This is a genomic window from Microbacterium sp. MYb72 (assembly GCF_002979415.1).
Classification (GTDB): Bacteria; Actinomycetota; Actinomycetes; order Actinomycetales; family Microbacteriaceae; genus Microbacterium; species Microbacterium natoriense.
Genome location: NZ_PCOT01000002.1, coordinates 56,549 through 114,219, shown reverse-complemented (window position 1 = coordinate 114,219; position 57,671 = coordinate 56,549). Strand labels below are relative to the sequence as shown.

Genomic DNA, 57,671 nt, shown 5'->3' with positions numbered 1-57,671 from the left:
TGGGTGGTCTCGGCGCTCGGCGGCGACACGGTGATGCCCCCCACGGCCGGAATCGGCACGATCGTGCACGAGGCGATGGAGAAGGTGCCGGACGGAGACCTCGAGCGGATGCGCGCGATCGTGGAGGAGCACTGGCCGGAGCTCGACTTCGAGACCGAGTGGATCGGACGCAAGGAGCGCAGACGCGCCGATCTTCTCGTGGATCGCCTGCACGCCTATCTCGGCGACGTGCGCGCCGACGGCGGTCGGGCGATCGCGAGCGAGGTGGAGTTCCGCTTCGCCGTCGACGTCGACGACGAGCACGCCGTGCACGAGGTCGGGGAGGACCGGAGCGGGCAGGCGATCATCCACGGCTTCATCGACAGGGTCGAGGCGTACCCCGTCGGCTCCGGAGACCACAGTCATGCCCGAGGGCGCGGTTCGGCGCCGATCACCGCGGCTGCGGAGAAGGAGAGGGTGGTCGTCGTCGACCTCAAGACCGGCAAGAACGACCCGGAGTCCGACTCCGGAGTGCTCGCCCACGCCCAGCTCGCGGCCTATCAGATCGCGGTGCAGCAGGGCCTCATCGACGGGGCCGAACCCACGGCGCTCGCCGGCGCGCGGCTCGTCATCGTGTCGAAGACGCTGGCCAAGAGCGACTACCGCATCGCGCATCAGCACACCCTCGACGACGAGGGACGAGAGGCGTTCCTCCTGCGGGTGTCCGAGGCCGCGCGTGGCATGTCGGCGTCGAGCTTCACGGCTCAGGTCGAAGCGCACTGCGCCGACACTCAGGGCAACAGGGTCAAGCCCTGCCGCATCCACACCGTTCCGGCGGTGAGCGCATGACCCCGACCTGGCCCGGAACCCTCGGCCTCTCCGCCACCGACATCGCCGCGGCGCTCGGGCAGCCACCGCCCACCGCTGCGCAGCAGCGCGTGATCGAGGCGCCGCCCGCTCCCGCGCTCGTCGTCGCCGGCGCGGGCAGCGGCAAGACCGAGACCATGTCGGGGCGCGTCGTCTGGCTCGTCGCGAACGGTCACGTGCGCCGGGATGAGATCCTCGGGCTGACGTTCACGCGCAAGGCGGCGGGAGAGCTCGCCGAGCGGATCGGCGTCAGGCTCGCGGTGATCGACGAGTACGGTCGTCGGGGTCTCCTGCCGCATCTCCCCGAGATCGTCTCATCGGGCGCGCTCCGCCGCGTCGACGAGGCGGTCGCTGGTCGCCAGCGCGAGCTCGTGCGCCGGCACGTGCTCGACGAGCTCGCGGAGTCGTACGGCACGGGGTGGGATCCCGCCGCCCCGCGCACGGCCGAGGAGCTGATGATCCGCCCTCGCGTGTCGACGTACAACGCCTTCGCCGACGGCATCGTGCGCGAGCACGCCGCGCGCATCGGTCGGGACTCCGACGTCGCGATGCTCAGCCAGGCGGCATCCTGGATGCTGGCGCGCGAGGTCGTGCTGCGCAGCGACCTGGCCGAGCTCGAGGAGATCGAGTTCGCCGTCGGCACCGTGATCGACGCCGTCCAGCGCCTCGCCGGCGACGTTCTCGATCATCGGGTCGATCTCGACGAGGCCGTGCGCATCGCGGTCGCACAGGCTCGTGCGTTCGAGCCCTACACGAGCAACGACGTCATCGGGAAGGCCACGGCCAATCTGCTCAGCCTGTCGACGCTCGCCAGTCTGGTGCGCGACTACATCGCCGAGAAGGAGCGCCGCGGTGTGCTGGACTTCGCCGATCAGGTCGGCGGCGCGTACGACATCGTCGAGTCGGCGCCCGACGTGCGGGAGGAGCTCCGCGAGCAGCACCGCGTCGTCCTGCTCGACGAGTATCAGGACACCTCGGTGATCCAGACCAGATTCCTCGCCGAACTGTTCCGGGACTCCGCCGTCATGGCGGTGGGCGATCCGCACCAGTCGATCTACGGATGGCGCGGCGCCAGCGCCGACAACCTGTACGCGTTCTCCGGGGCCTTCTCCGGCGGTCACGGCGCGCAGACCTACAGCCTGATGACGAGCTGGCGCAACGACAGACGGATCCTCGACATCGCGAACGAGGTGCTGGTGCCGCTGCAGCGCCCGGGGCTCGACGTCCCGCCGCTCGACCCGCGCCCCGGCGCCGGAGACGGCAGGGCCGAGGTGCGCTTCGCGTTCACGGTCGACGACGAGGCGGACGACGTCGCCGCGTGGTTCGCCGACCGCCGGGCCGCGCACGATCAGGATGCCGCCGGGCGCCCGCACACCGGGGCGATCCTGTTCCGCTCGAAGAAGCACATGCAGACCTTCGCCGCGGCTCTCGCGGCGCGCGGCATCCCGCATCGCATCCTCGGGCTCGGCGGTCTGCTCTCGACCCCCGAGGTCGTCGACGTCGTCTCGACCCTTCGCGTGGTGCACGACCCGACCGCGGGCTCGGCGCTGATCCGTCTGCTCACCGGGCCGCGGTTCGGCGTCGGCGTCGCCGACATGGCCGCCCTCTACGACCTCGGCCGCCGTCTCTCCGAGACCGACACCGCGATGGGGCCGCTCCCGGAGGAGGTCCGCATCCGTCTGCGCTCATCGCGCGGCGCCGACGAGGCGATCTCGATCATCGACGCGGTCGACGTCGTGCGGGCCGTGCGTGACGACTACCGGATGCTGGAGGGAATCAGCGCCGAGGGCCGTGCACGCATCCGGGCGGCGGGGGAGATGCTCGAGCGGCTGCGCCGGGCGTCATCGCAGCCGATCTCCGAGTTGATCAGACTCATCGAGCTCGAGCTGCGGCTCGACATCGAGCTCGCCGCGAACGAGACCAGAGGACCGGCTCGAGTCGCGGCGACGCAGCTGCGCGCCTTCGCCGACGAGGTGCGGGCGTTCCTCGCGGCCGACGAGCGGGGGACCATCGGGAGCCTGCTGGCCTGGCTGGACAAGGCCGAGAGCACGGACGAGCTGATGCCGCGGCCGGAGCCGCCGGAACCCGGTGTGGTGCAGCTGCTCACGATCCACGGCTCCAAGGGACTGGAGTGGGATGCCGTCGCGGTCGTGCGGCTGGTCGCCGACGAGCTGCCCAGCAGACCGACCGACACCTCGGGGTGGTTCGGCTTCGGGGTCGTTCCATTCGCGCTGCGCGGCGACCGTGACGCGCTGCCGCGCTTCACCTGGGATCCGGACGAGGCCGTCGCCGGCGAGGACGATCCGGCGAAGAGGCTCAAGGCAGGCGTCGCCTCGCTCACCAGCGCCAGCAAGAACGCTCCCGGAGCGCTCACGGTGTTCAAGGCGGCGTACCGCGACTACCAGCAGCAGGAGGAACGGCGTCTCGCCTACGTGGCGGTGACCCGCGCGCGCACCGATCTTCTGCTCACCGGTGCGCACTGGGCGGGGCAGAAGAAGCCGCGTGATCCGAGCCCGTACCTGCTCGAGGCCATGCAGGTGCTGGGAACGGATCCGATCGAGCCCGTAGACCCGGATGAGAACCCGTACGACGGCCCGGGCGCCACCCTCACGTGGCCGCTGGATCCTCTCGGGGCGAGGAGGCCGGTCGTCGAGGCCGCGTCGACCGCGGTGCACGCGGCCGCGGGGAGCGACCCGGAGCCCACGCCCGAACTGGCGCGGCTGCTCGCGGAGCGCGCCGCTCGACTGCGGGGAACGGATGCCGCGCCTCCGACGCGCGTGCCGGCGTCGAAGTTCAAGGACTACGTCACGGATTTCGGGGGCACGCTGTCGTCGATCGTGAGGCCGATGCCCGAAAGACCGTACCGGCAGACGCGTCTCGGCACCCTGTTCCATGCGTGGGTCGAGCATCGGAGCGAGCTGGTCGGGATCGGGACGCGGGTCGACGAGGCGCTCTGGGAGCTGGACGAGGACGATGCCGCGGCGGGGCCCGGAGACGTGTCGTCAGCGGATGTCGCCGATCTGACGGCGTTGCAGGAGACCTTCGAACGCAGCGAGTGGGGTGCGCTGCAGCCCATCGCCGTCGAGATCGAGATCGACTTCGCCCTGGGCTCGGGCGCCGGTTCGGCGTCGGCGCCCGCGACAGAACCACCAGGTGTGTCGGGTGTGCGGAGCAGTGATCGCTCGGGCGCCGGTTCGGCGTCGGCGACCATGGCAGAACCACCAGGTGTGTCGGGTGTGCGGAGCAGTGAGCGCTCGGGCGCCGGTTCGGGTTCGGCGACCATGGCAGAACCACGACATATTGTCATCTGCAAGCTCGACGCGGTGTACCGGCGCGAGGATCGCGGAGGCCGCATCGAGATCGTCGACTGGAAGACGGGCAAGGCGCCGCGCACGGCGGAGGAGCGCGAGGAGCGGATGCTGCAGCTCGCCCTGTACCGGCTGGCCTACCATCGCCGATTCGGTGTGCCTCTGGAGGAGATCGACGTCGCGCTCTACTACGTGGCGGACGACCTGGTGATCAGGGGCGACCGCGTCTACTCGGAGTCGGAGCTCTTCCAGCGCTGGAGTGCGGCGCGCGCAGCACGCTGAGCCTCGTCCTCCGGCTCGGCCTCGGTCGCGGCGCGCTCGCGCTGCTGTTCGGAGTCGTGCGGGGCGGCGGAGGTTCGTCCTTCTTCGTCCGCCTGCGCCGAGACCGAACGCACGGCGGAGAGGTCCTCGGTCTCCAGGCTGCCGACCTCGGCGCGGTGCGCGGCCTCCGATGTCTCGGAGTCGAGGTCCTCATCGCGCCAGAGCTCGTCGGGGTTGTAGGCATCGGTCTGCATCGAGGTGTCGACGGCGACGACCGTGCTCTCGGGCACGCGGTCGAGCGCGTCCATGGCGGAGTCGACGCCCTCGTTGCGGGCCGTGATCACCGTGAGGTCATCGGCGTGCAGGCCGTCGGCCAGAGCCTCGAGAAGAGCGGCCGCGTCGTCGACGATGTCGGGGCGGCGCAGGGAGTCGCCGTGCACGAGCCAGCGGGCGAACTCCAGTTCTGCGAGCAGTCGCCCTCTGACCTCGAGTGCGGCATCCGGCGTCCGGTCGGCCGCGCGGGCGTAGGCGGCCTGCACATCGGCCGCGGCATCCGGCGCCGTCGAGAGCCATGCCAGGTCGACGGCGGGGTCTCCGACGGACAGGGCATGCCACCCCACGATGCCGGAGACCTCGGGTCCCCGCTCCGCATCGTCGTCGAAGAGGAAGGAGGTGGACTGCACGCCGCCGAGAGTCACGGTGGACTCGAAGCGCCAGAGATCGTCGTCGGCGACAGCCTCACGCCAGCGGACCGTCAGCCGTGCAGGGACGCGGCCTGTCGCCGCCGCCGCATCGACGAGCCGCTCGATCTCGTCGCGGCTCTCCTGAGAGGTGCGGGTGAGGAGTCCTGCGCCGCGCACGACCGAGGTCGGCATGGCGTGCACTGCGGCGATCGCGGCGCCCATCGACTCCGCAGCGCCGCGCCCGGCGGGGACATGCGCTGCTTCGATCTGGAAACCCGGGAGGAGTTCGGTCACCAGCGCCCTGGCATCGTCGAGACGGGTCTCGCCGATGTACTCGGGGGCGCGGAACGGCAGCATCGCGCGGGCGCCGGTGGTCAGCGCGCGCAGCGCGAGGGCTTCGGCGGCCAGCTCTGTTGCGGCCTCGTCGTCGTCGGCGACCCGGATCGCGAGCTCGCGGCCGTCGCGCAGTGAGGCGACCGCGGAGTCGAACCGTCCGTCGCCATCGGCGGTCAGAGCGCGTGCGCCCGTCACCTCCGCTCCGGGCAGTGCGGCCGTCACTGCCGCGGCTAGAGTGAAAGGAGAGCGTCCCATACCCCCAGGGTAGGTCGGCTCAGGGGCTGTTCCGCCCCCGCCACGCCCGTGAGAGAGGGAGTCGATGACCATTCCGCACACGCCCATCGACCGCGCAGCCGATCTCCGCGCGGAGCCGGACGTCATCGAGCGACTGCGTGCGGAGGAGACGACCCGGGTGGTCGCCGTGCGTGAGGGGCGGGTGCGCGTCGACCGCGACGGTCTGCTCCTCGTCGCACCGTCGACGATCGCGGATGCGACCTGGGCTCTCCTGGGGCGCAGCTCTGAGGGCGCCGCCATCCTGCTCGCGGCTCTCGGGCCTGAGGCCGACACGATCGACGCGGCGCCGGACGAGACCTGGCTGGGACTCCGCGATCTCGGTGCGAGACTCGGCGCCGACGACACCGAACTCCTCATCGAGGCGCTCGCCCTCGGCGGGTGGCTGCGCGACGCGCCCTTCTGCCCCGCGTGCGGTGGAGGCACCGAGCTGCGTCAGGCGGGCTGGTCCCGCCGGTGCCTGCAGTGCGGACGCGAGCACTTCCCGCGCACCGATCCGGCTGTGATCGTCGCGGTCGAGAGCGCTGACGGCGAGCGGCTGCTGCTGGGCGCCAACGCCAACTGGGCCGGACGCATGTACTCCTGCTTCGCGGGGTTCACCGAGGCGGGGGAGTCGCTGGAGTCCACCGTTCATCGGGAGATCGAGGAGGAGTCCGGCGTGCGGCTGTCATCGCTGCGCTACGTCTCCTCGCAGCCGTGGCCGTTCCCTCGTTCTCTCATGCTGGGCTTCCGCGCCGTCGTGGTGGACGAGAACGAGGCGCGCCCAGACGGCGAGGAGATCATCGACGTGCGCTGGTTCTCCCGCGCAGAGATCGGCTCCGCGCTCGCCGGAGAGGGTCCGGTGGGCCTGCCGGGGCCGGCCTCCATCGCCCGCGCGCTGATCATCGCCTGGTACGAGGAGCGCGCGTGAGCGCGCTGGAGGCACTCGACGAAAGGCAGAGGCAGGCGGCATCCGTCCTGCGGGGCCCTGTCGCGGTGCTCGCCGGGGCCGGCACGGGAAAGACCCGCGTGATCACGCACCGCATCGCGCACGGCGTCGACACCGGGGCGTACTCGCCCTCGCGGGTGATGGCCGTGACCTTCACCGCGAAGGCCGCCGGCGAGCTGCGAGGCCGACTGCGGGCCCTCGGCGTCGAGGGCGTCGCGGCGCGCACCTTCCACGCCGCCGCGCTCGCGCAGCTCAACTTCTTCTGGCCCACGCTCGCCGGGGCGCCCGCGCCGGGCATCATCGACAACAAGGTCCGGATGCTCGGACAGGCGGCCGACGCCATGCGGCTGCGCCCCAGCACGGCGACGCTCAGGGACATCGCGTCGGAGATCGAGTGGCGCAAGGTCTCGATGCTCTCGATCGACCAGCATGCCGCGCTCGGCCGAACGGTGAGCGGCGTCGACGCCACGCAGCTGGTCGAGCTGCAACGGGCCTACGAGGCGCTGAAGGACGAACGTCACCAGCTCGACTTCGAGGACGTGCTCCTCGCCTGTGCGGGGATGCTCGAGGCCGAGCCGCGGGTCGCGGCGTCCGTGCACGAGCAGTACCGGCACTTCACCGTCGACGAGTACCAGGACGTGTCGCCCCTGCAGAACCGGCTGCTGGAGCTGTGGCTCGGAGACCGGCGCGACATCTGCGTCGTCGGCGACGCGAGCCAGACGATCTACTCGTTCGCGGGCGCCGAGCAGCGGTTCCTCCTGGAGTTCGAGCGCCGTCATCCCGATGCCACCGTCGTTCGCCTGGAGACGAACTACCGATCGCAGGCGCCCATCCTCGAAGCAGCCAACGCCCTCATGCACGGGCGTCCTGGCGCACTCGAGCTGGTCCCCGCGCGCGATTCGTTCAGCGCGGATCCGCCGACGGTCACGGCCTTCGACACGGAGGGGGAGGAGGCGGCGGGCATCGCCGCGGCGATCTCCGCGCGGATCGAGGCTGGGGCTTCCCCTGCCGACATCGCTGTGCTCTACCGCGCACACGCGCAGTCCGCCGTGCTCCAGCAGGCGCTCGCCGCGGAGGGCATCGCGACGAGCGTGCTCGGCGGCACCCGCTTCTTCAACATGCCCGAAGTGCGTCAGGCGATCCTCGCACTCCGGGCCGCCGCTGTGGCCCCGACCGAGCACTCCTTCCTCGCCGGGGTGCAGCGGGTGCTCCGCGAGCTCGGCCTCACGGAGGAGCCGCCCGCGGCGGGCGGTGCGCAGCGCGACGGCTGGGAGGCCAGGCGCGCGATCCTCCGTCTTGCGGAAGAGGCGGGCCCCGACGCGACGCTGCGCGGGTTCAGCGACGCGCTGATGGCCAGGGCCAAGGACCAGCACGAGCCGACCATGCGCACGGTGACGCTGTCGACCCTGCACGCCGCGAAGGGCCTCGAATGGCCCCACGTGCACCTCGCGGGCTGGGCCGAGGGATCGCTGCCGATCTCGTATGCGACGGGCTTCGAGGCGATCGACGAGGAGCGCCGACTCGCGTACGTCGGCGTCACGCGGGCCGCGCGAACGCTGTCGCTGTCCTGGTCTCGCTCGGCTGGTCGAGGCGAACGGGCGCCGTCGAGGTTCCTCGCGGAGATCGGGACGACGGCACGCGGCACCGGCAATCTTCGTGAAACGACACCGAGCGCCACGACCGGCCGCGCGTCGCGCTGACCTCCGCGTACGTCCCCACCTCCGCCGCGTCGGAGAGCAGGCGGGCGGCCAGCGTCGCGGCCTCCGCGACGCGCGCGGCGGAGATCGGGCCGGCGCCGCGACCGATCAGCTGGGTGTGCAGCCGCGGCCACGCGGGGTCGCGATCGCGCTCGTGGCCGTCTCGACAGGCCAGGCAGGCCGACCGCCCCGGGACCACGAGCGGCCCCACCGTCGTCCTGCCGCGCTCGAACGCGACCGGCAGGTGCGTCGTGTCCTCGCGCAGGTAGCGGGCGAACTGGAGCGCAGCGGCGGCACCCTGCACGAGGATCACGCCGACATCCTCACGGCTCTCGCGGCGCCCCAGGGAGACGCCCTCGTCGGCGAGAGCCTCCCGCATCCGGTACTCGTCGCGTCCGTCGACGTGATCGATGCTCTCCACCCAGGCCGCCCGGTACGAGACCTCCTCGTCGACGAGCAGCGGTTCCACCCGCGCCAGCAGTGCTCTGGCCTGCTTGTGGGGAGCACCCGCACCGTGTGCGATGACGTCGAACGACACGCGCCGGAAGCCGTTCGCCATGCGCGCGAGAAGCAGCTCGACCCAGGGTGCGTCGACACGCACCCTGACGTCGCCGTCGACGCCGAACTGCAGGGTCTCCCCGTCGCGCCACAGCAGCGGCAGCGCGGGGTCGAGGCGGGTGATCGTCTTCGAGGTCAGCGGAGGCATGCCCCGATTCTGAAGAGTCCGGCGCCGCCGTGGGGCGGGCCGGACTCATCGGTGGACAACTCGTCCGTGGAGGGTGGCGGAGGCATCCGCCGGCGGTCAGACGGGTCGTTCGTCTCCGGGGCCGGGCTCGTCGTCTTCCGCACCGGCGTCCGGCCCGCTGTCGGAGAAGTCATCGCCGTCGAGGAGGCGTGCGAGCGCCTCGTCGAACTCGTCGGCCTCTGGCTGCTCGCCGCGGGCGAGCGCCTGCAGTCGTGACACGAGGGCGCTCGGGTCGTCGATGTCCTCGGCGGTGGGCATGAGGTCCGGGTAGTCCCACAGCGCGTCGCGGGCGGCCGTTCCGACGGCATCCGTCACCGCCTGCCACATGGCGGAGGCCTCGCGAAGGCGGCGCGGACGGAGCTTGAGTCCGACCAGGGCGCCGAGAGCGTCTTCGGCGGGACCGCCCACCGCGCGGCGTCGCCGCGCAGCCTCGGCGATGCGCGCACCGTCGGGCAGCCGGGAGGTCGCCTGCGCCGTGACGACGTCGACCCATCCGTCGATCGTCGCCACGAGGTTCTCCAGGCGGGCCAGAGCCTCGCGCTGCGCCTCCGTCTGCGCGGGCAGCAGTGCGCCGCCCTCGATGGCGGCCCGCAGCTCCTCGGGGTTGGACGGGTCCAGGCGGCTGGCGACGTCTTCGAGGGCGTCCATGTCGACGGACACTCCGCGGGCGAAATCCGTGATCTGCGCCATGACGTGCAGGTGCAGCCACTTCGCGTGCCGGTACAGGCGGGCGTAGGCGAGCTCGCGTGTGGCGAGGTACAGGGCGATCTGATCCTCGGGGATCTCCAGGCCCTCGCCGAAGGCGGTGAGGTTCTGCGGGATGACCGCCGCCGTCCCCGCAGGGAGCACGGGGATGCCGACGTCCCCTCCGGAGACGACCTCGAGCGACAGGTTGCCCAGCACCTGACCGAACTGCGCGGCGAACACCGAGCCGCCGAGACCCCGCATGAGCTTTCCCGCGCCCTGCACGATGCCGCGCATCTCCTCGGGGACCTGGGTGTCGAGGGCGCCGGTCAGCGCATCGGCGATGCTCGTCGACACGGGGTCGGCGATCTCCTTCCACACGGGCAGGGTCGCCTCGACCCACTCGCCGCGGGTCATGGCCTTGGGGGCCTCCGACAGCTCGGAGATCGTCGTGACCTCGCCGAGCCACAGGTTCGCCAGGGCGAACGAATCGACGAGAGACGTGCGGGAGCCGTCGCTGATGCCGAGGCCGTCGCGGTTCGCGATGTGCAGGGCCTGACGCAGCGCGTTCTCCCAGGGGTCGCCGTTGAAGGCGCCCTGCAGCTGGGACATGATCGTCTGCATCATCGCCGGGTCGAGCTGAAGACCCTCCATGCCGCCGAGGGCGTTGCGCAGCTCCTCAGGGTCGATGTCTCCACCGCCCTGGCCGGACATCATTCTTCGGAGGAACTCCTGGAAGTCCTCGGGGGTCGGATCGTTGTCTGACATCTCGCTCGCCCTCTCAGCACGCCTATAGCCGTGGGATCTACGCTAGTCACCGAGACAGGTGCACGGTCCCGTTCGCTGTACGCCGCTCGCGAACGACGGAGGATTGCTGTGGATCGAACCCGGTCTGTGAAGCTCGGACTGGGCGTATGGGCGCTGATCGTCGCACTGCTCTCCCTCGCCGTGCTCACGTTCCTGCCCTCGCCGTACGTGATCCAGCGACCCGGCCCTGTGTACAACACGCTGGGGACCGCCGCAGGGGCCGACGGCGAGAAGGTGCCGCTCATCAGCGTCAAGGGCGCGGAGACCTTCGAGACCGCCGGCAGCCTGGACCTCACGACCGTCCAGGTCGTCGGCAACCGAGAGCGCACGCCTAGCTGGTTCGAACTCGCGCTCGCCTGGTCGGACTCCTCGCGTGCGGTCGTGCCCCTCGACTCCGTCTTCCCCGAGGGCGTCACGACCGAGCAGCGCGATGAGCGCAACTCCGCGATGATGGTCGATTCGCAGCACGAGGCGACGGCAGCGGCTCTCGGCGAGCTGGGCTATGACACGGGCGCGCAGGTGACCGTGGTCGAGCCCGCGGCGGACTCGCCCGCCGACGGGGTGCTCCAGGCCGACGACGTGATCAGCGCCATCGGCGGCGTCGAGGTGACGTCGATCACGCAGCTGCGCACGGCCGTGCAGGATGCCGCCGGCGCCACCGTCTCCTTGACCGTGCTCAGAGGCGGCGAGGAGAAGCAGGTGGAGGTCACTCCGCAGAAGCACACCGAGGGCGACGTCACGACCTGGCTGATCGGCGTCTCGCTGCGCACCGAGTACCACTTCCCGATCGACGTGACGATCCAGCTCGACAACGTCGGAGGGCCGAGCGCCGGAATGATGTTCGCGCTCGGGATCATCGACACGCTTACCCCCGGCGAGCTCAACGGCGGCAAGGACGTCGCCGGCACGGGCACGATCGACGCCGCCGGCACGGTCGGTCCGATCGGCGGCATCCGTCAGAAGCTCTACGGAGCGCGGGATGCCGGCGCCGACTACTTCCTGGCTCCCGAGTCGAACTGCGCCGACGTGGTGGGCCACGTGCCGTCGGGGTTGACGGTGATCAGCACCTCGACGCTGGAGGAGTCGCTGAGCGCTCTCGAGGTCATCGCCGACGGGGGAGACGTCGACGCCCTGCCCACCTGCACGAAGTGAGCGCCCAGCGCCCGTGACCTCTCCGTGATCGGACAGGGAGCCGCCGCATAGTAAGGCATGCCTAGGATGGGACGGTGACCTCGACCTCTTCTCCGAATCCGGCCACGCCTCGAACCTCACGACGAATCGTCGGGATCTCGCTGGTGATCATCGCCGCGCTGATCGCGGGCTTCTTCGTCTTCGCGTCGCTGTACACCGAGTTCCTCTGGTTCGACCAGCTGGGATTCACGACCGTGCTGACGACGCAGTGGTTCGCCACCGTGCTCATGTTCGTCATCGGCTTCCTGGGCATGGCGGTGCCCCTGTTCGTCGCGATCCAGCTCGCCTACCGGCTGCGACCGGTCTACGTGCGGCTGAGCTCGCAGCTCGACCGCTACCAGGAGGTCATCGAGCCGCTCCGCCGCCTCGCGATGTGGGGCATGCCGATCTTCTTCGGCCTGTTCGCCGGCTTCTCCGCCGCCAGCCAGTGGAAGACCGTGTGGCTGTGGGCGAACGGCGTGGCGACCGACTCGGTCGACCCGCAGTTCGGCCTCGACACCGGCTTCTACATGTTCGCGATGCCGTTCTACACGATCCTCCTCGCGTTCGTCTCGGCCGTCCTTCTGCTCTGCCTCCTGGTCACCGCGCTGGTGTCGTACCTCTACGGCTCCGTGCGCATCGGACAGGGCGAGCTGCGCATCTCCAAGCCCGCGCGCATCCAGCTCGCCGTCATCGCGGGCCTCTACCTGCTCGTGCAGGCGGCGAGCCTCTGGCTCGACCGGTACAAGACCCTCGTCGCTCCTGACGACCGCATCACCGGAGCGGCCTACACGGGCGTCAACGCGACGATCCCGGGACTCGCCATCCTCGCGGTGGTCGCGGCCGTGGTGTCCGTGCTGTTCTTCGTCACCGCCATCATCGGACGCTGGCGCTTCCCGCTCGCCGGTACCGCGCTGCTGCTCGTCGCGTCTCTCGTCGTGGGCGTCGGATACCCGTGGATCGTCACGACCTTCCAGGTCAAGCCGAACCAGAACGCGTACCAGTCGCAGTTCTACCAGCGCAACATCGACGGCACGAAGGAGGCCTACGGCGTCGCGGACGTCGAGGTGACCCCCTTCACCGCGAAGACGGATGCCGAGGCCGGCCAGCTCCGCGAGGACGCCGACACGACCGCCTCCATCCGCATCATCGACCCGAAGATCGTCAACGACGTCATCCGCCAGCAGGACCAGGCGCGCGACTACTACCAGTTCCCGCAGACGCTCGACGTCGACCGGTACCAGGTCAACGGCGTCGCCCAGGACACGGTGGTCGCCGTCCGCGATCTCGACATGGCGAACCTCGGCGACAGCGACACCTGGAACAACCGCGTCGCGGTGTACACCCACGGCTACGGGCTGCTCGCGATGGCGGGCAACCAGCGCACCGCGTCGGGCGAGCCGGTGTTCATCGAGCGCGGCATGCCCACCTCGGGAGACCTCACCGACTCGGAGAAGTACGAGCCGCGGATCTACTTCGGCGAGAACTCGCCGGAGTACTCGATCGTCGGCGCCCCCAAGGGCACCGACCCGGTCGAGATCGACTACCCGCGCGGTGCAGAGGGCGATGCCAACACGACGACGACCTTCGACGGGAACGGAGGGCCGGCGATCGGCTCCACGTTCACGAAGCTGCTGTACGCGCTGAAGTTCCAGTCCGAGCAGATCCTGTTCTCGAACCTCGTCAACGACAAGTCTCAGATCCTCTATGACCGCGACCCGAAGACCCGCGTGCAGAAGGTCGCCCCCTACCTCGAGCTCGACAGCGACCCGTACCCGAGCGTCGTGGACGGACGCGTGGTGTGGATCGTCGACGGCTACACGACCAGCGCCTCGTACCCGTACTCGACGAGCGTGAGCCTCTCCAAGGCGATCGCGGACTCGAGCACGCCGACGCCGTCGCTCGCGATCGACGAGATCAACTACATCCGCAACTCGGTCAAGGCCACGGTCGACGCGTACGACGGTCACGTGACCCTCTACGCGTGGGACAAGAGCGATCCGGTGCTGCAGACCTGGCAGAAGGTCTACCCGTCCACGCTGAAGCCGATCAGCGAGATGTCCGGCGACCTGATGAGCCACGTGCGCTACCCGACCGATCTGTTCAAGGTGCAGCGCGACATCCTCGGGATCTACCACATCGACGATGCAGGCTCCTTCGCGCAGCTCGACAACCGCTGGCAGACTCCGAAGGACCCGCGGAGCAAGGAGATGCTCCAGCCGCCGTACTACCTGAGCATGAAGATGCCTGGGCAGGATTCGCCGCGGTTCTCGATGTTCTCCACGTTCATCCCCGCCTCCTCGGGGTCGAGCAGCTCGCGAGACGTGCTGATGGGCTATCTGGCGGTCGACTCGGATGCCGGCGGCGACAAGGGCAAGAGGGCGGACGGCTACGGCACTCTGCGATTGCTCGAGATCACCGACGACACCACCGTGCCCGGTCCTGGCCAGGTGCAGAACACCTTCGACTCCGACCCGGTCGTCGCTGAGAAGCTGAACGTCCTGACGATCGGAAAGTCGGAGGTCGCGTACGGCAACCTGCTGACGCTGCCGGTCGGAGGCGGCCTGCTGTACGTGCAGCCGGTCTACGTGCAGTCCGCCGACAACACCCAGGTTCCGAAGCTCCGGAAGGTGCTGGTCGCCTTCGGCGGCAACGTCGCCTTCGAGGACACGCTGACAGCGGCGCTGGATGCCCTGTTCGGCGGCGAGGCGGGGGCGGCGGGTGGTGACGGGCAGGTCACGCCGACCACTCCGGAGGAAGGGGGCACGACTCCTCCCGCCGAGGGCGGAACGACGCCACCTCCGTCGGACGCGGAAGCCCAGGCTCTCTCGGCAGCGGCTCAGGCCCTCGCCGACCGTGAGGCCGCGCTGAAGGCCGGTGACCTCACCGCGTTCGCCGAGGCCGACAAGAGGCTGACGGACGCCGTCAACACCCTGCTCGCCCTGGACGGCGACACGGGCAAGTGACAACGATCCGATGAACGAATGGGCGCTCCGTGAGGGGCGCCCATTCGCGTCTCGGGGGAGTGTTCGCGGCCTCGATTCGCGCACCCTCAGAATCCGTGTTAGGCTATCCCTTGTGCCGCGGGGTGGAGCAGTTCGGTAGCTCGCCGGGCTCATAACCCGGAGGTCGCAGGTTCAAATCCTGTCCCCGCAACAAGAGAAGGCCCCCTGATCAGGGAAATCTGATCAGGGGGCCTTCGCCTTTTCCGGCTGTTCGGCCCGGGATGCGGGAGGATGGGTGCATGTCCGAGACCGCAGCCGTGCCCGTCGCCGTGTGCCAGTTCGCGCCCACGGCCGTCCGTGAAGAGAATCTCGAGCGGATCGCGCGGATGACGGCGGACGCCGCGCGCCGCGGAGCGGCGCTGGTCGTGTTCCCCGAGTACTCCGGCTACTTCGTCGAGCCGATGGACGCCTCGCTGGCGGAGAACGCGGAGCAGCTCGACGGAGAGTTCGTCTCGACGCTCACCGCTCTCGCCGCAGACCACGGCGTGGTGATCGTGGCGGGCTTCGCGGAGCGGGCATCGGACGACGAGCGTGTGCGCAACACGGTCGTCGCGGTCCGTGGAGACGGCGTCCTCGCGACGTACCGCAAGCAGCATCTCTACGACGCCTTCGGCCAGACCGAGTCGGACTGGGTGGAGGCCGGCGACGTGGGGGAGGCGGCGACGTTCGAGGTCGCCGGCATCCGCTTCGGGCTGATGACCTGCTACGATCTGCGCTTCCCCGAGGTGGCGCGGACGCTCATGGACGCAGGCGTCGACGCGATCGTGGTCCCGGCCGAGTGGGTGCGAGGCCCGCTCAAGGAGCACCACTGGACGACGCTGCTCGCGGCGAGGGCGATCGAGAACACCGCCTACGTGATCGCGGCCGACCACCCCGCGCCGATCGGCGTCGGGCACTCGCAGATCATCGATCCGCAGGGCGTGGTGCTCGCAGGCGTCGGCGTCGTGGAGGGGATCGCGGTCGCCCCGGTGGAGCGCTCCGCCATCGACCGCGTGCGGGCGGCGAACCCGTCACTGCGGGTACGGCGCTACCGGGTGGTGCCGCGCTGACTCAGGCGTCGAGCGCAGACAGCCGCCTCGCGGCCTCTTCCAGCACCTCGACCCGCTTGCACGCGGCGAAACGGACCAGGCCCGTGTAGTCCCCACGGCGCCCCTCGGAGACGAACGCGGAGAGGGGGATGGCGGCGACTCCCGCCCTCTCCGGCAGTGCACGGCAGAACGCCGCGGCATCCGTTCCTCCCAGCGCCGTCGCGTCGGCCACCGTGAAGTAGCCTCCCTGCGGCGCGTGCACCGTGAATCCGGCGGCACGAAGACCGTCGCCGAGGATCGCGTGCTTGCGCTCGAGGGTAGCCGCGGCCTCGGCGAAGGAGGAGTCGGGCAGACGGAGCCCGACGGCCACAGCGGGCTGGAACGGCGATCCGTTCACGTAGGTGAGGTACTGCTTGACGGTGAGGACGGCCGTGATGAGCGCGGCGGGGCCGTGCACCCAGCCGATCTTCCATCCCGTCGTCGAGAAGGTCTTGCCCGCCGAGGAGATCGTGAGGGTGCGCTCTGCCGCTCCCGGCAGCGTCGCGATCGGGGTGTGCGGGGAGTGGAACGAGAGATGCTCGTACACCTCGTCGGTCACGATGACCGCGTCGTGCCGGTGCGCCAGGCGCACGATGTCGGCGAGCACGTCGGGGCCGAAGACCGCACCGGTGGGGTTGTGCGGGTCGTTCACCAGGATGATCCTCGTGCGATCCGAGACGGCTGCGGCCAGCTGATCCCGATCGGGCTGGAAGTCCGGCGCCCGCAGCGGCACCGTCACGAGCTTCGCCCCGGCGAGGGCCGCGGCGGCCGCATAGGAGTCGTAGTACGGCTCGAAGACGACGACCTCGTCATCGGGACCGTCGATGAGGGCGAGGAGGGTCGCGGTGAGCGCCTCGGTCGCGCCCGCCGTCACGATCACCTCGGTGGCGGGGTCCACGTGAAGCCCGTAGAAGCGCTCCTGGTGCTCGCTGATCGCCGCGAGCAGATCGGGCACACCGCGACCGGGCGGATACTGGTTGGCGCCGTTCGCGATCGCGGCTCTCGCCGCCTCCAGTACCTCGGCGGGGCCGTCCTCATCGGGGAAGCCCTGGCCCAGGTTGATGGCCCCTGTTCTCGCCGCGAGTCCAGACATCTCTGCGAAGATGGTGGGCGCGACGCCTCCGTCGGATGCGAGCAGTCCTGCGCCCGCTGCCGTGCGCCTCCATGCGCCGGGAATGACACTCATGAAGAACAGGCTAAGGCCATAGGCGAAACTCACCTTCGACATAAGAAACGCACAGACACGGGCGGCACTCTGAAGGGGCGTTGCTGAAGGAGCAGACACCATGAACGAAGACAACACCCAGGACAACCCGGCACTCCCGTCGAACGACGCCGTGCCGACCACCGATGCCGCCCCGTTCGTCGACCGTTCGACGTCGGATGCCGCAGCTGACACGCCCGCTGTCGCCTCCACGCCCGTCGTGGAAGCCCCGGCGGCCCCCGTCGCGCAGGGACACGAGGTCCCGTCGACGTTCGCCTCGGCGCAGACGGCTCCCGTCGCTCCGTCGGCCCCGGTCGCCCCCGCGGCGTCGGTCCCGACCCCGTTCGGCCAGCCGGCCCAGGCAGGACCCTACGCCCCCGCAGCGTCCACGGCACCCCAGTTCTACGGAGGCCAGCAGGCGCAGCCGCAGATCGCGGCGACCTCGCCCGGAGCCGCGTTCGGCATCCACGACGGCACCCAGCCGACCGTCCCGCTCGGCGCCCCTCAGGCGTTCGCGACGGGCGACCCCACCGGTGCCGCCAAGACCAAGGACCAGAAGCCGCGCAGCGGCGTGAAGTTCGCGGCGATCGTCGTGGCCGCCGCCCTCGTGGGAGGCGTCGCCGGCTTCGGAGGCGGCGCGATCTTCACCGGGCTCGGCAGCACCCCCTCGACCGGATCGGCCGAGGGACCGCAGACCGTCACGGTGAACAACCCCGGATCCGTCAACGAGACCACGGCCGTCGCCACCGAGGCGCTGCCCTCCGTGGTCACGATCGAGGTCGCCGGCTCCAAGGAGGCCGGCAGCGGCTCCGGCGTCATCATCAGCGACGACGGCTACGTCCTGACGAACACGCACGTGGTCACCCTGGGCGGGGCCGTCGCCGACCCGACGATCAGGGTCACGACGTCGGACGGCCGCATCTACGACGCCACCGTCGTCGGCACCGACCCCATCTACGACCTCGCGGTCGTGAAGCTGAAGGACGCCAAGGGTCTCACGCCCATCACGTTCGCCGACTCGTCGAAGCTCAACGTCGGAGACACTGCGGTCGCGCTCGGCGCCCCGCTCGGGCTGTCGAACTCGGTCACGACCGGCATCGTCAGCGCGCTGAACCGCAGCATCCAGATCGCGTCCTCGGCTCTGCCGGACTCGTCGTCGCAGGATGCGCCGCAGGATCAGCAGACGCCCCAGGACGGCCAGTCGAGCCCGTTCCAGTTCGACCTGCCGGGCAACACCAACCAGCAGACGTCCGAGTCGATCTCGATCGCCGTGATCCAGACGGATGCCGCGATCAACCACGGCAACTCGGGCGGTGCGCTGGTGAACAGCAAGGGTCAGCTGATCGGCATCAACGTGGCGATCGCGAGCTCCGGCAGCTCCGAGGAGTCCGGTTCCATCGGCATCGGCTTCGCCATCCCGTCGAACATCGCCGAGCGCGTCTCGAAGGAGATCATCGCGGACGGCAGTGCGACCCACGGACTCCTCGGCGCGTCGGTCCGCGACGCGGCATCGGTCGAGAGCTCCACTCAGGCGGGCGCCTACATCGCCGAGGTCACCGACGGCGGCGCCGCGGGTGCCGCGGGGCTGAAGGCCGATGACATCGTCACCGCGTTCAACGGCGTGCCGATCACGAACGCGAGCGACCTCACCGCTCAGGTGCGGGCCGCGGCGGCTGGCAGTGACGCGAAGGTCACCTACGTCCGCGGAGGCAAGGAGTACGAGGCCGACGTCACGCTCGGCACGCTCGCCAAGTAGCACCCCGCCTCACAGAGAAGGACGTCACCCGCGCGATAGGCTCGCGGGGTGGCGTCCTTCTCTTTCGGCTCCGGCAATGCGGCCAAGCTGCTCCGGATCCCGCTGTACGCCGCCGGCCGCATCGGCACGCTGATCGTGCCGCGCGGTCGGCGCTGGGTCTTCGGCTGCGGAGCCGGGATCGGCGATGGCGCGCTGGCTCTGCAGCGGCTGGCGCAGGCGAACGGGCACGACACGCTGTGGCTGACCTCGTCCGAGCGCGAAGAGCGCGAGGCGGCAGCGCTCGGCATCCGCACGGTCCCCAAGGGCGGACTCCGCGGATGGTGGGCCACGGCGCGGGCGGGGGTGCTCGTGGTCACCCACGGCCTCGGCGACGTGAACCGCTATGCGAACGCCGGTGCGTTCGTCGTGCAGCTGTGGCACGGCATCCCGCTCAAGCGCATCGGGCTCGACTCGCCGGCCACGACCCAGGTGCCGAACGTCCCCGGAGCGTCGTTGCTGCGCCGGGTGGTCGGTCTCCTCTACCGCGGCGCCGCTCAGCGCATCCGCGTGCTGCCCGCCGCCTCGCACCGCTCGCGCGGTCGGCTGGAGTCCGCGTTCGGGATCGGCGACGCCCGGGTCGTCGTCACCGGCGAGCCCCGGGTGGACGTGCTCTCCGCGGGGACCGCCGACGAGCGTCGAGCCGCGGCATCCGCGCTGCTCGTGAGCGCCGTCGGCGAGCTGACCGACGGAGCCAGGACCATCCTGTACGCCCCGACCTGGCGCGACGGCGCGGCAGATCCGGCGGTGCCGAGCGCCGCGCAGTGGATCGACATCATCAGAACTCTCGAGAGAACCGACTCCGTGCTGCTGGTGCGCTCGCATCCGCTCGGGGAGGGCGGGTACGCGCCGCCTCTGCCCAGCAGGAGAGTGCGGATGCTGGGGGCCGGCGTCCTCGCCGACGTCACCCCCGCACTCCCCGCGGTCGACGTGCTCGTGACCGACTACTCGTCCCTCGCCTACGACGTGGGGCTGCTCGCGACCCCGGTGCTCTTCCTGGCGCCGGATGCCGAGGAGTACGCACGGACCCGAGGGTTCTACGGAGGCTTCGCGGAGGTCGCGGGGGAGGACTTCGCACGCAGCTGGGATGAGCTGATCGCGCAGCTGGAGCCGCTGCTGTCCGACGAGGGCGCGTTCGCCGCGAGGTCCGTGCGTTCCGCTACGCTCAGCGCTCAGATGCATGCGTTCCGCGACGGACGCAACACACAGCGGGTCTACGACGTGATCCGCGCGCGGGGAGTCCCCGCGCCGAAGGGAGCAGTATGACCACGGCCCGGATCGATGAGTCGGCCGAAGAGCTGATCATCTCGGGTGCAGGCGCTCGCCCGGCGAGCGCGACGCTCCTCGGCGCCCGTGCGCGCCTCGACGTGCGCCTCACCGGCGGCGGCAAGACCTGGAAGGCGGTCTTCCCGCTGCGCGCATCGAGATGGGGCGGCGCGGCTCTGCCGCTCCCAGCCGGTGAGTACGAGCTGCGGATCGACGGCGCTGACCTCGGTGCCGTGGAGATACCGTCGACCCTGCTCGCAGGGCTCCGCATCGCGGTGCAGGCGGCCGCAGTGACGATCGGCGCGCCGATCGATCCCGTCTACGAGACCGCGGAGGGGCAGTCGACCCTCGAGGAGCGCTACGTGGCGCAGACAGGCGGCACCGAGAACGCGGTGTTCTTCGAGAGCTTCTACGGCAAGACGGTCGGCTGCAACCCGCAGGCGATCGACAGGGCCCTCGCCGCGCTGGCGCCGGGGGTCACCCGGTACTGGAGCGTCGTCGATCTCTCCGTCGCCGTTCCCGACGGCGCCATCGCCGTCGTCGAAGGCAGCCCGGAGTGGTGGAGAGCCAGGGCGGCCGCACGTCTGCTGGTGGTGAACGACTGGCTGCGTCGGCGCTTCGCCCGTAAGGCGGGCCAGCGAGTCCTCCAGACATGGCACGGCACCCCGCTGAAGAGGCTGGCGCTGCATCGCCCCGGGTTCGACCCTCGGCGCATGGCGGCCGTGGTGAAGGAATCGCGCCGCTGGGACGTGCTGCTCGCGCAGAACACCTACTCCGAGCGGATCCTCCGCAAGGCCTACGCGTTCTTCGGTCGACCGATCTGGGTGGAGGGCTACCCCCGCAACGACGCACTCGTCTCCGGCGATCCTGCGGTCGTACGCGCGGCCCTGGGCATCGCCGAGGGGGAGCGCGTGCTCCTCTACGCGCCCACCTGGCGTGACGACCGCAGGGAGATGGTCGACTTCATCGACCCCGAGGCCCTCGCCGCCCAGGCGGATGCCGTCGTGCTCGTCCGAGGGCACTCGCGCACCATCGACACCGGGCGCGATCACGCCGGAGCGCGGGTGATCGACGTGACCGGGTTCCCCGAGACGTCGCAGCTCCTCCTGGCCGCCGACGCGCTGATCACCGACTACTCCTCTGTGATGTTCGACTTCAGCGTCACGGGCAAGCCGATGTACTTCCTGGTTCCCGACCTCGACCACTACCGGGGTCAGCTCCGGGGCTTCTACTTCGATCTCGAGGAGAGGGCGCCGGGACCGCTGGTCCACACCCAGGAGGAGTTGGCCGCCGCCCTCGCCGACCAGGGGCACGAGTCCGCCTATGCGGAGCGCTACGCGGCCTGGCGTGCCCAGTTCAACACCAGGGACGACGGCCATGCCGCCGAGCGCGTCGTGTCGCGCATCCTGGATCAGGGTTACGTCACCCGCTGATCCTGATCAGGGCAGAGGGGTGTTCCTCGTGCCCAGCCGTGACGCGTCCACGGTGTCGCCCGCACCGCGCAGCACGCCGCCGAGGAAGCCGAGTCCCCACGAGAGGTGCATGGTCGGCATGACGAGCAGCGTCCAGAGCCGCTGTCGGATGCCGCCGCCTCCGGGAGCGAAGGCGACCGCGACGTCGAGCAGGACGTAGACCGCGAGGGGCAGGTAGACGAGGGATGCGACGAGCGACACCATGCCGGAGAGGACGCCGGTCGCCTGCAGCACGCCGACGACGAGGGCGAGGGCGACGAGCAGCACCAGCGCAGGCGGAGCGAAGAAGCGGATGCCGTTGCGCCGGCCGAACCTGCGCACGAGCTCGCCGCGCCACGCACCGGTGGCGCGGAACTGCCGGGCCAGTCGCAGCCAGTTCTCGCGCGGCCAGTAGGTCACCGACAGCTCGGGATCGAACCACACGCGGTGTCCGGCCTGGCGGATGCGGAGGTTGAGCTCCCAGTCCTCGCCCCGCCTGATCGACTCGTCGAAGAGACCGACCTCCTCGAGCACCGATCGCCGCATGACGCCGAGATACGCGGATTCGGCTTCGCCCTCCTGCGATCCACCGTGGTAGGCCCCGCCGCCGAGGCCGACGGGGGAGTTGTAGAGGCGGGCCACGGACTTCTGGAACGGCGTGCGCCCTTCGGCGTGCATGACCCCGCCGACGTTCGCGGAGTCGGTGCGATCCAGCGTGTCGATGGCGCGGGCGGCATAGCCGGGGGAGAGCTCGGAGTGCGCGTCGACTCTGATGATCGTCGCGTACCTGCTGGCACGGATGGCCGCATTCAGTCCCACCGGGATGTGCGCTGCCGGGTTCTCCACGAGACGAATGCGGGAGTCCTCACTCGCGAGCCGCTGCGCGAGCTCCGTCGTCCCGTCGGTGGAGGGGCCGAGCGCGAGCACGAGCTCGGCGGGGATGTCGAGCTGCTGCTGCAGGACGGAGGCCACGGCGTGCTCGAGGTAGGCCCGCTCGTTGAGCACCGGCATGACGAAGGACACCCCGTCGGGATGCTCGGTGGTTACGTGGTCAGGCACATGATGATCATGTCATGACGCGATCGGGGGTTCGCTGACCGAGGGCGGCGGTGACGTCGGCGCGTCCGCGGATCGACATGGAACCGGATTCTCGGATAACGGAACCATCTCTATCCCTCTCGGGAGCCGCCGAGGAGCCGAGCGCGCGACCCCCACTCGGTACTCTGGAGGGATGGGTGCAGTGTCCGACGCGAAGAAGGCCTACCGACTGCTCAGACGCGCACTCCGCTCACGCTCGGCCGTGCAGCGCGTGCGTCGCCGCCTCGCAGAGGACGGCCCGCACCCTTCCGGGCACTTCAAGGTCGCCGTGTACTTCGCAGACGGCGCCGTGAACATGTACCAGATGCGTCAGTGGTACCGTCCGCTGGCCGAGCTCGCGAAGCGCTGGCCCGTCGTCGTGCTGTCCCGGGTCGCCACGGGCGCTGAGAAGCTCCTCGACGAGGACGCTCCTCCCGTCGCCTTCGTGCCGACGGTGCGAGACCTCGAGAGGTACATCGCCGATCAGGACATCCGGATCGTGCTGTACGTGAATCAGAACACGCGCAACTTCCAGATGTTCCGCTACGGCCGGCGCTGGCACGTCTTCATCAACCACGGCGAGTCCGACAAGATGTACATGACGACGAACCAGTACAAGGCGTACGACTACGCGTTCGTCGCGGGGCAGGCGGCGAGAGATCGACTCAGCCGAACGCTGTGGGACTACGACATCAACCGGCGCACGATCGAGATCGGGCGCCCGCAGGCGGATCACTACTCCGGGGCACTGCCGTACACGCCCGATGAGCGCACCGTCGTGCTCTACGCGCCGACCTGGGAGGGCGACCGCCCGAGTGCGCACTACGGCTCGATCGCGTCGCACGGTGAGGCTCTGGTCGGCGCGCTGCTCGCCACCGGCCGTCATCGCGTGCTCTACCGCCCCCACCCGCGGAGCGGCGTCATCGACGACGGGTACGGCGCCGCGCATCGACGCATCGTCGCCGCGATCGCGGCGGCCAATGCCGCGGATGCGACCGCCCAGCACGTCTACGACGACGGCCCGGAGCTCGGTTGGCAGCTCGCAGCCGCCGACGTCGCGATCGTCGACATCTCCGCCATGGTCTACGACCGCCTCGCTGTGGGCAAGCCCCTCATGATCACCCGTCCGGTCGACGAGCAGGCGTCCGTCGACACGAACGGCTACCTCTCCGATTGCGAGTGGCTGACCGCGGATGCCGCGGGAGACATCGTCGCCGAGGTCGAGCGCGTCCATGCCGACGAGGCGGCGATCGCGCGTCTGCGCATGTGGGTGCAGCACTACTTCGGCGATACCACCCAGGGAGTCGCCACGGAGAAGTTCCACGCCGCCGTCGAGCAGCTCATGCAGAAGTGGGAGCGCTGGCACGCCCACGAGATGGGCGCGGTCCGCCCCGATGAGGACGATGACGACGAAGAGGGCGACGAAGACGACGTGGACGAATGAGCATGCAGCTCCCGCTCACCGGAGCCGTCGCCTCGCGGCTGCTCGTCCTCTCCGCGACGGGGTCGACGAATGCCGACCTGAGGGCTCAGTCCGCGGATGCCGGCGGTTGGCCTCATCTCTCCGTGATCGCGACCGACAATCAGACCGAGGGCAGGGGTCGCCTCGACCGCAGCTGGATCGCCCCTCCTGGCGCCGCGATCGCCGTGTCTGTGGTTCTTCGCGCGCTTCCGCAGCGGCCCGAGGCCAGGGGATGGATTCCTCTGGCGGCGGGGGTGGCGATGTCCGATGCGATCGCCGCGCAGTTGCCCGGCCACGACGTCGCCGTGAAGTGGCCGAACGACATCCTGGTCGACGGAGGCAAGATCTGCGGCATCCTCGCCGAAGCCACTACCGAGGCGGTGATCGTCGGAACCGGTGTCAACACGGGGATGACGGCATCCGATCTCCCCGTCCCCACCGCGACATCGTTCGCGGTGCTCGGCGCGGAGGCCGATGCCGATCGGCTGATCGCCGACTATCTGCGCGGCCTCGACCGGCTCCTCACGGCGCTGATCGACGCGGGAGACGCCGTCTCCAGCGGACTCCACTCCGCCGCGAGCGCTCGCTGTGCGACCATCGGCGCCGAGGTGACGGTGTCGCTGCCCGGCGATCGGACGCTCCAGGGCACCGCGCTCTCGCTCGACGAGGATGGGCGCCTCATGGTCCTGGCGGACGGCGTCGAGCACGCCGTCTCGGCCGGTGATGTCGTCCACGTCCGCCCCGCCCGAGACTGACACGCCCGGAGTGCGGGCGCCGTTGTCGGACGGTGCATGCACAATGGAGGGGTGACCCAGCCCGTGACTCTCGGAGGCCGCCCGACGATGCCGCCTCCCGGCGTGCCCACGGAAGAGCTGCTCATCGCGAAGTTCCGCGGTCAGGCGCGACGGCTGTTCTGGTCGGCGCTGGTGCTGATCACGGTGTGCGGCGCCACGGCGTACTTCTACGGCAACCTCCCTGCGCCCTTCGAGGACTGGATGCTGCTGACGGCGGCGGGGCTGCTCATCGTTCTTCTGGTCATCGTCCCCTACATGATCTGGCACTCGCGGACCGTCACGGTGACCACGCGCAGGGTGATCGTCAACAACGGCGTGGGGTCCAGGAACCGGCGCGAGATGTCTCATGCACGCGGATACTCGATCGGCGTTCGGCGCGGGGTGCTGCAGCGCATGTGGGGCGCAGGGACGATCACGCTCACCAACGGCGTCGACGCTCCGCTGCGTCTGGCGAACGTGCCCAACGTCACGCTGGTCCACGAGACTCTGGCCGACCAGATCGAGGTCAGTCAGATCCTCGCTCACAGAGACGCGCAGTCCGGCGCCGAGACGCCCTTCGGCATCTGAGTCGTCTCTGCCGCCGACGAAGCCGTGCGGTCTCGGTCGGTTGAGACCGTGTCACCCGCTCCCGCATCGGTGCGGGAGAATGGTGATGACGAATGGAGGCGGCACATGGCGCTGCGTGTAGGCGTGATCGGCGGAGGCCAGCTGGCCAGGATGATGATCGCTCCGGCGGTCGAGCTCGGGCTCGACCTGCGGGTGCTCGCTGAGGGCGACGGCATGTCCGCCCAGCTGGCCGCGACAGCGGTGGGCGACTACCGCGATCTGGACGCGGTGCGGGCCTTCGCGAAGGACGTCGATGTGATCACCTTCGACCACGAACATGTCCCGCAGGATGTGCTCCGCGCTCTCGTGGCGGAGGGCGTCTCCGTGCACCCGGGTCCCGATGCCCTCCAGTTCGCTCAGGACAAGCTCGTCATGCGGGCGCGTCTGGCCGAGCTCGGCGTGCCGCAGCCCGACTGGGCGGCCGTACGGGATGCCGATGAGCTGAAGACCTTCCTCGATTCCCACGACGGCAAGGGGGTCGTGAAGACCCCGCGTGGCGGCTACGACGGCAAGGGCGTACGAGTGGTGCGCGCCGCCGACGAGGCCCAGGACTGGTTCGATGCACTGGCAGAGGGGGAGGCGCTGCTTGTCGAGGAGCTCGTCGGCTTCGTCCGCGAACTCGCGCAGCAGGTGGCTCGGCGACCCGGCGGGCAGATCGTCGCGTACCCGGTCGTCGAGACGGTGCAGCGCGACGGCGTCTGCGCCGAGGTCATCGCTCCGGCGCCTGCCGCACCCGACAGGCTCGTCCAGGTTGCGGAGGAGATCGGGCGTTCGATCGCCGAAGGCCTCGGAGTGACAGGGATGCTCGCCGTCGAGCTGTTCGAGACGGACGACGAGCGCATCCTCGTGAACGAGCTCGCGATGCGTCCGCACAACAGCGGGCACTGGAGCCAGGACGGCGCCGTCACCGGTCAGTTCGAACAGCACCTGCGTGCTGTCGCCGACCTTCCGCTCGGCGACACCTCGCCGCGGGCCGCCTGGTCGGTCATGGTGAACATCCTCGGGGGCCCTTCCGAGGGGACGCTCGACGAGCGGTTCGCCGCCGCCATGACAGAGCACCCATCCGCGAAGATCCACACCTACGGCAAGGCGCCCCGCCCTGGGCGCAAGGTGGGTCACGTGAACGTGTCGGGTGACGATCTCGACGACGCGGTCTACGTGGCGCGCGCCGCCGCGGCGCACTTCGACTGAGCGATCGCCCGCTCGACGACAGTGCGCGTCGAGGTGTGCCGCTGGGGGGTTCTCACAGCGCGAGACCTTAGCCTGATCTGGTGACTGAGCCACTGCACTCCTCCACCGCTCCTCTCGTCGGCGTCGTCATGGGCTCCGACTCCGACTGGCGGGTGATGAGCGACGCCTCTCAGGCGCTCACCGACTTCGGGATCCCGCACGAGGTAGAGGTCGTCTCCGCCCACCGCACCCCCGACAAGCTCATGTCCTACGCGCGAGAGGCCCGCGGCCGTGGCCTCCGCGTCATCATCGCGGGAGCCGGGGGAGCCGCCCATCTGCCGGGGATGCTCGCGTCGATGACGCCGCTGCCGGTGATCGGGGTGCCCGTGCCTCTCGGCTATCTCGACGGCATGGACTCGCTGCTGTCGATCGTGCAGATGCCGGCGGGCATCCCCGTCGCCACGGTGTCCATCGGAGGGGCGAAGAACGCAGGACTGCTCGCCGCCCGCATCCTCGGCACCTCTGATGCCGACCTCGCGGATCGGGTCGAGGCCTATGCGCGTGACCTCGAGTCGCAGGTCGAGGACAAGAACGAACGGCTGAAGGAGTCTCTGTGACGCTGGCCGCGCCGCGTGCAGCCGGGCGTCCGCTGATCGAGACGCGCCCGCTGCGGCATCCCGACGTGTCCGACTCCGGGACCATGATCAAGCGCGGCTGGTGGCTCGTCGCTCTCAACGTCCTGCTGCCCGGATCCGCCCAGCTCCTGGCAGGCAGCCGACGGCTGGGCCGCTTCGGTCTGGGGGCCACTCTCACTGCCTGGTTCCTGGTCATCGTCGCGGCGGGCCTCGCGCTCTTTGCGCGGCCCACGCTGCTGTGGCTCACGATCGGGGCCGGATGGTTCTCCGCTGTCGTCCTGACCGTGGTGCAGGTGCTGCTCGTCGGCTACGTCATCCTGTGGATCGTCCTCACCTTCGACACGCTGAGACTCGTGCGGCTCGTGAAGATCCCGGGCCTGTCGAAGTTCGCGCTTCCTGTCGTTACCCTGCTGCTGCTCGGGCTCGTCGGTTCGGTCACCGGTGTGGCCGCATCCTATGTGGGCACGGTGCGCAGCACGATCTCGACCATCTTCGGCAGCAGCGGCCCGAGTCTCCCTGCCAGCGACGGCTACTACAACATCCTCCTGCTCGGCGCCGACAGCGGCGAAGGACGCGACTCGATGCGCTTCGACAGCATCTCGGTCGTCTCGGTGAACGCGACCACCGGTGCGGTGACCATCACCGGCATCCCGCGAGACATGCCGAACTTCCCGTTCGCCGAAGACAGCCCTATGCGTGATCCGGAGCTCGTCGGCTTCGACTACCGCAACTACTTCGAGGGGCACAACGACTCGAAGTGCGGATGGGGCCCTGGCATCAACCAGCTCACGAACGCCGTGCAGGTGTGCCGCAAGGACGAGGGCGCGAGCCTCTACCCGAACGCGACGGCGCAGGGTTCCAACCCCGAGATCGAGGCGACGAAGGATGCCGCTGAGGGCATCCTCGGCATCAAGATCCCGTACTACGTCTTCCTCGACATGAAGGGGTTCGCGAACCTCGTGGATGCGCTGGGTGGAGTGAAGATCACCGTCGCCGAGCGTCTACCGAAGGGCGGGCCGCCCCCCGGTTCCGGCGCCCACGACGTGGACTCGTGGGCCATCGGCTGGATCGAGCCGGGCGAGCAGACCATGGACGGCGATACGGCCCAGTGGTACGCCCGCTCGCGGTACACGACGAGCGACTGGGACCGCATGCTCCGGCAGCGACAGCTGCAGGAGGCGATTCTGGCGCAGTTCACGCCGCAGACCGTGCTCACGCGCTTCAACGAGGTCGCGGCGGCGGGTACCGCCCTGGTGCACACCGACCTGCCCCAGGACAAGCTGCCCGAGTTCTTCGATCTCATGACGAAGGCGAAGGAGCAGCAGGTCAGGACGATCGAACTGACCCCTGACAACGGGGTGCCCGAGAAAGGCATCGACTTCGGCTACATCCACCAGATGATCCAGGATGCGCTGCACCCGCCGACGGAGACCCCGACGCCGACCCCATGAGAGGCGGGCTGCGACCCAACGTCACGCGCGACGCCCGTGACTGCGCGATCGGACCTGCCCCCGTCGTCGTCGCCGCGGATGGCGACGACGCGCCGTGCCATCGCGCGACTCGTCGGCGACGTGACCGGAGTCGGAACCGGGGCGGCGGATGCCGAAGAACGTCCTTCGCAACGGATACCAGCGGGAGCATCGCGGTAACGCGGGCATGAAAAAGCCCACGGCCGCCACCTGAGAGTGAAGGGGGCGGTCGTGGGCCTCCGGTGAACCACCGGATTTACCAGACGACGGTGATCGGAGGGGGAGGGATCACCGTCGTCCAGTCGATCACCGCACAGGGCGGCGATCAGATCTAGGCGCTCTTGCGGCGGGAGACTCCCACGGCGACGAGCGCTCCACCTGCGACGAGAGCTGCTGCTCCGCCGCCGAGGATCCACGGCGACACGCTGCCGCCCGTCAGAGCGAGCTCCATCCCACCGGTGAGCGGAAGCTCGCTGCCGGCGGACGCGACCGTCGGATCGTGGTCGCAGCTCGCTGCGGCATCGTGCCCGTGCGAGACCGTGATGGTCGCGGTGTACGAGCGCGAGCCGGAGAACGAGACTCCGTAGGAGCCCTCGCCGTTGGACGGCGGACGGAACGTCAGGACGAGGCTGCCGTCTGCGGCAGCGGTGTTGCCCGAGACCGCCGAATCGGCGGCGTTGAGTCCGGACACCGACACGCCCACGTGCTCGGACGGCTGGAAGTAGCCGGCGCCGAAGACGATGGTCGAGACCTCGCAGATGTCGACGATCGGATCGTCGACGCTCACGCTCGGCGGCTTCGCGTACGAATCGGACGCGGCCGTTGCGGCATTGGCGGCGACCGGTGCGGTGAGCACGAGCGCGCCAACGGTAAGGCTGATGGCAGCCAGTTTCTTCAGCATGATTCTCCCCAGAAATTCACGCGGAATCGCACCCGAACACACCCCTGCATTCGACTGCGTGGGCCCTTCCTGTCCCCACGACAGGATGATAGAACCCAGATATTCCCCAGTGCAGACGACACTACATCATCTGCATGGCAATGTCACGAGGCGCAGCGCAGTTCCTCACGATGGATCGCGGGGTCCCTCACGAGCGGGGTGTGGGTCACCTCGGTGAGGCGCGCGCCCGCGCCGTCGCCCTGGAACTCGACCGTGATCGTCGTCGACTCGCCGGGTGCGAGGAGCCCCTCGTGCTGCACGGCGGACCGCGTGCCGAGGGTGGCTGTCTGCACGGGGTCCTCCTTGCCGTCGCGGTCGATGCGCGACGGTGTCGCCCCCTCGGGCCCGTAGACGGTGATCAGCGTCCTCACCGATCCTGCGGCGACGCCGTAGAAGCCGTCCGCCGTCACATAAGGAGGCAGAGCCGTCGCCGCATCCGCCGGAGCGCCGTTGGTCCACGTCACCCGCACGCGTGTGGTCGGACGCCCCTGGCACGAGCCGATCGACGTGGTGATCTCGGCATCCGTGTAGTAGTCCATCTTGCCGCCGGTGGTGTCGTTGAAGAGCACCCCGACATATGTCCCGTCGGGGCCGTCGACCGGGAGCGCCCCGCCCAGCGACGATGAGGCGAGGATCCTCTCCTCGTCCTCATGGGCGCTCCACACGCGGATCCGGCCCTGGTCGGCGGAGGTGGCGAGAGCTCCGACGAGATCCTTCGGAGCCGCTCCCGAGAGCGCCGCGCCGAACAGCGCGGTCGCGGCCTGGGCGAACACCTCGTCCTGTATGGCGGGGTCCGGCACGGCGGCGTAGATCTCGGAGAGCAGCAGGCTGACGACGTTGTCCTTGTCGGCGGTGAAGGGCCCGAACGTGATCGGACCGGTCACGGCGAGGAGGTTCTTCGTCATGACGGCGTCGACGGCGATCACCCCGTCCACCGTGGTGCCGAAGCGTCCCTGCCAGCGGGCGGCGATGAGCGGCGCGGCCTCGGTGAAGTCGGGGATGTTGGTGATGTTCTGCAGGTAGCGCCCTGGGCGATCCTCGAACAGTGCGACGGTCGACTCGCTGAGGGAGAGCGAGGCATCGAGCGCGGGGAAGTCGCGCGTCGACGCCTGCTGGCTCAGGGTGATCCTCCCGCCCTCGGCGTGCAGGAGCGCGATGGCGCCGATGATGCCTCCGGAGGAGCGGACCTCGGCGTTGTTCTGCATCGCGATCACGTAGTTTCGCGGTCCTTCACCGCCGAGCATGCTCGGCAGGAGCGCTGACGCGCCGTGCAGCGACCCCACGACGGTCGCCGCCTGCGTGACGGTGGTGCGCAGCTCGCGGACCGCGTCCGCGAGGGGAGGGAGCGTCGCGTCGGCGTCGATCTGGCGTGCCCTCGTCACGGCCGATGCGAGCGTCGCGTCGGCATCCGCGAGCGACGGCTCGATCTTGGCGAAGGGCGTCAGATCGATGGTCCCGTTCGAGAACCCCAGACTCGCGAGATCGAGATCTCCTGCCGCTTTCAGCACGGGGTTCAGCGCGTCTGTCGCGATGTCATCGGCGATCTCCGCGACGTCGCTCACCGCGGTGAAGTTGGGGCCGATCCACGGAACGAATCCGAAGGCATGCCAGACCGGGTCGGAGGTGAGGTCGTGGGCGGACCCGGCGTGGTGGGCGATGCGCTGGGAGACGGTCGCCGCCTTCTCGAGGTCGCCGTCGCCGATCGCCTTCTTCAGCTGACCGGATGAGGCGGCGACCTGCTGCAGGTCGTTCACGGCCCCGATTCCCCGTACGGTCACCCAGCCGACGGCCAGGAGGAGGAGGGTCACGAGAACGCCGATGGTCCAACGGAGCCACCGGCGACGTACCGGAAGACGCCCGTCGCTCATGCGAGCATTCAAGCACGAAGGCGCCTGTGCGCGTGAGCGGATGCCGGGAATCGGCGGCCATGCGGGCCGGGCTCCCAGGTTCCCGGCGGCACCGCGATTACCCTGGGGGCATGGGTGCTCGGCTGCGTGTGGTTCTGGATCAGCTCGTGCACGTCGCCGATGCCGACCACGCCGCCGCCGCGCTCGATCTCGCGGCCGGTCTGGTCGAGACCGCGCCCTCCGGGTGCGGGGTGGAGGCGATCGTGCCGTCGGGATCGACCGTGTCCATCGCCGGCATGGCCGACGTGCGCACGCTCGGCCTCGCGCGCCGCGAACTCGCGGCGTCGTGGCAGATGGGACTCGCGCCCGGCGTCGGCGGAGGCCTCATCCACTCGGCATCCCTCATGGCTCCGCTCGTCCGGCACGATCGCGTGCACGACAACGACCAGACCACGGTGACGCTGTGGGACCTGCGTGCCTGGGCGGCGCCCGAGACGCTGTCGAAGTCGACGGTCGTCTGGCAGCGGGGGATGCTGCGGAGAGCCGTGAAGCACGCGGACGCCGTCGTCGTCCCCTCGCACGCGGTCGCCGAGCGGCTCGCGGCGCTCAGCAAGCTCGGTGATCGCATCAGGGTCATCCCCGGAGCCGCCCCACGGGCGCTCGTCGTCCCGCTCGATGCGTCGGCACGGCGCGCAGCGCTCTCGCTCCCCGCTCGGTACATCGTGCTCACGGGGACGGCCTCGTCGCTGACGGCGGGGTTCGCCGCGGCGGCCGCCGTCGATGCGGACGCCGTGGTGCTCGACGCGCCAGAGGGTTCAGAGCCGCGTCTCGCGGAGCTGGCTGCTGCGGCAGGACTGCCAGAGTCCCGCGCGCACATCCGCGGAGCGCTCCCGGTCGAGGACCGAGCCGCGATCTTCGCGGGTGCCGCTGCCTTCGTCGCGACCGCCGATGAGACCGCCTGGCCGTGGCGCGTCGTCGAGGCGATGACGCTCGGCGTGCCCGTCATCGCCGTGGCCAGCGGCGTGCACCGCGACGTGATCGCAGACGGGGGAGCTGTCGTGGACGAGTCGGAGATCCCGGATGCCGTCGCAGATGCACTCGGCTCGGGTGCGAGGCGGCTCAGCGTGCTCGGCGCCGACCGATCCCGATCCTTCTCCTGGGCGGGTTCGGCCGAGCGTGTGTGGGGACTGCACGCTGATCTCTGAGGGCCGCTGTTCCGCGTGATCATGCGTGTCAGATGCCCTTTCCTGGGAATCTTCCGTCAGACTTGAGCGCATGACTGGACAGGCCCCGCGTCCGCATCGCTTCTTCGTGCCCCGACGAACCATGGCGAGTCTCATCGCCGTCGCCGCTCTCGTGCTCGGAGTGCTCGTCCCCACGGGGGCCGCGATCGCAGCGCCATCCGCTTCCGTCCCGACGACAGGGGCGCTGTCGGGTATCAAGCCGATGACTCTCGACGGGTTCGATCCGGGCAACCTGATCAGCGATGCCGTGTTCACCGACAAGAACACGATGACCGAAGCGCAGATCCAGTCGTTCTTCAACAGCAAGGTCAGCCGCTGTCTCGGGGGGACGGATGAGAAGGGCAGACCGATCGTCTGCCTGAAGGACTTCTCGATCACCTCGGCCAGTCGGCCTGCCGATACGTACTGCAACGGGTACACCGGCGCCGCGAACGAGAGCGCTGCGCGGATCATCTACCGGGTCGCTCAGTCGTGCGGGATCAACCCCCAGGTGCTGATCGTCATGCTTCAGAAAGAGCAGGGTCTCGTGACGCACACCTGGCCCAGCGCGTGGCGATACGATATCGCGCTCGGTCAGGGCTGCCCCGATGACGCCTCCTGCAATCCGGCGTACGTCGGTTTCTTCTATCAGATCTACGGCGCTGCGCGGCAGATGAAGATCTACATGGAGGGCCGCTACTTCACCTACTACGCGCCCGGCAGGACCTGGAACATCCTCTACCACCCCACGGCGTCCCGCAACTGCGGCAGCGCGCCCGTCTACGTCGCGAACAAGGCGACCTCGGCGCTCTACTATTACACGCCGTACCAGCCCAACGCCGCTGCTCTTCGTGCAGGATACGGAGAGGGCGACTACTGCTCGTCTTACGGCAACAGGAACTTCTACAACTACTTCACGGACTGGTTCGGATCGGCTCAGGGGGCGGCCAACAATCCTTTCGGAAACATCGAGCTCGTGAAGGCGGCGCCCGGTCAGTTCCAGGTATCCGGCTGGGCCATCGACCCGAACACCGCAGATCCGATCGCCGTCCATGTGTACGTCGCATCGGTGGGCACAGCTGTCACCGCGAATGTGCCGCGCGCGGATGTCGGCGCGGCCTATCCCGGATCAGGGAACAACCACGGTTTCTCCGCGACCGTGCCGGCGATCGGCTCGGGAGTCGTCAGCGTGTGCATATACGCGATCAACAGCGGCGCAGGCGCCAACGTCCTCTTGGGCTGCCGTGACGTCGAATCGAAGAGCGGGCTGCCGGTCGGCTCCATGACCGCGAAGGCGGTGGAGGGAGGCATCCGCGTGACCGGATGGGCTCTCGATCCCGACCTGATCGACCCGTCAACAGTTCACGTGTACGTAGACAACGCCGGCACCGCAGTGACAGCTGACAAGGTGAGTGGTGACATTCCTCCGGCCTATGCCGAGTACGGCACCAAGCATGGCTTCGATACGACGATCTCCGCGCCGCCCGGTTCGCGCAACGTCTGCGTGTACGGGATCAACGTCGGCCCCGGCGTGAACACCGCGATCGGATGCACGACTGTACAGGTCACGGCGCCGGTGATCTCGGAGAAGGGTCGTGCGCCGGTGGGGGCGTTCGAGTCGGTGTCGGTGTCGGGGAATGTGGCGTCTGTGTCGGGGTGGGCTTTGGATCCTGATACGGCGTCGTCGATCAAGGTGCATCTGTATGTGGGGTCGTCGGGTACGGAGTACACGGCGGACAAGGTTCGTGCGGATGTCGGGTCGGCGAATCCGGGTTATGGGGATCGTCATGGTTTCGCGGAGTCGGTGACGTTGCCGGTGGGTACGTCGTCGATCTGTGCGTATGGGATCAATACGGGTGCGGGCGGGCATACTCTGCTCGGTTGCAAGAGCGCGACGGTCACGGCGCCGGCGTCTGATCCCGGGCGCGCGCCGTTCGGGAACTTCGAGGCAGCCGTCGCGACTCCGGGGACCATCACCGTCGGCGGGTGGGCGATCGACCCGGACACCTCTGACTCGATCTCCGTTCACATCTACGTCGGAGCGGTCGGGCTCGCCTACTGGGCGGACAAAGAGCGCGCAGACGTGGGCGCCGCGTACCCCGCGTACGGAACACGCCACGGCTTCGCCCAGCAGATCACGGTGGCGCCGGGCACCTACTCGGTGTGCGCCTACGGCATAAACAACGGAGCCGGAGGACACACCCTACTCGGGTGCCGGACGGTAGCCGTGGGATAGTCGGCGCGCTCGTCGGTTCCGTCGATCCGACCGCGGGGACCGCGGCCACAGGCCGGAGGCGCATACCTCGAGCCGTCGAGAGATCAGGCCAGGTACGCTCTGAGCTGCGTGAGCAGGTCGGACGGAGCGAATCCCGTGGCGATCAGTTTGGAAAGGTCCAGGGTGCTGTTCGCGGGGCGGGGTGCGACCGGGCCGGATGCCGTCGAGAAGTACTCTTCCGTGGAGACCCCGGTGACGCGTCTCGGATCGTGACCGGAGAGCTCGAAGACCCGTGCGGCGATCTCGGCCCAGCTCTGGGGTTCTCCGGACGAGCTGACGTTGTAGATCCCGAAGGGGACACCTGACGCTCCCACGTGCCGGATCGCACGCACGATGTCATCAGTGAACGTCAGTCGGCCCAGTTGATCGTCGACGACTTTGGGGTCGACTCCGCGTTGTGCAAGTGCGGCCATTGTCCGCACGAAGTTCTTGCCCTCGCCGATCACCCAGGAGGTGCGGAGGATGTAGTGACGGGGGACGGCACCCACGATCGCATCGCCCGCGGCCTTGGTCTGTCCGTAGACGCCGAGAGGGCGCACGGCATCCTCTTCCGTGTATGCACCGTCCTTCGAGCCGTCGAAGACGTAGTCGCTCGAGATGTGAACGAGGGTGATGCCGTGCTCCGTCGCGACACGGGCGAGAGCGGCGACCCCGGTGACGTTCGAGGCCCAGGCCTCTGCGCGCCCGTCTGGAGTCTCCGCGAGATCCACGGCAGTGTATGCCGCGGCATTGATGATCGTGTCATAGTCGCGCCAACGTCGAGAGGAGACGAAATCGGGATCGGCCAGATCGATGGAGTCGCGTGTCGCGTACTCGTAGCGAGGGGAGTCTCCGAAGGCCTCGCGCAGCGCGAGGCCGAGCTGGCCGTTCGCTCCGATGATGAGGGTCTTCTTCGGAGCGATCGGGGTCACGTCGGCCAGGCGCGGGTGCGCGAGATCCTTCGCGGATATCTCCACCTCGGAAAGGGGGATCGGCCACTGGATGTCGACGGTCTCATCAGCGAGATTGAGGAAGGAGTACTCGGCATCCGCCGACCAGTGGTCGTTCACGAGGTAGGCGTACGCCGTGTCGGACTCGAGGGTCTGGTACGAGTTGCCGACGCCTCTGGGAACGAAGATCGCCCGAGACGGGTCGATCTCGGCCGTGAACACCGCGCCGAACGTCGGTCCTTCACGGAGATCGACCCAGGCGCCGAAGATGCGACCGGTCGCGACCGACACCCACTTGTCCCACGGTTCCGCATGGATGCCGCGAGTGGTGCCGACCTCGTCGTTGAACGAGATGTTGTTCTGCACGGGGCGGAAGTCGGGGAGGCCTGCGGCGATCATCTTCTCGCGCTGCCAGTTCTCCTTGAACCAGCCGCGGGAGTCGCCGTGGACGGGGAGCTCGGCGATGAGCAGACCGGGGATCGCGGTCTCCGTGAACGAGAGCGCCTTGCCGAACTCGGTCATCACTGGCCCTTGGAGGCGTAGAACGATTCGGTCGCATCCTTCGACGGGGCCCACCAGGCCTCGTTGTCGCGGTACCAGGCGATGGTCGACGCGAGACCGGACTCGAAGTCGCCGAACGTCGGCGTCCAGCCGAGCTCCGTGCGCAGCTTGGTGGAGTCGATCGCGTAGCGGAGGTCGTGGCCTGCGCGATCCGTGACGTGGTCATAGGCGTCGGCCGGCTGCCCCATCTCGGTGAGGATGAGCTCGACGACGGACTTGTTGTCCTTCTCTCCGTCGGCGCCGATCAGATACGTCTCGCCGATCTCACCCTTGTCGAGGATGGTCAGCACAGCGGAGGAGTGGTCGTCCGCGTGGATCCAGTCGCGGACGTTGAGCCCTGCGCCGTACAGCTTGGGGCGGATGCCGCGGATCACGTTGGTGATCTGACGCGGGATGAACTTCTCGACGTGCTGGTAGGGCCCGTAATTGTTGGAGCAGTTCGAGATCGTCGCTCGCACGCCGAAGGAGCGGACCCACGCCCGAACGAGGAGGTCGCTGCCCGCCTTGGTCGACGAGTACGGGGAGGAGGGGTTGTACGGGGTCGACTCGGTGAACCGCTCGGGGTCGTCGAGCTCGAGATCGCCGTAGACCTCATCGGTCGAGATGTGATGGAAGCGACGATCATGACGACGTGCAGCCTCCAGCAGCGTGTACGTGCCGATGATGTTCGTGTCGAGGAACGGCCTCGGGTCGTGCAGCGAGTTGTCGTTGTGCGACTCCGCTGCATAGTGCACGACCGCATCGACGTCGGCGAACAGGCCGTCGACCAGCTCGGCGTCGGCGATGTCGCCCTCGACGAATCGCAGGCGGTCGGATGGAAGGCCGTCGAGGGACGCGCGGTTGCCCGCGTAGGTCAGCTTGTCGAGGACAGTGACGTGTGCGTCGGTGTTCGCGATCACGTGGTGCACGAAGTTCGAGCCGATGAATCCGGCGCCGCCGGTGACGAGCAGTTTCTGCATGGCATCCAGCGTAGTGGGAGCCCGTCGCGAGACTCGGGGCGTTTGTTCAGGTGAAGCCGATCAGGGAGACTAGTCGGTATGCGTGGCATCATTCTCGCCGGCGGCACAGGCTCCCGGTTGCACCCGATCACCCTCGGCGTCTCCAAGCAGCTGGTCCCGGTCTATGACAAGCCGATGATCTACTACCCCCTGTCGACGCTCATCCTCGCGGGCATCCGCGACATCCTGATGATCACGACGCCGCATGACGCGGAGTCGTTCCAGCGGCTGCTCGGCGACGGATCGAAGTTCGGCGTCTCGATCACGTACAAGACGCAGCCCTCTCCCGACGGCCTTGCGCAGGCGTTCATCCTCGGCGAGGAGCACATCGGCTCCGACTCCGCTGCGCTCGTCCTCGGCGACAACATCTTCTACGGTCAGGGCATGGGCACCCAGCTCCGCCAGTACACAGAGCTCGATGGCGGTGTGGTCTTCGGCTACTGGGTCGATGACGCGACGGCCTACGGCGTCGTGGAGTTCGACAAGGCGGGCAAGGTCGTCTCCCTCGAGGAGAAGCCGGCGCAGCCGAAGAGCAACTACGCGGTCCCGGGTCTCTATTTCTACGACAACGATGTGATCGAGATCGCGAAGAACCTCAAGCCGTCGCCTCGCGGCGAGCTGGAGATCACCGATGTCAACCGCGAGTACCTGGAGCGCGGAAAGCTCAAGGTGCAGCTCCTCACGCGCGGCACGGCGTGGCTCGACACCGGGACATTCGACTCACTCGCCGAGGCGACCGACTTCATCCGCACGGTGGAGAAGCGTCAGGGACTGTCCATCGGCTGCCCCGAGGAAGTGGCGTGGCGCATGGGCTTCCTCACCGACGACGAGCTGCGCGAGCGCGCTGAGCCGTTGCGCAAGAGCGGGTACGGGGAGTACCTGCTCAAGGCACTCGCTCAGGGACGCTGACTAGGCTCGATGGGTTCGCAGCGCATGGCGCGGGGCGAGCGTTTGTGAGTCGGCCCCGGTTCGCCGGGACTTGTGAAGGGACCAGATGACGACGCCGGGGCAGAAGCCAGCACGATTCCCTGACGGAGGCAAGCGCCTCGTGATCTACGTCGTCTACGACCGCCGCGGTGGGGTCGAGGAGTTCGTGAGGTACGCGCTGCAGGGGTTGCGTGACGACGCGGCTCACATCCTCGCCGTCGTCAACGGATCACTCGACACGGCTGGCAGGGCGTTGCTGGAGACCGTCACCGACGAGATCCTGGTGCGGTCCAACGACGGCTTCGACATCTGGGCGCACAAGGACGCGCTCGATCACGTGGGCGACCGTATCGCCGAGTTCGACGAGGTGCTTCTCACGAACGACACGTGGTTCGGACCTGTGCGACCGTACGCTCCTGTCTTCGAGCGGATGGGGGAGCAGGAGGTGCACTTCTGGGGCATGACCGACCACGACTGGGAGCCCCTCAACAAGTTCACCAATGAGGGTGAGCTCCCGTATCACCTGCAGTCCTTCTGGATCGCGGTCCGGAAGGAGATGTTCCTCTCGCCCGAATGGGGTGCGTACTGGCGCGACCTGCCCGAGATGCCCTCGTACTTCGACGCCGTGCTCAAGCACGAGATCCAATTCACGAAGCATTTCGCGGATCAGGGTTACTCGCACTCCGTGGCGTTCGCGTCGGCCGACTATCCCACCGAGCATCCGGCGCTCTTCAACGCCGATCTCCTGCTCGCCGACGGGTGCCCGCTCATCAAGAGGCGACCGTTCTTCCACTATCCGCCCTTCCTCGACAGGCACGCGGTGATCGGGCGACGCACGATCGCCGAGATCACGAAGTACGGGTACCCGATCGAGCTGATGTGGAGCAACCTCGCACGGAACGTGCAGCCCAAGACGCTCAACACGGATGCGGGCATGCTCGAAGTGCTCCCGGATGCCGACACAGGCTATGACCGTTCGGCGCCTTTCCGGCTCGCTGTCATCGCCCACTGCGCCGATCCGCGGACGGTCGACCACCTGCTGAACAGGCTCGTCCACATCCCCGTCGGCTTCGACCTCGTCGTCACGACGGTGGAGGAGGGCGCCGCCGTCAAGATCCGCGACGCGCTCTCCGGGCGCGAGATCCCTGGAATGGCCGAGGTCGAGGTCCGCGTGGTGCCCTCGAAGCGCGGGAGGGACATGAGCGCATTCTTCATCGCCTGCCGCGATGTCCTGACCTCGGGCGCCTACGACCTCGTCGTGAAGATCCATACGCGAGCACCCAGCAAGCGCGGGGCCAACATCGCGCGGTACTTCCGTCGCTACCAGCTCGAGAATCTGATCTCCTCGCCCGGCCAGTTCGCCGCGCTCCTGGCGCTGTTCCAGCGCGAACAGGGGCTCGGCGCCGTGTTCTCGCCCATGATGCACATCGGCTACTCGCTCGCCGGGCGCGGCTGGGGGCACTACCGAGATCGTGCCGAGGAGATGTGCGAACGCCTCGGCATCCGTGTCCCGTTGGATGGAGCGACGCCGCTCGCTCCGCTCGGCGGAATGTGGATCGGACGTCCGGAGGCGCTGAAGATCCTCATCGATGACGAGCAGGACTACCGCTCATACGAGGTTCCGAAGAACGGAAAGCGCGAGGGAGCCGACCTGGCGAGAGTCCAGGAGCGCATGGTGACGCTCGCGATGGGTGAGCTGGGGTATCACGTTCGCACCGTGATGAACCAGGAGCACGCAGGCATCGCCTACGCGAATCTCGCATACAAGCTCGATCAGCTCTCGATCACACCGCCGGGTTATCCGCTCGAGCAGATCCAGTGGCTGCACCGAGCAGGGTGGGCGGGAGCCGGCGGGATCGTCGCTATGACGCGCATGTACGTGCGGCTGAACCACCCGAAGACTGCGGCGACGCTCGCGCCTGTCGCGCGTCCCTTCGTCAGCGTCGCCCGTAGAGGCATGCATCTGGTCCGGACCGTGCTGCGTCGAGGGCGCGCCGTCGAAGGGGAGGCGCTGTGATGGCGACCGGAACGCCGCAGGCGCTCACGAAGGACAGCCGGAGAGCGGTCGTGTACGTCGTCTTCGATCGTCGTGGAATGATCGAGGAGTACGTCGAGTACGCCCTGCGGGAGATGCGCGGAGACGCCGAGCACATCCTCGCCGTCGTCAACGGCGCCCTCACGGAGGAAGGTCGTGCACGTCTCGAGGCGGTCACGGATGAGATCCTCGTGCGTCCCAACGAGGGGTTCGACATCTGGGGCCACAAGGCGGGGCTCGATCACCTCGGCGAGCGGCTCGCCGACTTCGACGAGGTCGTGCTGACCAACGACACGTGGTTCGGTCCCGTGCGCCCGTACGGCGCGGTCTTCGAGCGGATGGGCGCCCAGGAGCTCGACTTCTGGGGTATGACCGACAACGTTCGCATGAAGGATCCGTCGACGGGAACCGGTCGGGTCCCCGATCATCTGCAGTCCTTCTGGATCGCGGTGCGTCGAAACATGTTCCTCTCCGAGGCCTGGCGCGACTACTGGCGGGATCTGCCGCCCATGGCCGGCTACTTCGATGCGGTACTGAACCATGAGGTGACGTTCACGCAGCGATTCACGGAGGCAGGCTTCTCCTCTGCCGCCGCGTTCCCCGCAGCGAACTATCCGTCCAAGCATCCTGCTCTCTTCAACCCCGATCTGCTGATCGCCGATGGATGTCCGCTGGTCAAGCGGCGACCCTTCTTCCACTGGCCGCCCTACATGGACCGGCATGCCGTCATCGGACGATGGATCGCCGAGGACATGGCGTCGCACGGGTACCCGATCGAGCACCTCTACGCGAATCTCGCCCGCAACGTCGCGCCGAAGGACCTCAACGTCGATCTCGGTCTCAACGATGTCCTCGGCGACGTCGACGTCTCGTACGATCCGACGGCGCCGCTGCGAGTGGTCGCGATCCTGCACATCTTCTACGTCGACATGACCGACGAGATGCTCGATCGCGTCGACACGCTGCCCGTCTCCTACGATCTCGTCGTCACGACGCAGGACGAGGAGCGGGCCGCGGCGATCCGCGAGATCATCGATGCTCGTCCTCGTGACGGGCGTTCGGTCGACGTGCGCGTCGTCGCCTCGAACGACGGCCGCGATCAGAGCGCATTCCTCGTCGGATGCCGTGACGTCCTGCTCGACGGCGGGTACGACCTCGTCGTGAAGCTGCATTCCAAGAAGACGCCCCAGGACGGCTTCAACGTCGGCCGCGCGTTCAAGGATCAGCAGTTCATGAATCTGCTGTCCAGCCCGGGGTACACGGCGAACGTGCTCGCGCTCTTCCAGAGGGAGCCGGGGCTCGGGATCGTCTACCCGCCGATGGTGCACATCGGATACCCCACGATGGGGCGCGCATGGTGGGCGAACAAGCCCGGCTTCGAGAAGCTCGCCGCGCAGATGGGGATCATGGTCCCTCTCGACGACATCTCCCCGCTCGCCCCGTACGGGTCGATGTTCATCGCCCGTCCCGAGGCACTGCGACTGCTCGTCGAGCAGCCGTGGTCCTACAGCGACTTCGGCGGTGCGGAGGCGTACCAGGACGGTGGACTCGCGCACGTGCTCGAACGTGTACCGAGCTACGCGGCAGCCGAGCTCGGCTACCACACACGCACGATCATGGATGCGGAGTACGCCGCGGTCAGCTACACGACCCTGGACTTCAACTTCGATGAGATGTCGGCGACGGTGCCAGGTCGCACCCACGAGCAGATCGCCTTCCTCCGGGGCATCGGCCACGTGGGGGAGGGCAAGCTCCGCGACTTCATCCGGATGTACATGCGACGCAACCACCCCGGCGCGGGCAATCGTCTCAGGGCGCTCCGCGTGCGTGTGAGCTCCGGCATCCGTCGACGACTCCCGAGACGACGCTGAGCCGTCATTGACGGCCCGCGGCCGTCGCCGAAGATAGGCTGAGTCGACCCGAACCCCCCGTAAAGGACTACCCCAGTGGATAGATTCACTCGGCTTGCCGCCGAGCCGTTCACCACCATCGACTCGCGCGGCATGCGCGACGGCGGTCGTGGAGGCAAGCTCGGCGAGCTGTATCGTCGTCGAGAACTGCTGATGATGCTGATCCGGCGTGATCTCCAAGCGCGCTATCGGGACAGCTTCCTGGGGTTCCTGTGGACGGTGATCAGACCGCTCATGCAGTTCCTGGTCTACTACTTCGTGCTCGGCCAGATCCTGGGCGCGGCGAGGGGGATCGACAACTTCGCGATCTACCTCTTCGCCGGCTTCACGCTCTACACCTTCTTCGCCGACGTGATCTTCGGCTCGACCGGTTCGATCATCGGCAACGCGGGGTTGGTGAAGAAGATCTACCTTCCGCGAGAGATCTTCCCGCTGGGGAGCATCGGCGCAGCCGCCTTCATGTTCCTCGTCCAGCTGGGGGTGCTGCTCGTCGCGGCCGTCATCCTCAATGCGCTGCCCGCTCCGGTCCAGATGCTGTGGTTCTTCCCGGCTCTCGGCATGGTGCTGATCTGGGGGGTCGCGCTCGGACTCCTGCTCGCGGCGCTGAACGTCTATCTGCGCGACATCCAGTACCTCACCGAGGTCGTCATGATGCTCGCCATGTGGGCTTCTCCCATCGTCTACTCCTGGAAGATGGTGCAGGACGTGGTCGCGACGTACTCGCTGCCCGATTGGATTCTCCAGGTCTACCTGGCGAATCCGCTCACCATCGGGGTGATGGGATTCCACCGCGCGTTCTGGGGCTCAGGAACCGACGCCGACTATCCGCCGAACCTCGGCCTCCGCATGCTGGTGATGTGTGTCATCGGCGCCGTCTTCCTCTGGTTCGCGCATCGGTCGTTCACCCGCATGCAGGGCAACTTCGCGCAGGAGCTGTGACATGACGATCGACAACACCGACCTCGAGACGCGACCGGACATCATCCGGCTGAACGGCGTCAGCAAGCATTTCACGGTCCGCAAGGACAACAGTCTCAAGGACCGCATCGTCCATTTCGGACGGCTGGGCAAGGCCTACCGCGAGGAGTTCACCGCGGTGGATGAGCTCTCCCTGAGCATCGAGGCGGGAACGACCGTCGGGCTCCTCGGCCAGAACGGGTCGGGGAAGAGCACCCTCCTCAAGCTCATCGGAGGCATCGTCGCCCCCTCAACGGGAACCGTGCAGAGCCGCGGCCGTGTCGCTGCTCTGCTCGAGCTCGGCGCCGGCTTCCACCCCGATCTCTCCGGCCGGGAGAACGTCTACCTCAACGGCGCGATCCTCGGACTGAGCCGAGAGCAGATCGACGCGCGGTTCGATGAGATCCTCGAGTTCAGCGGCATCGGCGAGTTCATCGACACGGCCGTCAAGTTCTACTCCTCTGGCATGTACGTGCGCCTGGCCTTCGCGGTGGCCGTGCACACCGACCCTGACGTGCTCCTCGTCGACGAGGTCCTGGCGGTTGGCGACGAGGCCTTCCAGCGCAAGTGCATGGACCGCATCCACCAGTTCCGCAACGAGGGGCGCACGATCATCCTCGTGAGCCACTCGGCGCAGCAGGTGCAGGAGCTGTGCGACCGGGGAATCCTTCTCCACCACGGGAAGCTGGTGTTCGACGGCGACATCAACGGAGCCGTCGACGGGCTCCGTGACGTGCTCGCGGATCGCGAGGTCGGAGAAGCGCCCTCGGAGGAGACGATCCACCCGATCCAGGTGAAGGGCATCGAACTCCTCGACGACGAGGGAGAGCAGATCAAGGAGATCGGCAGCGGCTCGCCGTTCACGATCAGGGTGCACGTCGACTCTCTGCGTCCGATCGAGCGCTGGGAGATCGGTTTCAGCATGGACACCCCGCTCGGGCAGATGGTCATGGCGTCGAACACCGAGATCCTGGGGGTCCGCCTCGACCCGATCACCGGGCGCACGCGTGTCGATCTGCGAATCGCAGAGGCCAGCTTCGGGCCCGGGGACTACTTCGTCAACGCGAACGCCGCAGGGGTGAGCGAGCCGAGCAGCCATGGGCTGATGAGGGGCGCCGTGCTCCGCGTCCGCACCGACAACACGACCATGGGCACCGTCTCCGCGGAGATCACCGTCAGCGGCGGCGCGGAGGCGGCATGATCGGGGACACGGCGGGGGTGGTCCTCGCCTTTCGTCCCGATTCGAGCATCCTGTCGAACATCGCCCGCCTGCGGGAGCAGGTCGGGCGCGTGTATGTCGTGAACAACTCTCCCGACGACGAAGGCACGGCGCAGGTTCTCGACGCGCTTTCGTCTGACAGCGGCGTCGTCGTGATCGACCAGGTGAAGAACGTCGGCGTCGCGGCCGGGTTCAACGCCGGCATGCGTCGTGCGCTGGCTGACGACTTCGAGTACGTGTGGATCTTCGACCAGGACAGCACCGTCGCCGACGGGATGCTGAAGCAGTTGAAGAGGGCGTTCTCGGAATGGGATTCTCCTGTCGCGATGGCAGGACCCGCACTGCGTGCGGAGGAGACGGGATTCCTCTATGACGCCGATCGTGGAGAGGGCATCGGCGAGCTCCAGACGCTCATCTCTTCCGGAGCGTTGTTCTCCCGTGAGGCTCTGGAGAAGATCGGTCTCCATGACGAGCGACTCTTCATCGACTATGTGGACCACGACATCTCGCTCAGGGCCAGGGCCGCGGGCTTCGCGGTCGTGAAGGTGTTCGACACGGTGCTCGACCACCGCTTCGGCGCCTCCACTCCGGCGACCTTCTTCGGGCGCCGCGTCTACCTGTCGAACTATTCGCCGATGCGGCAGTACTACATGACGCGAAACAGAGTGATCATGATCCGTCGCTATGGCATCGGGCGCTGGTTCTGGGAGGACGCCGCCTACGCGTCGAAGTCGTGGATCAAGGTGCTCCTGTGTGAGCGCGACCGGGGGAGCAAGATCGGAGCGGCGGTTCGCGGAGCGATCGACGGCATCCGATTCCGGTCCGTCCGCAGCACAGTCCACTGAGCAGGAGCATCTGCATCGCTGTGTGATCGGCACCGACCGCTCCCGGTGCCGATCACATCAGTCAGCTTCGTGCGTCAGGCGCGACAGTAGGGGCGGGACTGACGCCACCGGATGCCTCTGAAACGAGCGGCGCCGCGCCGGTCTCAGGCGCCTCCGTGGTGGTCGGGCGCGGTCTTCTCAGCGAAACTCCGAGCGCGAAGAACATGGCGACGAAGGCGATCCCGCCGATGATGACGATCGCCCCCGGACTCGGAGCGAGCGACCACCACCACTCAGCGCGTACACCGGGATCGATGGAGATGTCGTCGAGACCCTTGGTGTAGCGGTTCACATTCGTGTGCAGGGCGACGAGCGCGGCCGCCGAGAGCGCAGCACCGGCGAAGATGACACGGGAGCCGGACCAGGAGCGTGTGGCCTTCGTGGTCAGCGAAGCGACGCCCAGGGCGATCACCATGAGCGGGAGGATGTATCGAGGCTGAACCTCCGCCCCGACGATCGCCCGTGACTGCGCGAGCAGAACGAACGGGACGCCCCACATGGCTGCAACCGTGAGGACGACGGCAAGAGCGTGCCTCCGAGTGAGGCGGTGGATCCCGATGCCGAACGCGGCGAAGAACACGGCGGAGGCGAGGATGGACACCATCGAGGGCATGGGCGTGTCGAGCCATCCGAGGTACCAGCCGCCGAGCGCACCGGTCCACAGCGACGGGATGTTCAACAGGTTACTGAGGTGCTCGTCGGTCGTGAGCGGCGGATTGGCCGTAGGCAACCCGTTGACGAGCGCGCCGCCCTGCTTGGCGCCCAGATAGAAGCCGACTCCGGCGATGAGGATGATGCCGGATGCGATCGCCGGCATGAGGAGTCGCTTGCCGCGCCGAACGCCGAGGATCGCCGCGAGCACGAGGCCGAACACCGCGAAGATGCCCGCATCGGCCCTGGCTCCAGCGCCGATCACCCCTCCGACGACCGCGAGTGACGAGAGCACGAACTGACGTCTCCCCGTCGTCTGGGTTGCTCCGTACAGACAGATCCAGACGGTGGTGGCGGAGAGCAACGCCCACGATGACGGATTCGTGGAGGGGATGATGAACAAGCCCAGTGGGACGAGTGTGCCGAGTGCCGAGACGACCAGCGCAGGTCTGATGCGGCGAGGGAGCGCGACGAACACCGCCGTCAGCATGCCGACGTAGAGCGCGGCGTTGAAGAGCCGCATCACGATGACCGAGGTCTGCACATCGGGGCTCGCGAACACGGACAGAGTCCCATAGAAGAGCGGCGGGTAGAGCGGGGCGGTGTTGAGCCGCTTCGCTCGGTCCATTCCAGTGGCCTCCGCGTCCCAGCACCGGGCGCTCTTGTCCGCTTCGAACGCGTAGCAACTGGCGTCTGTCAGCGCTTCCGGGACCAGCCGGGTCTCGGGATTGCCGGTGGGCTGGCACAGCCCTTCGCGTTCACCCAAGCCGCACCAGATCGACGGAAGATGGAAATCGTCGTCGGGGCTCGCCCCGGCCGGCGAAGCGAACGCCCAGGCCGCGAGCGCGATGAAGAGCAGAATCGGGACCGCGATCAGCCAGGAGCGACGAGGGCGTTCGAGCGAAAGATGCACGGTTTGCATCGTACCTTGGTGCGGCGTGCCGTTTGCGCCGCGACTTCGCAGGGTAGACTCAGTCGTTGTGAATGCTCCCGATCAGCACGCGCCGGTGACGCGCGAGAACGTCCGCATCGTCCATTCCGCAGACGTGTCTGATGACGCAATCCTCGGCGTTGGATCCTCGGTGTGGCATCTCGCACAGGTCCGCGAGGGCGCACGGCTCGGCAGCGGTTGCATCATCGGCCGCGGAGCGTACATCGGCACCGGGGTCGTTCTGGGCGACAACTGCAAGGTGCAGAACTACGCGCTCGTCTACGAGCCGGCCGTCCTCGGAGACGGCGTGTTCATCGGGCCGGCCGTCGTGCTCACGAACGACACCTATCCGCGAGCGATCAATCCTGACGGTTCTCTCAAGAGTGCGCACGATTGGGAACCGGTCGGTGTCACGATCAAACGCGGTGCGGCGATCGGGGCACGCGCCACGTGCGTCGCTCCTGTGACCATCGGAGAGTGGGCGACCGTTGCGGCTGGAGCGGTCGTCGTCAAAGACGTTCCTGACTACGCCCTCGTGGCCGGTGTGCCGGCGAAACGGATCGGGTGGGTCGGCAAGGCCGGATTCCGTCTCGAAGACATCGGCGATGGTGTGTGGAAGTGCCCGGAGACCGACGCTCGATACGTCGAGGTCGAAGGGCACCTGACTGAGGAGAGTAACTGATGGACTTCATCCCCGCGGCGAAGCCGCTGATCGGAGACGAGGAGCGCGCCGCCGTCGACCGCGTGATGCGCAGCGGCATGGTGGCGCAGGGCCCCGAGGTCGCGGCGTTCGAGTCGGAGTTCTCCGAGCACTTCGTCCAGGGGCGTCCCGTCGTCGCCGTGAACTCCGGCACGTCCGGCCTGCACCTGGGCCTCCTGGCTGCAGGCGTCGGCCCTGGCGACGAGGTCATCGTGCCGTCGTTCACTTTCGCGGCGACCGGGAACTCGGTGGCGCTCACGGGCGCGACTCCGGTGTTCGTCGACATCGAAGCGGACTCGTTCACGCTTGATCCGGTCGCCGTCGCCGCTGCTGTCACCCCGCGAACCAAGGGGATCCTGCCCGTGCATCTCTACGGGCACCCCGCACGCATGAACGAGCTGGCGACGATCGCGGAATCCCGCGGCATCGCTCTCTATGAGGACGCAGCTCAGGCGCATGGGGCGGCTCTCGACGGGCGTCCCGTCGGCACTTTCGGCCAGTTCGCGATGTTCTCGCTCTACCCGACGAAGAACATGACCAGCGGCGAGGGCGGCATGGTTTCCACCGCAGACGATACGACGGCGCGTTCTGTGCGACTGCTCAGGAACCAGGGCATGGAGAAGCAGTACGAGAACGAGGTCATCGGCTACAACGCTCGCATGACCGACATCCACGCGGCGATCGGTCGCGTCCAGCTGACGAAGGTGGATGCGTGGACCCGTGCTCGTCAGGAGAACGCCGCATTCCTCGATGAGAACCTCTCGGGTGTCGTGACCCCGCCTGTGGCCGTAGGCGCGACGCACGTGTATCACCAGTACACGATCCGCATCGCCGAGGATCGTGATCGCATCGCGCAGGCGCTCCGTGAGGAGTACCAGGTCGGCAGTGGCGTCTACTATCCGATCCCGAATCACCGGCTGCCCTCGCTCGCCGGCTTCGCCCCGGGAGTCGACCTTCCAGAGACCGAGAAGGCCGCCCGAGAAGCACTCTCGCTCCCGGTCCACCCGTCTCTGTCCCGTGGTGACCTCGAGCGCATCGTTGAAGCCGTGAACGCTCTCGTCCGGGCAGGTGCCTGAGATGACGTCGCTGCGCGCTGGACTCGTAGGCGTCGGCATGATGGGGCGCCACCATGGCCGTCTCCTCCGCGATGTCGAAGGTGTCGAGCTGGTCGCGGTGGCCGATCCCGGTGGTGATCCTCACCGGGTGGCGACGGGGCTTCCCGTGTACTCCCACGTCAGCGAGCTGATCGACGCAGGCATCGACATGGCGGTCGTCGCGATCCCCACGCGGTTCCACGCCGATGCGGCCTTCGAACTCGCAGAAGCCGGTGTCCACACCCTTGTCGAGAAGCCGATCGCCGACGACAGCACCGTGGGGCGCCGCATCGCAGAGACCTTTGCCGCGCGGGGGCTCGTCGGCGCCGTGGGGCACGTCGAGCGTTTCAATCCAGCACTGCAACAGCTGCGGACGCGCCTGGAAGCCGGTGACTTGGGCGATCTCTACCAGATCGCGACTCGCCGGCAGAGCACTTTTCCCGGACGCATCGGGGATGTCGGCGTCGCCAAGGATCTTGGTACGCACGATGTCGACCTGACCGCGTGGGTCGCTCGCTCGACCTACGAATCGGTGTCGGCGCAGACGGCGTTCAAGAGCGGACGATCCCACGAGGACATGATCGCCATAACCGGCCGGCTGGGCAATGGCATGGTCGTGAACCATCTCATCAACTGGCTCAGCCCGATGAAGGAGCGCGTCACCGTCGTGACGGGCGAGCGAGGGACTTTCATCGCGGACACCGCGACCGGTGATCTCACATTCTTCGCCAACGGCACGGCCGCTCTCGAATGGGAGTCCGTGTCGGCCTTCCGTGGAGTCTCCGAGGGCGACGTGACGCGATTCGCGTTCGCCAAGAAGGAGCCTCTCAAAGCGGAGCTCGAAGCCTTCCGCGACGCGATCAAGGGCGAGGACACGGAGCTGTCGACGATGGCAGAAGCGGTTCACACGCTTGAGGTCGTCGAGGCTGCACTCGAATCCGCTGACAGGTCCGGTGCCGTCGTATCGCTCGGTGAGGCAGCTCTCAGCTGACAGCGAGGGAGAATGACAGTGGGGTGAGGATTCACGAATCCTCACCCCACTGTCGTACCTCAGCGTGATTCCGCGTCGCGAGGTTTGAACGGGGGATAGGTGGGCGTAGACGGGCTCGCCTGGATATCCAGCTGCAACGCGCTGATCAGCATCTGCGTTCCGAGCATAAGAGGCAGAGCTGCCAGCATCACGGTGCCGGCTGTCGCGATGGTCGAGCCCACGATCAGGAAGAGCAGCCAGATGCTGACGCCGAGGCCGAAGACGAACAGAACGAGTCCGAGGAACAGCAGCAGCGCGATCGGGGAGAACGACCAGAGCACGTAGCGGTACCACACTCGCGTCCAGAATCCGACGGTGAGCCGGTTCAGCAGCTCGGGGATGACCTTGCGCAGCTTGATGCTGGAGACTTCGTCGCCGTAGATCGCGGGGACGGGAACATCGACGGCGGGTACCTGGAGGATGTTCAAGTGGATCAGCAGATCGTTCTCGAAGCTGTAGCGCTTGGCGATTCTGCTCAGTGGCAGCCTGTTGAGGACCTCAGTGCGGATCGCTGTGTATCCGTTCTGAGGATCGAAGAGATTCCAGTATCCGGATGCGAGCTTGGTCATGAAAGACAGGAGGATGTTCCCGAAGATTCGGTAGCGCGGCATGCCATCGAAAGACTCCGGAGAGTAAAAGCGGTTCGCCTTGGCGAAGCCGTAGCCCTCGTCGGTCACCTTGTCCAGGAGTGGAGGAAGGTACTCAGGATCCATCTGAGCGTCACCCGCCATGATCACGTTGACGTCACTGCCCAGATCGAGGGCAGCTCGGTGTCCGGTCAGGATCGCCCCACCCACGCCCTGGTTCTCCTCATGGCGGATCAACGTGACGCGAGAATCTGAGACTGCTGCGGCAGCACCGCTTGTATCGTCGGGACTGCAGTCGTCGACGATGACGATGTGATCCACATAGTCCGGCATCGTCGTGATCACCTGAGCGATCATCAGCTCTTCTTTGTAGGCAGGAACGACTGCGGCTACTGTGGCGCCTTTGTACATCTTCTGACTAACCCTTGTCCTTCTTCGGGGCGAAAACCCAGTGGCGGTAAACGAAGTAATTCCAGATCGTCGTCGCCACGACGGCCGCGACCTTGCCGATGATCCAGGGCAGGCCGAGGACGCTGCCGAACCAGACGATCGCGGTCGTCGCAAGCGTGTTGAAGATCACCAGGACCGTGTAACGGAACACGCTCGGCGCTACGGAGCTGTCCGAGGAGAAGGCGAACTTGCGTTGCAGCGTGTACGTGACCGCGAAGCTCAAGAGGAAGGCGACGGCGGTGCTGACTGCAAGATCGATGCCGATCGCGTCGTGGAGGAGCCAGAGCAGCCCCGCGTCGAAGAGGAAGGCGAGCCCTCCCATTGTCAGATAGCGGACTGGGCCGAGTGCCCATAGCCGTGCGATCAGCGAGCGCGACGGAGACGTTGAGGTGGTGGACACAATGTCAATCATGCCAGGGAAAGCTCTACGAGCCTCTCAGGAGCGGACAGTGCGGCGTCGCCTAGTATGGAGCGGGCCCGCGCACAGACCGATGCGGATCCAGAAAGTGCGTCCAATGGATCTCCTCGTCGTAGGCTCCGGCTTCTTCGGCCTCACCATCGCAGAGCGGGCGGCGAATGCCGGCCGCAAGGTCACGGTCATCGACCGTCGCCACCACATCGGGGGCAACGCCTACAGTGAGGCCGATCCGGAGACAGGGATCGAGGTTCACCGATACGGAGCCCACCTCTTCCACACGTCGAACCCCGCCGTCTGGGAGTATGCCAACCGCTTCACCTCCTTCACGAACTACGTGCACCGGGTCTACACGACGCACAAGGGCACCGTGTTCCCGATGCCGGTGAACCTCGGAACGATCAACCAGTTCTTCCAGTCCGCATATACGCCTGACCAGGCCCGTGCGCTCGTCCGAGAGCAGGCGGGGGAGTTCGATGCGCGGACCGCGACGAACTTCGAGGAGAAGGGCATCGCCCTCGTCGGCCGCCCGCTGTTCGAGGCGTTCTTCCGCGACTACACGGCCAAGCAGTGGCAGACCGACCCGCAGAAGCTCTCCGGCGACATCATCAGCCGGCTTCCGGTGCGGTACACGTACGACAACCGCTACTTCAACGACACCTGGGAGGGACTGCCGACCGACGGCTACACCGCCTGGCTCGAGCGGATGGCCGACCATCCCAACATCGAGGTGAAGCTGGACGTCGACTACTTCGATGGGTCGCAGCCGCTGAACAGGAAGGCGACCGTCGGCCAGCTCCCGGTCGTCTACACCGGACCGGTGGACCGCTACTTCGACTATGCCGAGGGTGCGCTCAGCTGGCGCACTCTCGACTTCGAGCGGGAGGTCCTGAACGTGCGCGATTTCCAGGGCACAAGCGTCATGAACTATCCCGACATGGATGTGCCGTACACCCGCATCCACGAGTTCAAGCACTTCCATCCGGAGCGCAGGGCCGTCTTCGACTCGGACAAGACGGTCATCATGCGGGAGTTCTCTCGCTTCGCCGAGCGCGAGGACGAGCCGTACTACCCCGTGAACACCTCCAGCGATCGTGAGGGGCTGCTGGCTTACCGGGAGCTGGCCAAGGGCGAGAAGGACGTTCACTTCGGCGGACGTCTCGGCACATATCAGTACCTCGACATGCACATGGCGATCGGCTCTGCACTGTCACTTTGGAACAACGCGCTCCGAGGCGGCACGCGCTGACCGGAGCGTTTCTCCGCACGACGAGGACGGGCTCGATGAGAGCCCGTCCTCGTCGTGCGTCACGGGACCTCGATCTCCTCGTCGTCGTGCTCAGGCCGCGTCGACGGGACCCAGTCTTCGTTGCAGTAGTCGTCCTTGTAGACCGCCAGTCGGGTGAAGCCGATGAACGACTGCCACGCGTCCGAGAGACGGAAACGACTCGTTCCCGTCTCATGCCTGTTGCTGAGCTCGACGGGGACTTCGTGGACGACGATGCCCTGCTGCTCGGCTGCGAGTACGAGCTCCGTGGTCCACATGAGACCGCTTTCGCGGGAGAGATGAGCGAATTCACGACCCCACACGCCGTCGACCCAGAGCGTCCCCTGACTGTCGCCAACGCGCGACTGGAGGAGCGCAGCGCGAAGGAATCGGAAGATGCGCGATTGGATCGTCCGTAGGCGGCTCCGGGCGACGCGTGATTCGGGGTGGGCTTTCGACCCGATCGCCACCGCCGCTTCTGCTGGCAGCCTGGTGAACTCGTCGAGGTCGGTGAACCCGAACGGAAGATCGTCAGCCGTGAGAAGGAGCCGCGAGCCGATGCTCGTCTCCGCGCCTTTTCGCAGGGCCTCTCCGAGACCGGGTTCCGAGTGGGTGATGATGACGCTCGAGGGGTATCGCCACTCGCTCTCAATGCGGGTCAGGAGCTCGGTGGTTCCGTCTGTCGAGCCGTTCTCGACGACGATGATCTCATCTTCCGCGGTGAGTCTTCCCCCGAGGGCGTTCATCGTCTCTTCCAGGACGTCCACGCCGTTCCGGGTCGGTACGACGACGCTGAGACCGGAGGGCGGCATCAACGGCGAGGGCGAAGCACCCTCGTTGCGACGGCGTCCGCTGAGGCGCGTCCGCTCAAGCGAGCGGACGTGCGAGGGCATGGACGTGATCGACCAGACGATCGCGCCCAGAGCGACCGAGGCGAGCATTCCCAGCGTTGCCGAGAGCTGTGAGAACCCGTACAGGGTGGGAGGGCTCTCGATCGAGGCGACGAAGCCGAGCAGGAGCGACGGCAACAGGATCCAGGATGCTGCGGCGAGTGCTCGCCGCTGAGGTGCGCGCCGCGTGAGGGCGAGCACGAGGCCGATGAGGATGAAGCTGATCATCGCGCCGAAGTGCTTGATCACGAAGAGCGCACGCCTGAAGTACTCGTCAAAGGAATCCGCCGGGCTGCCGTCGCCCACGGGGAATGCGGCGGCGACGCCGCTCGGCTGCGTGAAGCCTCCGAGGAGCGCCCACAACATGAGGTACACGGCGACACCTATGAGGAGGGAGGCGAGTGCACCTCCGATCGATCGCCAGGCTCGTGTCCGACGGGGCGCGCGCCGCCACCACAGTGCCGACACCGCAACGGCGACCGCGAGCCCGGCGTACCAGTCGAAGAGCGCGAGGAAGCCTGCGAAGGCGCCGATTGCGACTGTGGCGATGAGCTGATGCGGGGTGCGGAGAGGGACAGTGCTGAGCAGCACGAGCATGGACAGGGCGAGGAACGTGAGCGAGGCGGGCAGGCCGAACAGAGCGGGGACGCGCAGGGCGGAGCTCTCGTCTGCGAGCCCGTACTGCGTTCCCACGAGGATCGTGCCGGAATTGAGCAACCAGACCAGCGGCGGAAGCATGATCAAGGCGTACCCGGCGCGCGCACGCCGGAAGATGCGGGCGACACAGAGCGGAAGCCACAGCATCGGGATCGCGACTGCGGCGGCTTGCGCGACTCCGAGTGCCGCGTACGGCGAGGAAGCGGATGCTCCGAAGAAGACGGCCACGAGCACGCTGCCGACGCCGGTGGCGTGAGACGTCGTCGTCCACACGGGAAGCGCGCCGGTCTCACTGAACGCTGCGAGTGCATCACGCAGCTGCGCGTCAGCGGCCGGCGCCCACGGCAGTGGCGGCATGTTCACCACCACGAGAAAGGAGAACACGGCCAGAACGATGCCGACGAGAAGGAGGAACAGGGTCGTCGACCTCGGCCACATCGTGTCGGCCTGAGGCGCGGCGCTGTGAGCGACCGGGGTGCTGCGAGTCATTGAGTCCATCCGATGTGCGTTTTGTCTCAGCTTACGGGAGGTCGCTCGTGAGCCGTTGGCACCACGGGCATCCCCGCCGACCCCGGTGAGGTGAGCCGTGCAAGCTGTTCCGAGCGATGACCGGTAGCCTGGCTTCGAGATTGCCGCGACCCGTTCGCGTTCGGCGGCCATCTGAGGTGTTCGCGGGTATCGAGGGATGCTCACCCAAGCGAGGGACTGAGGCAGCATGAGCAGGGCCATGACCGGGGCGCCGGGGACTCCTCGGCGATACATGCACTCGTTGTGGCTTCTGTCCGCTCGAGATCTCAAAGTCCGCTACTCGACCAGTCTTCTGGGCTACCTATGGTCGGTGCTGGATCCGCTGGTGATGAGCGCGATCTACTGGTTCGTGTTCACGCAGGTCTTCCATCGAGATGTTGGCGAGGAGCCGTACATCGTCTTCCTCATCAGCGCGTTGCTGCCATGGGTGTGGTTCAACGCTTCCGTCTCCGACTTCACGCGTGCGTTCAAGAAAGATGCGCGACTCGTCAGATCGACCGCGATACCCAGGTCGATCTGGGTCAATCGCATCGTGCTCAGCAAGGGTATGGAATACCTGTTCTCCCTTCCGGTCCTCGTCGTCTTCATCGTCGCGAACCTGATCTTCGAGAAGGAGCCGGCGCAGGTCGTGCAGATCGGATGGGGGATTCTGTGGATGCCCGTGGCAATGATTCTGCAGACGATCCTCCTCGTAGGACTCGGACTCCTCGTCGCGCCGCTGTGCGTGCTCTACGTGGACCTCGAACGCACGACCGCGCTGGTGCTTCGCGCGATGTTCTATGCGACGCCGATCATCTACAACGTCACCGACCTTCCGGGCGTCGCGCAGACTCTGGGCGCCTTCAACCCCCTTGCCGGCATCTTGATGTTGTACCGGATGCCGTTCTTCCCCGAGCAGTGGAACCCGTTCGCGTTGAGTGTGAGCGTGGTCATGAGCGTGGCGATCCTGGGCCTCGGCGCGTGGGTGTTCCGCGCGCTCGAGCGTCCGGTCCTGAAGGAGCTGTGATGTCGACTGCCATTGAAGTCGAGGGTCTGGGCGTGCGCTTTCGTCGGAACAGGCGGGGGAGGCGCAGCTTCAAAGACATGTTCGCCGGGGCGTCGAGGCGTTCTCTTCCGGGCGAGTTCTGGGCGCTGAGGAGAGTGTCCTTCACGGTGGCGAAGGGAGAGTCGATCGGCGTCGTCGGTCGCAACGGCCAAGGCAAATCGACGCTTCTGCGCCTCGTTGCAGGTGTTCTCCTCCCCGATGAAGGGACTGTCCGCGTCAATGGCGGGGTCGCGCCCCTCATCGAGATCACCGGGGGCTTCGTCGGAGACCTCACGGTGCGCGAGAACGTGCGGCTCACCGCGGGGCTTCACGGCATGTCGCGGGAGGAGGTCTCTCGGCGTTACGACGAGATCATCGGATTCGCGGAGCTCGCGGGCTTCGAGGAGACTCCCTACAAGCACCTTTCGAACGGGATGAAGGTGCGCCTGGCGTTCTCGGTGGTCTCGCAGCTTGATGAGCCAATCCTGCTCGTGGACGAAGTCCTCGCCGTCGGCGACAAGTCCTTCCGCGACAAGTGCTATCGGCGCATCGACGAGCTTCTCGCAGACGGGCGCACGCTGTTCTTCGTCAGCCACAACGAACGTGATCTGCGCCGGTTCTGCACTCGAGGGCTCTACCTGGACAAGGGAGCGCTCGTCCTCGATGGGCCGATCTCCGAGGTCCTCGGGCGATACAACTCGGACAGCGCCAATCGTTCCTCACAGTAGCTACGCGCGAGGATTGGGTAGGCTCTTCACGGCGCGTGAGTCCGACGTCGTCGAACACACATGAGCAAGTTTGGAAGAACCACGGCGATGCAGAACGAGAACGTTGAGACGGCCGAGACGCACGGACAAGTCTCTCGGAGGGCATACTTCCTCCGGAGGTACGGTCTAATCGGGCTTCTCACTGTGATCCTGGGGACGCTGGAGATCTGGAGCAACATCGGGAACGGCTACACAGCCGGGTGGGGCGATCATTTCGTCCTGTCACCGGAGGGAATCAGCTGGGCGCACCCTGGTGCGTTCGCGAATGACTGGTTCATGGAGGCGGCGCCCCAACCGCACTGGTTCTTCGATTTCATCACGTTCGCCGGTGAGTCCCTCGGCGTGCTCTCTGCCGTCTACGCGCTGTACTGGGCGTGCGGGCTCCTCGCGTTCGCGACGGCCACGACGATGCTTGCCTTCAGATTCGCACCGTCCGCACCATGGAGCGTCGGTATCGGCGTGACCCTCTTCGCAGGCATGTCCTCGTGGATGGTCGGTGGTACCGGGTCGCCCGTTATCGCGGTCGCGCTCCCCGCTGTGCTGTCCGGCAACCTGATCTATCTGCTCATCGCCTGCTTCCTCACGCAGCGCCGCGTTCTCGCGATGGTGATCGCTCCGCTCATCGCCGTCGTACATGTGCAGCAGGGATCGATCGCTGCAGTGCTGTTGGTCGGAGCGCTCGTCGCATACTTCATCACCGAGCGCCGCATCGACTGGAGATTGGCGGGAGCTCTCGGCCTGACCGGAGCCGCCGTGGCTTTCGGGCTGATCATTCGGCCGGTCGCTTCGAACCTCAAGGACTTCGTCAAGATCTGCGACCAGATCATCCCCTACCACTGCTCGGCTCATCTGTGGGGGTGGCAGGATCAGCTCTCTGCGCTGGGTCTCGTGGTTCTGTGCGTGCTCACCGTCACGCTGATGCCCCCCAAGCAGGTTCCGCTCTGGCTCGCCACGGTGGGGTTGGCAGCACTCGGCTACACGCTGGGGTTCATCGCCGACGCTCTCCGCATCCCCTTCTTCGGGGAACTCGCGCAGGGGGTCAACGTCTATCGTCTTGGTGCGGTCCTGCTCCCGTTCGCACTCTGGGGGGCCTTCGTGCCCTTTATCGGACGGATGTCACGACGTACATCATTGCCCATCCTGTTCGTCTGGCTCTTCGGCTTCGGGGCTCTGATTCTCGGGATCGGGTGGCCAGGCAACCTGAAGGTCCGCCTCGTCCTG

General features: G+C 67.7%; 43 protein-coding genes and 1 tRNA gene (2 of these 44 running past the window's edge). 32 read left to right on the top strand and 12 right to left on the bottom strand.

Going from position 1 to position 57,671, the window contains the following annotated elements; all coding sequences use genetic code 11:
• Nucleotides 1-828, top strand: the 3' end of a protein-coding gene (locus tag CQ047_RS01535) for an ATP-dependent DNA helicase (protein ID WP_258132428.1). It extends 2,382 nt beyond the left edge of the window; only the last 828 of its 3,210 coding nucleotides appear in the window; its start codon lies off the left edge, out of view; the stop codon is at nucleotides 826-828.
• Nucleotides 825-4,436, top strand: a complete 3,612-nt coding sequence (locus tag CQ047_RS01530) for an ATP-dependent DNA helicase (protein WP_105672515.1) — start codon at nucleotides 825-827, stop codon at nucleotides 4,434-4,436. Before CQ047_RS01535 ends, CQ047_RS01530 begins: the two co-directional genes overlap by 4 nt.
• On the opposite strand, the gene CQ047_RS01525 is transcribed toward CQ047_RS01530, so the two are convergent.
• Nucleotides 4,382-5,689 (bottom strand): phosphotransferase, encoded by a 1,308-nt coding sequence (locus CQ047_RS01525; RefSeq protein ID WP_105672514.1) that lies wholly within the window; start codon nucleotides 5,687-5,689, stop codon nucleotides 4,382-4,384. The two genes, CQ047_RS01530 and CQ047_RS01525, sit on opposite strands and share 55 nt — an antisense overlap.
• A 64-nt stretch (nucleotides 5,690-5,753) precedes the next feature.
• Here CQ047_RS01525 and nudC point away from each other — a divergent pair, with 64 nt between their 5' ends.
• A complete protein-coding gene (gene nudC / locus CQ047_RS01520; protein ID WP_105672513.1) occupies nucleotides 5,754-6,635 on the top strand; it encodes an NAD(+) diphosphatase in 882 nt (293 codons plus the stop codon).
• Nucleotides 6,632-8,353, top strand: a complete 1,722-nt coding sequence (locus CQ047_RS01515) for an ATP-dependent helicase (RefSeq protein ID WP_105672512.1) — start codon at nucleotides 6,632-6,634, stop codon at nucleotides 8,351-8,353. The genes nudC and CQ047_RS01515 overlap by 4 nt, the downstream gene beginning before the upstream one ends.
• 799 nt (nucleotides 8,354-9,152) lie before the next feature.
• On the opposite strand, the gene CQ047_RS01510 is transcribed toward CQ047_RS01515, so the two are convergent.
• Nucleotides 9,153-10,547, bottom strand: a complete 1,395-nt coding sequence (locus CQ047_RS01510) for a zinc-dependent metalloprotease (RefSeq protein WP_105672511.1) — start codon at nucleotides 10,545-10,547, stop codon at nucleotides 9,153-9,155.
• A gap of 108 nt (nucleotides 10,548-10,655) precedes the next feature.
• Between CQ047_RS01510 and CQ047_RS01505 the strand changes: the two genes are divergently transcribed.
• The 4 genes from CQ047_RS01505 (at nucleotide 10,656) to CQ047_RS01490 (ending at nucleotide 15,810) form a co-directional block, all read left to right on the top strand.
• Complete coding sequence (locus tag CQ047_RS01505) at nucleotides 10,656-11,738, top strand: PDZ domain-containing protein (protein ID WP_105672510.1); 1,083 nt, start codon at nucleotides 10,656-10,658, stop codon at nucleotides 11,736-11,738.
• Nucleotides 11,739-11,812: 74 nt separating this feature from the next.
• Entirely contained in the window at nucleotides 11,813-14,722 is a 2,910-nt protein-coding gene (locus CQ047_RS01500; protein ID WP_105672509.1) for a UPF0182 family protein, read from the top strand.
• Between the two features lie 116 nt (nucleotides 14,723-14,838).
• Nucleotides 14,839-14,912 (top strand) — tRNA-Met (locus CQ047_RS01495).
• 88 nt (nucleotides 14,913-15,000) lie between these two features.
• Entirely contained in the window at nucleotides 15,001-15,810 is an 810-nt protein-coding gene (locus CQ047_RS01490) for a carbon-nitrogen hydrolase family protein (RefSeq protein WP_105672508.1), read from the top strand.
• 1 nt (nucleotide 15,811) lies between these two features.
• Here the strand turns inward: CQ047_RS01490 and CQ047_RS01485 are convergent, their stop codons facing one another.
• Nucleotides 15,812-17,014 carry an aminotransferase class I/II-fold pyridoxal phosphate-dependent enzyme gene (locus CQ047_RS01485; RefSeq protein ID WP_105672507.1) on the bottom strand — a complete coding sequence of 401 codons (1,203 nt, stop codon included), beginning with the start codon at nucleotides 17,012-17,014 and terminating at the stop codon, nucleotides 15,812-15,814.
• 100 nt (nucleotides 17,015-17,114) lie between these two features.
• On the opposite strand from CQ047_RS01485, the gene CQ047_RS01480 reads away from it, so the two are divergent.
• The 3 genes from CQ047_RS01480 to CQ047_RS01470 are packed head-to-tail and all read left to right on the top strand — an operon-like array spanning nucleotide 17,115 to nucleotide 21,523.
• The gene (locus tag CQ047_RS01480) at nucleotides 17,115-18,788 is read left to right on the top strand and encodes a S1C family serine protease (protein ID WP_258132426.1); all 1,674 of its coding nucleotides are present in this window, start codon (nucleotides 17,115-17,117) and stop codon (nucleotides 18,786-18,788) included.
• A gap of 48 nt (nucleotides 18,789-18,836) precedes the next feature.
• Nucleotides 18,837-20,090, top strand: coding sequence for a CDP-glycerol glycerophosphotransferase family protein (locus CQ047_RS01475; protein WP_105672506.1), 1,254 nt, complete (start codon nucleotides 18,837-18,839; stop codon nucleotides 20,088-20,090).
• Nucleotides 20,087-21,523, top strand: a complete 1,437-nt coding sequence (locus CQ047_RS01470; RefSeq protein ID WP_105672505.1) for a CDP-glycerol glycerophosphotransferase family protein — start codon at nucleotides 20,087-20,089, stop codon at nucleotides 21,521-21,523. Before CQ047_RS01475 ends, CQ047_RS01470 begins: the two co-directional genes overlap by 4 nt.
• A gap of 6 nt (nucleotides 21,524-21,529) precedes the next feature.
• Here the strand turns inward: CQ047_RS01470 and CQ047_RS01465 are convergent, their stop codons facing one another.
• Entirely contained in the window at nucleotides 21,530-22,600 is a 1,071-nt protein-coding gene (locus tag CQ047_RS01465) for a glycosyltransferase family 2 protein (protein WP_258132425.1), read from the bottom strand.
• A gap of 172 nt (nucleotides 22,601-22,772) precedes the next feature.
• Between CQ047_RS01465 and CQ047_RS01460 the strand changes: the two genes are divergently transcribed.
• From CQ047_RS01460 to CQ047_RS01435, 6 genes are all read left to right on the top strand, one after another.
• Nucleotides 22,773-24,062: a CDP-glycerol glycerophosphotransferase family protein gene (locus CQ047_RS01460; RefSeq protein WP_105672503.1), complete on the top strand. Its 1,290-nt coding sequence runs from the start codon at nucleotides 22,773-22,775 to the stop codon at nucleotides 24,060-24,062.
• Nucleotides 24,059-24,835: a biotin--[acetyl-CoA-carboxylase] ligase gene (locus CQ047_RS01455; protein WP_105672502.1), complete on the top strand. Its 777-nt coding sequence runs from the start codon at nucleotides 24,059-24,061 to the stop codon at nucleotides 24,833-24,835. Before CQ047_RS01460 ends, CQ047_RS01455 begins: the two co-directional genes overlap by 4 nt.
• Nucleotides 24,836-24,922: 87 nt before the next feature.
• On the top strand, nucleotides 24,923-25,441 hold the full coding sequence (locus CQ047_RS01450) for a PH domain-containing protein (RefSeq protein WP_105672617.1): 519 nt from the start codon (nucleotides 24,923-24,925) through the stop codon (nucleotides 25,439-25,441).
• Between the two features lie 105 nt (nucleotides 25,442-25,546).
• On the top strand, nucleotides 25,547-26,671 hold the full coding sequence (locus CQ047_RS01445; RefSeq protein ID WP_105672501.1) for a 5-(carboxyamino)imidazole ribonucleotide synthase: 1,125 nt from the start codon (nucleotides 25,547-25,549) through the stop codon (nucleotides 26,669-26,671).
• 128 nt (nucleotides 26,672-26,799) lie between these two features.
• Complete coding sequence (purE, locus tag CQ047_RS01440; RefSeq protein WP_105672616.1) at nucleotides 26,800-27,267, top strand: 5-(carboxyamino)imidazole ribonucleotide mutase; 468 nt, start codon at nucleotides 26,800-26,802, stop codon at nucleotides 27,265-27,267.
• Nucleotides 27,264-28,736: an LCP family protein gene (locus tag CQ047_RS01435; protein WP_105672500.1), complete on the top strand. Its 1,473-nt coding sequence runs from the start codon at nucleotides 27,264-27,266 to the stop codon at nucleotides 28,734-28,736. Before purE ends, CQ047_RS01435 begins: the two co-directional genes overlap by 4 nt.
• Nucleotides 28,737-29,085: 349 nt before the next feature.
• Here the strand turns inward: CQ047_RS01435 and CQ047_RS01430 are convergent, their stop codons facing one another.
• Both CQ047_RS01430 and CQ047_RS01425 read right to left on the bottom strand, forming a co-directional pair.
• Nucleotides 29,086-29,655, bottom strand: a complete 570-nt coding sequence (locus CQ047_RS01430) for a hypothetical protein (protein ID WP_105672499.1) — start codon at nucleotides 29,653-29,655, stop codon at nucleotides 29,086-29,088.
• A 143-nt stretch (nucleotides 29,656-29,798) separates the two neighbouring features.
• Nucleotides 29,799-31,562 (bottom strand): DUF4012 domain-containing protein, encoded by a 1,764-nt coding sequence (locus CQ047_RS01425; protein WP_105672498.1) that lies wholly within the window; start codon nucleotides 31,560-31,562, stop codon nucleotides 29,799-29,801.
• 110 nt (nucleotides 31,563-31,672) lie between these two features.
• Here CQ047_RS01425 and CQ047_RS01420 point away from each other — a divergent pair, with 110 nt between their 5' ends.
• Complete coding sequence (locus CQ047_RS01420) at nucleotides 31,673-32,746, top strand: glycosyltransferase (protein ID WP_105672497.1); 1,074 nt, start codon at nucleotides 31,673-31,675, stop codon at nucleotides 32,744-32,746.
• Between the two features lie 241 nt (nucleotides 32,747-32,987).
• Complete coding sequence (locus CQ047_RS18775) at nucleotides 32,988-35,000, top strand: hypothetical protein (RefSeq protein ID WP_181155799.1); 2,013 nt, start codon at nucleotides 32,988-32,990, stop codon at nucleotides 34,998-35,000.
• An 83-nt stretch (nucleotides 35,001-35,083) separates the two neighbouring features.
• Here CQ047_RS18775 and CQ047_RS01410 read toward each other — a convergent pair whose 3' ends face one another.
• Nucleotides 35,084-36,490: a bifunctional dTDP-4-dehydrorhamnose 3,5-epimerase family protein/NAD(P)-dependent oxidoreductase gene (locus tag CQ047_RS01410; protein ID WP_105672615.1), complete on the bottom strand. Its 1,407-nt coding sequence runs from the start codon at nucleotides 36,488-36,490 to the stop codon at nucleotides 35,084-35,086.
• Nucleotides 36,490-37,488 carry a dTDP-glucose 4,6-dehydratase gene (rfbB, locus tag CQ047_RS01405; RefSeq protein ID WP_105672496.1) on the bottom strand — a complete coding sequence of 333 codons (999 nt, stop codon included), beginning with the start codon at nucleotides 37,486-37,488 and terminating at the stop codon, nucleotides 36,490-36,492. Before rfbB ends, CQ047_RS01410 begins: the two co-directional genes overlap by 1 nt.
• Nucleotides 37,489-37,566: 78 nt before the next feature.
• On the opposite strand from rfbB, the gene rfbA reads away from it, so the two are divergent.
• The 6 genes from rfbA to CQ047_RS01375 all read left to right on the top strand — a co-directional run bounded on the left by rfbA (nucleotide 37,567) and on the right by CQ047_RS01375 (nucleotide 45,420).
• A complete protein-coding gene (gene rfbA, locus CQ047_RS01400) occupies nucleotides 37,567-38,436 on the top strand; it encodes a glucose-1-phosphate thymidylyltransferase RfbA (RefSeq protein WP_105672495.1) in 870 nt (289 codons plus the stop codon).
• 85 nt (nucleotides 38,437-38,521) lie between these two features.
• On the top strand, nucleotides 38,522-40,471 hold the full coding sequence (locus CQ047_RS01395; RefSeq protein WP_105672494.1) for a rhamnan synthesis F family protein: 1,950 nt from the start codon (nucleotides 38,522-38,524) through the stop codon (nucleotides 40,469-40,471).
• A complete protein-coding gene (locus CQ047_RS01390; RefSeq protein ID WP_105672493.1) occupies nucleotides 40,471-42,360 on the top strand; it encodes a rhamnan synthesis F family protein in 1,890 nt (629 codons plus the stop codon). Before CQ047_RS01395 ends, CQ047_RS01390 begins: the two co-directional genes overlap by 1 nt.
• A gap of 75 nt (nucleotides 42,361-42,435) precedes the next feature.
• Entirely contained in the window at nucleotides 42,436-43,338 is a 903-nt protein-coding gene (locus CQ047_RS01385; protein ID WP_258132424.1) for an ABC transporter permease, read from the top strand.
• A 1-nt stretch (nucleotide 43,339) separates the two neighbouring features.
• The gene (locus CQ047_RS01380) at nucleotides 43,340-44,557 is read left to right on the top strand and encodes an ABC transporter ATP-binding protein (RefSeq protein ID WP_105672492.1); all 1,218 of its coding nucleotides are present in this window, start codon (nucleotides 43,340-43,342) and stop codon (nucleotides 44,555-44,557) included.
• Nucleotides 44,554-45,420, top strand: coding sequence for a glycosyltransferase family 2 protein (locus tag CQ047_RS01375; RefSeq protein ID WP_105672491.1), 867 nt, complete (start codon nucleotides 44,554-44,556; stop codon nucleotides 45,418-45,420). Before CQ047_RS01380 ends, CQ047_RS01375 begins: the two co-directional genes overlap by 4 nt.
• Nucleotides 45,421-45,481: 61 nt before the next feature.
• Here CQ047_RS01375 and CQ047_RS01370 read toward each other — a convergent pair whose 3' ends face one another.
• Complete coding sequence (locus CQ047_RS01370; protein ID WP_105672490.1) at nucleotides 45,482-47,032, bottom strand: DUF2142 domain-containing protein; 1,551 nt, start codon at nucleotides 47,030-47,032, stop codon at nucleotides 45,482-45,484.
• Nucleotides 47,033-47,117: 85 nt separating this feature from the next.
• Between CQ047_RS01370 and CQ047_RS01365 the strand changes: the two genes are divergently transcribed.
• The 3 genes from CQ047_RS01365 to CQ047_RS01355 are packed head-to-tail and all read left to right on the top strand — an operon-like array spanning nucleotide 47,118 to nucleotide 49,826.
• Nucleotides 47,118-47,723, top strand: a complete 606-nt coding sequence (locus CQ047_RS01365; RefSeq protein ID WP_223587471.1) for an acyltransferase — start codon at nucleotides 47,118-47,120, stop codon at nucleotides 47,721-47,723.
• Entirely contained in the window at nucleotides 47,723-48,817 is a 1,095-nt protein-coding gene (locus CQ047_RS01360) for a DegT/DnrJ/EryC1/StrS aminotransferase family protein (RefSeq protein ID WP_105672489.1), read from the top strand. Before CQ047_RS01365 ends, CQ047_RS01360 begins: the two co-directional genes overlap by 1 nt.
• Before the next feature lies 1 nt (nucleotide 48,818).
• On the top strand, nucleotides 48,819-49,826 hold the full coding sequence (locus CQ047_RS01355) for a Gfo/Idh/MocA family protein (protein WP_105672488.1): 1,008 nt from the start codon (nucleotides 48,819-48,821) through the stop codon (nucleotides 49,824-49,826).
• Between the two features lie 59 nt (nucleotides 49,827-49,885).
• On the opposite strand, the gene CQ047_RS01350 is transcribed toward CQ047_RS01355, so the two are convergent.
• A complete protein-coding gene (locus CQ047_RS01350) occupies nucleotides 49,886-50,863 on the bottom strand; it encodes a glycosyltransferase family 2 protein (RefSeq protein ID WP_105672487.1) in 978 nt (325 codons plus the stop codon).
• Nucleotides 50,864-50,870: 7 nt separating this feature from the next.
• On the bottom strand, nucleotides 50,871-51,302 hold the full coding sequence (locus tag CQ047_RS01345; protein ID WP_181155796.1) for a GtrA family protein: 432 nt from the start codon (nucleotides 51,300-51,302) through the stop codon (nucleotides 50,871-50,873).
• Between the two features lie 115 nt (nucleotides 51,303-51,417).
• Between CQ047_RS01345 and glf the strand changes: the two genes are divergently transcribed.
• Nucleotides 51,418-52,566, top strand: a complete 1,149-nt coding sequence (gene glf / locus CQ047_RS01340; RefSeq protein WP_105672485.1) for a UDP-galactopyranose mutase — start codon at nucleotides 51,418-51,420, stop codon at nucleotides 52,564-52,566.
• Nucleotides 52,567-52,625: 59 nt separating this feature from the next.
• On the opposite strand, the gene CQ047_RS01335 is transcribed toward glf, so the two are convergent.
• A complete protein-coding gene (locus CQ047_RS01335; RefSeq protein ID WP_181155795.1) occupies nucleotides 52,626-54,620 on the bottom strand; it encodes a glycosyltransferase in 1,995 nt (664 codons plus the stop codon).
• A 226-nt stretch (nucleotides 54,621-54,846) separates the two neighbouring features.
• On the opposite strand from CQ047_RS01335, the gene CQ047_RS01330 reads away from it, so the two are divergent.
• The 3 genes from CQ047_RS01330 to CQ047_RS01320 all read left to right on the top strand — a co-directional run.
• Nucleotides 54,847-55,665 carry an ABC transporter permease gene (locus CQ047_RS01330; RefSeq protein WP_105672483.1) on the top strand — a complete coding sequence of 273 codons (819 nt, stop codon included), beginning with the start codon at nucleotides 54,847-54,849 and terminating at the stop codon, nucleotides 55,663-55,665.
• A complete protein-coding gene (locus tag CQ047_RS01325) occupies nucleotides 55,665-56,411 on the top strand; it encodes an ABC transporter ATP-binding protein (RefSeq protein WP_105672482.1) in 747 nt (248 codons plus the stop codon). Before CQ047_RS01330 ends, CQ047_RS01325 begins: the two co-directional genes overlap by 1 nt.
• An 87-nt stretch (nucleotides 56,412-56,498) precedes the next feature.
• Nucleotides 56,499-57,671 carry the 5' portion of a DUF6798 domain-containing protein gene (locus tag CQ047_RS01320; RefSeq protein ID WP_146114246.1) on the top strand. Its footprint extends 573 nt past the window's final position, so the window shows 1,173 of its 1,746 coding nt (coding positions 1-1,173); it begins with the start codon at nucleotides 56,499-56,501; its stop codon lies beyond the right edge, outside the window.

Coding starts and splice junctions, on each gene's coding strand:
- CQ047_RS01470 (WP_105672505.1), top strand. CDS start 20,087: ATGACCACGGCCCGGATCGATGAGTCGGCCGAAGAGCTGATCATCTCG.
- CQ047_RS01350 (WP_105672487.1), bottom strand. CDS start 50,863: ATGTACAAAGGCGCCACAGTAGCCGCAGTCGTTCCTGCCTACAAAGAA.
- purE (WP_105672616.1), top strand. CDS start 26,800: ATGGGCTCCGACTCCGACTGGCGGGTGATGAGCGACGCCTCTCAGGCG.
- CQ047_RS01390 (WP_105672493.1), top strand. CDS start 40,471: ATGGCGACCGGAACGCCGCAGGCGCTCACGAAGGACAGCCGGAGAGCG.
- glf (WP_105672485.1), top strand. CDS start 51,418: ATGGATCTCCTCGTCGTAGGCTCCGGCTTCTTCGGCCTCACCATCGCA.
- CQ047_RS01395 (WP_105672494.1), top strand. CDS start 38,522: ATGACGACGCCGGGGCAGAAGCCAGCACGATTCCCTGACGGAGGCAAG.
- CQ047_RS01490 (WP_105672508.1), top strand. CDS start 15,001: ATGTCCGAGACCGCAGCCGTGCCCGTCGCCGTGTGCCAGTTCGCGCCC.
- CQ047_RS01375 (WP_105672491.1), top strand. CDS start 44,554: ATGATCGGGGACACGGCGGGGGTGGTCCTCGCCTTTCGTCCCGATTCG.
- CQ047_RS01380 (WP_105672492.1), top strand. CDS start 43,340: ATGACGATCGACAACACCGACCTCGAGACGCGACCGGACATCATCCGG.
- CQ047_RS01450 (WP_105672617.1), top strand. CDS start 24,923: ATGCCGCCTCCCGGCGTGCCCACGGAAGAGCTGCTCATCGCGAAGTTC.
- CQ047_RS01485 (WP_105672507.1), bottom strand. CDS start 17,014: ATGAGTGTCATTCCCGGCGCATGGAGGCGCACGGCAGCGGGCGCAGGA.
- CQ047_RS01460 (WP_105672503.1), top strand. CDS start 22,773: ATGGGTGCAGTGTCCGACGCGAAGAAGGCCTACCGACTGCTCAGACGC.
- CQ047_RS01480 (WP_258132426.1), top strand. CDS start 17,115: ATGAACGAAGACAACACCCAGGACAACCCGGCACTCCCGTCGAACGAC.
- nudC (WP_105672513.1), top strand. CDS start 5,754: ATGACCATTCCGCACACGCCCATCGACCGCGCAGCCGATCTCCGCGCG.
- CQ047_RS01430 (WP_105672499.1), bottom strand. CDS start 29,655: ATGCTGAAGAAACTGGCTGCCATCAGCCTTACCGTTGGCGCGCTCGTG.
- CQ047_RS01330 (WP_105672483.1), top strand. CDS start 54,847: ATGAGCAGGGCCATGACCGGGGCGCCGGGGACTCCTCGGCGATACATG.
- CQ047_RS01445 (WP_105672501.1), top strand. CDS start 25,547: ATGGCGCTGCGTGTAGGCGTGATCGGCGGAGGCCAGCTGGCCAGGATG.
- CQ047_RS01325 (WP_105672482.1), top strand. CDS start 55,665: ATGTCGACTGCCATTGAAGTCGAGGGTCTGGGCGTGCGCTTTCGTCGG.
- CQ047_RS01410 (WP_105672615.1), bottom strand. CDS start 36,490: ATGACCGAGTTCGGCAAGGCGCTCTCGTTCACGGAGACCGCGATCCCC.
- CQ047_RS01530 (WP_105672515.1), top strand. CDS start 825: ATGACCCCGACCTGGCCCGGAACCCTCGGCCTCTCCGCCACCGACATC.
- CQ047_RS18775 (WP_181155799.1), top strand. CDS start 32,988: ATGACTCTCGACGGGTTCGATCCGGGCAACCTGATCAGCGATGCCGTG.
- CQ047_RS01360 (WP_105672489.1), top strand. CDS start 47,723: ATGGACTTCATCCCCGCGGCGAAGCCGCTGATCGGAGACGAGGAGCGC.
- CQ047_RS01355 (WP_105672488.1), top strand. CDS start 48,819: ATGACGTCGCTGCGCGCTGGACTCGTAGGCGTCGGCATGATGGGGCGC.
- CQ047_RS01455 (WP_105672502.1), top strand. CDS start 24,059: ATGAGCATGCAGCTCCCGCTCACCGGAGCCGTCGCCTCGCGGCTGCTC.
- CQ047_RS01425 (WP_105672498.1), bottom strand. CDS start 31,562: ATGAGCGACGGGCGTCTTCCGGTACGTCGCCGGTGGCTCCGTTGGACC.
- CQ047_RS01370 (WP_105672490.1), bottom strand. CDS start 47,032: ATGCAAACCGTGCATCTTTCGCTCGAACGCCCTCGTCGCTCCTGGCTG.
- CQ047_RS01420 (WP_105672497.1), top strand. CDS start 31,673: ATGGGTGCTCGGCTGCGTGTGGTTCTGGATCAGCTCGTGCACGTCGCC.
- CQ047_RS01525 (WP_105672514.1), bottom strand. CDS start 5,689: ATGGGACGCTCTCCTTTCACTCTAGCCGCGGCAGTGACGGCCGCACTG.
- CQ047_RS01510 (WP_105672511.1), bottom strand. CDS start 10,547: ATGTCAGACAACGATCCGACCCCCGAGGACTTCCAGGAGTTCCTCCGA.
- rfbA (WP_105672495.1), top strand. CDS start 37,567: ATGCGTGGCATCATTCTCGCCGGCGGCACAGGCTCCCGGTTGCACCCG.
- rfbB (WP_105672496.1), bottom strand. CDS start 37,488: ATGCAGAAACTGCTCGTCACCGGCGGCGCCGGATTCATCGGCTCGAAC.
- CQ047_RS01335 (WP_181155795.1), bottom strand. CDS start 54,620: ATGACTCGCAGCACCCCGGTCGCTCACAGCGCCGCGCCTCAGGCCGAC.